This window comes from Marinobacter sp. (assembly GCF_039977835.1).
Lineage (GTDB): Bacteria > Pseudomonadota > Gammaproteobacteria > Pseudomonadales > Oleiphilaceae > Marinobacter.
The window spans coordinates 1-57,671 of record NZ_JBDWCL010000029.1 but is presented as its reverse complement, the minus strand read 5'-3'; the positions used below and the strand labels follow the sequence as shown (position 1 = coordinate 57,671).

Annotated in this window: 52 protein-coding genes and 3 tRNA genes; 35 read left to right on the top strand and 20 right to left on the bottom strand. The window is 57.5% G+C overall.

The window, feature by feature from the left end:
* The first annotated feature begins 15 nt into the window (after positions 1-15).
* The 9 genes from ispD to ABJM11_RS08830 all read left to right on the top strand — a co-directional run bounded on the left by ispD (position 16) and on the right by ABJM11_RS08830 (position 7,883).
* Entirely contained in the window at positions 16-714 is a 699-nt protein-coding gene (ispD, locus tag ABJM11_RS08870; protein ID WP_348297136.1) for a 2-C-methyl-D-erythritol 4-phosphate cytidylyltransferase, read from the top strand.
* A gap of 4 nt (positions 715-718) precedes the next feature.
* Positions 719-1,198 carry a 2-C-methyl-D-erythritol 2,4-cyclodiphosphate synthase gene (gene ispF, locus ABJM11_RS08865; protein ID WP_348297135.1) on the top strand — a complete coding sequence of 160 codons (480 nt, stop codon included), beginning with the start codon at positions 719-721 and terminating at the stop codon, positions 1,196-1,198.
* A complete protein-coding gene (truD, locus tag ABJM11_RS08860; RefSeq protein ID WP_348297134.1) occupies positions 1,195-2,283 on the top strand; it encodes a tRNA pseudouridine(13) synthase TruD in 1,089 nt (362 codons plus the stop codon). The genes ispF and truD overlap by 4 nt, the downstream gene beginning before the upstream one ends.
* A 110-nt stretch (positions 2,284-2,393) precedes the next feature.
* Positions 2,394-3,158 carry a 5'/3'-nucleotidase SurE gene (gene surE, locus ABJM11_RS08855; RefSeq protein WP_348297133.1) on the top strand — a complete coding sequence of 255 codons (765 nt, stop codon included), beginning with the start codon at positions 2,394-2,396 and terminating at the stop codon, positions 3,156-3,158.
* Entirely contained in the window at positions 3,158-3,814 is a 657-nt protein-coding gene (locus ABJM11_RS08850) for a protein-L-isoaspartate(D-aspartate) O-methyltransferase (RefSeq protein ID WP_348297132.1), read from the top strand. The genes surE and ABJM11_RS08850 overlap by 1 nt, the downstream gene beginning before the upstream one ends.
* A 35-nt stretch (positions 3,815-3,849) precedes the next feature.
* Positions 3,850-4,779, top strand: coding sequence for a DUF368 domain-containing protein (locus tag ABJM11_RS08845; protein WP_348297166.1), 930 nt, complete (start codon positions 3,850-3,852; stop codon positions 4,777-4,779).
* Positions 4,780-5,145: 366 nt separating this feature from the next.
* Entirely contained in the window at positions 5,146-5,922 is a 777-nt protein-coding gene (locus ABJM11_RS08840) for a peptidoglycan DD-metalloendopeptidase family protein (RefSeq protein ID WP_407069984.1), read from the top strand.
* Positions 5,923-6,112: 190 nt separating this feature from the next.
* On the top strand, positions 6,113-7,114 hold the full coding sequence (gene rpoS, locus ABJM11_RS08835; protein ID WP_348297131.1) for an RNA polymerase sigma factor RpoS: 1,002 nt from the start codon (positions 6,113-6,115) through the stop codon (positions 7,112-7,114).
* A gap of 193 nt (positions 7,115-7,307) precedes the next feature.
* Positions 7,308-7,883, top strand: a complete 576-nt coding sequence (locus tag ABJM11_RS08830; protein WP_348297130.1) for a chalcone isomerase family protein — start codon at positions 7,308-7,310, stop codon at positions 7,881-7,883.
* A 43-nt stretch (positions 7,884-7,926) separates the two neighbouring features.
* Here the strand turns inward: ABJM11_RS08830 and nth are convergent, their stop codons facing one another.
* The 8 genes from nth to metG are packed head-to-tail and all read right to left on the bottom strand — an operon-like array spanning position 7,927 to position 16,178.
* Positions 7,927-8,568 (bottom strand): endonuclease III, encoded by a 642-nt coding sequence (gene nth / locus ABJM11_RS08825; protein ID WP_348297129.1) that lies wholly within the window; start codon positions 8,566-8,568, stop codon positions 7,927-7,929.
* A 55-nt stretch (positions 8,569-8,623) separates the two neighbouring features.
* Positions 8,624-9,334, bottom strand: a complete 711-nt coding sequence (locus tag ABJM11_RS08820; protein WP_348297128.1) for an electron transport complex subunit E — start codon at positions 9,332-9,334, stop codon at positions 8,624-8,626.
* 1 nt (position 9,335) lies between these two features.
* Entirely contained in the window at positions 9,336-10,037 is a 702-nt protein-coding gene (gene rsxG, locus ABJM11_RS08815; RefSeq protein WP_348297127.1) for an electron transport complex subunit RsxG, read from the bottom strand.
* 3 nt (positions 10,038-10,040) lie between these two features.
* Complete coding sequence (gene rsxD, locus ABJM11_RS08810) at positions 10,041-11,093, bottom strand: electron transport complex subunit RsxD (RefSeq protein ID WP_348297126.1); 1,053 nt, start codon at positions 11,091-11,093, stop codon at positions 10,041-10,043.
* A 19-nt stretch (positions 11,094-11,112) separates the two neighbouring features.
* Positions 11,113-12,957 (bottom strand): electron transport complex subunit RsxC, encoded by a 1,845-nt coding sequence (rsxC, locus tag ABJM11_RS08805; RefSeq protein WP_348297125.1) that lies wholly within the window; start codon positions 12,955-12,957, stop codon positions 11,113-11,115.
* Positions 12,957-13,535, bottom strand: coding sequence for an electron transport complex subunit RsxB (gene rsxB / locus ABJM11_RS08800; protein ID WP_348297124.1), 579 nt, complete (start codon positions 13,533-13,535; stop codon positions 12,957-12,959). Before rsxB ends, rsxC begins: the two co-directional genes overlap by 1 nt.
* Before the next feature lie 15 nt (positions 13,536-13,550).
* Positions 13,551-14,132, bottom strand: coding sequence for an electron transport complex subunit RsxA (rsxA, locus tag ABJM11_RS08795; protein WP_348297123.1), 582 nt, complete (start codon positions 14,130-14,132; stop codon positions 13,551-13,553).
* Between the two features lie 12 nt (positions 14,133-14,144).
* A complete protein-coding gene (gene metG, locus ABJM11_RS08790) occupies positions 14,145-16,178 on the bottom strand; it encodes a methionine--tRNA ligase (protein ID WP_348297122.1) in 2,034 nt (677 codons plus the stop codon).
* Positions 16,179-16,341: 163 nt separating this feature from the next.
* Here metG and apbC point away from each other — a divergent pair, with 163 nt between their 5' ends.
* The 4 genes from apbC to ABJM11_RS08770 all read left to right on the top strand — a co-directional run bounded on the left by apbC (position 16,342) and on the right by ABJM11_RS08770 (position 20,216).
* Entirely contained in the window at positions 16,342-17,442 is a 1,101-nt protein-coding gene (gene apbC, locus ABJM11_RS08785; protein ID WP_348297121.1) for an iron-sulfur cluster carrier protein ApbC, read from the top strand.
* A gap of 232 nt (positions 17,443-17,674) precedes the next feature.
* Positions 17,675-18,241 carry a dCTP deaminase gene (dcd, locus tag ABJM11_RS08780; RefSeq protein ID WP_348297120.1) on the top strand — a complete coding sequence of 189 codons (567 nt, stop codon included), beginning with the start codon at positions 17,675-17,677 and terminating at the stop codon, positions 18,239-18,241.
* Positions 18,242-18,269: 28 nt separating this feature from the next.
* The gene (locus ABJM11_RS08775) at positions 18,270-18,869 is read left to right on the top strand and encodes a YjaG family protein (RefSeq protein WP_150994452.1); all 600 of its coding nucleotides are present in this window, start codon (positions 18,270-18,272) and stop codon (positions 18,867-18,869) included.
* Positions 18,870-18,938: 69 nt separating this feature from the next.
* Positions 18,939-20,216, top strand: coding sequence for a valine--pyruvate transaminase (locus ABJM11_RS08770; protein WP_348297119.1), 1,278 nt, complete (start codon positions 18,939-18,941; stop codon positions 20,214-20,216).
* A gap of 5 nt (positions 20,217-20,221) precedes the next feature.
* Here ABJM11_RS08770 and ABJM11_RS08765 read toward each other — a convergent pair whose 3' ends face one another.
* From ABJM11_RS08765 to purM, 3 genes are all read right to left on the bottom strand, one after another.
* Complete coding sequence (locus tag ABJM11_RS08765) at positions 20,222-20,965, bottom strand: DUF3108 domain-containing protein (RefSeq protein WP_348297118.1); 744 nt, start codon at positions 20,963-20,965, stop codon at positions 20,222-20,224.
* A gap of 85 nt (positions 20,966-21,050) precedes the next feature.
* A complete protein-coding gene (gene purN, locus ABJM11_RS08760; RefSeq protein ID WP_348297117.1) occupies positions 21,051-21,734 on the bottom strand; it encodes a phosphoribosylglycinamide formyltransferase in 684 nt (227 codons plus the stop codon).
* Positions 21,731-22,795 carry a phosphoribosylformylglycinamidine cyclo-ligase gene (gene purM, locus ABJM11_RS08755; protein WP_348297116.1) on the bottom strand — a complete coding sequence of 355 codons (1,065 nt, stop codon included), beginning with the start codon at positions 22,793-22,795 and terminating at the stop codon, positions 21,731-21,733. The genes purN and purM overlap by 4 nt, the downstream gene beginning before the upstream one ends.
* A 222-nt stretch (positions 22,796-23,017) precedes the next feature.
* Here purM and ABJM11_RS08750 point away from each other — a divergent pair, with 222 nt between their 5' ends.
* Genes ABJM11_RS08750 through ABJM11_RS08730 form a run of 5 tightly spaced genes read left to right on the top strand, consistent with a single transcriptional unit; the run spans position 23,018 to position 26,781 of the window.
* Entirely contained in the window at positions 23,018-24,310 is a 1,293-nt protein-coding gene (locus ABJM11_RS08750; RefSeq protein ID WP_348297115.1) for a DUF2066 domain-containing protein, read from the top strand.
* 33 nt (positions 24,311-24,343) lie between these two features.
* Positions 24,344-24,904 carry a CDP-alcohol phosphatidyltransferase family protein gene (locus ABJM11_RS08745; RefSeq protein WP_348297114.1) on the top strand — a complete coding sequence of 187 codons (561 nt, stop codon included), beginning with the start codon at positions 24,344-24,346 and terminating at the stop codon, positions 24,902-24,904.
* Positions 24,901-25,599: a DnaA regulatory inactivator Hda gene (gene hda / locus ABJM11_RS08740; protein ID WP_348297113.1), complete on the top strand. Its 699-nt coding sequence runs from the start codon at positions 24,901-24,903 to the stop codon at positions 25,597-25,599. The genes ABJM11_RS08745 and hda overlap by 4 nt, the downstream gene beginning before the upstream one ends.
* Positions 25,600-25,635: 36 nt before the next feature.
* Entirely contained in the window at positions 25,636-26,433 is a 798-nt protein-coding gene (locus tag ABJM11_RS08735; protein WP_348297112.1) for a ParA family protein, read from the top strand.
* A 9-nt stretch (positions 26,434-26,442) separates the two neighbouring features.
* Positions 26,443-26,781, top strand: a complete 339-nt coding sequence (locus ABJM11_RS08730; protein ID WP_348297111.1) for a YqcC family protein — start codon at positions 26,443-26,445, stop codon at positions 26,779-26,781.
* Between the two features lie 4 nt (positions 26,782-26,785).
* On the opposite strand, the gene nadC is transcribed toward ABJM11_RS08730, so the two are convergent.
* Positions 26,786-27,634 carry a carboxylating nicotinate-nucleotide diphosphorylase gene (gene nadC / locus ABJM11_RS08725; protein ID WP_348297110.1) on the bottom strand — a complete coding sequence of 283 codons (849 nt, stop codon included), beginning with the start codon at positions 27,632-27,634 and terminating at the stop codon, positions 26,786-26,788.
* A 225-nt stretch (positions 27,635-27,859) separates the two neighbouring features.
* Between nadC and ABJM11_RS08720 the strand changes: the two genes are divergently transcribed.
* The 4 genes from ABJM11_RS08720 to ABJM11_RS08705 all read left to right on the top strand — a co-directional run bounded on the left by ABJM11_RS08720 (position 27,860) and on the right by ABJM11_RS08705 (position 33,941).
* A complete protein-coding gene (locus ABJM11_RS08720) occupies positions 27,860-30,172 on the top strand; it encodes a DUF1631 domain-containing protein (RefSeq protein WP_348297109.1) in 2,313 nt (770 codons plus the stop codon).
* 160 nt (positions 30,173-30,332) lie between these two features.
* The gene (gene ampD, locus ABJM11_RS08715) at positions 30,333-30,899 is read left to right on the top strand and encodes a 1,6-anhydro-N-acetylmuramyl-L-alanine amidase AmpD (protein ID WP_348297164.1); all 567 of its coding nucleotides are present in this window, start codon (positions 30,333-30,335) and stop codon (positions 30,897-30,899) included.
* Positions 30,899-31,786 carry a regulatory signaling modulator protein AmpE gene (gene ampE, locus ABJM11_RS08710; RefSeq protein ID WP_348297108.1) on the top strand — a complete coding sequence of 296 codons (888 nt, stop codon included), beginning with the start codon at positions 30,899-30,901 and terminating at the stop codon, positions 31,784-31,786. The genes ampD and ampE overlap by 1 nt, the downstream gene beginning before the upstream one ends.
* 124 nt (positions 31,787-31,910) lie before the next feature.
* Positions 31,911-33,941, top strand: coding sequence for a methyl-accepting chemotaxis protein (locus ABJM11_RS08705; RefSeq protein ID WP_348297107.1), 2,031 nt, complete (start codon positions 31,911-31,913; stop codon positions 33,939-33,941).
* 1 nt (position 33,942) lies between these two features.
* Here the strand turns inward: ABJM11_RS08705 and ABJM11_RS08700 are convergent, their stop codons facing one another.
* The 5 genes from ABJM11_RS08700 to ABJM11_RS08680 all read right to left on the bottom strand — a co-directional run bounded on the left by ABJM11_RS08700 (position 33,943) and on the right by ABJM11_RS08680 (position 40,171).
* Positions 33,943-34,893, bottom strand: a complete 951-nt coding sequence (locus ABJM11_RS08700; protein WP_348297106.1) for a 2-dehydropantoate 2-reductase — start codon at positions 34,891-34,893, stop codon at positions 33,943-33,945.
* A gap of 4 nt (positions 34,894-34,897) precedes the next feature.
* Positions 34,898-37,750 carry a valine--tRNA ligase gene (locus ABJM11_RS08695; protein WP_348297105.1) on the bottom strand — a complete coding sequence of 951 codons (2,853 nt, stop codon included), beginning with the start codon at positions 37,748-37,750 and terminating at the stop codon, positions 34,898-34,900.
* Between the two features lie 188 nt (positions 37,751-37,938).
* On the bottom strand, positions 37,939-38,211 hold the full coding sequence (locus tag ABJM11_RS08690) for a hypothetical protein (protein WP_348297104.1): 273 nt from the start codon (positions 38,209-38,211) through the stop codon (positions 37,939-37,941).
* 6 nt (positions 38,212-38,217) lie between these two features.
* Positions 38,218-38,691 (bottom strand): DNA polymerase III subunit chi, encoded by a 474-nt coding sequence (locus ABJM11_RS08685; protein WP_348297103.1) that lies wholly within the window; start codon positions 38,689-38,691, stop codon positions 38,218-38,220.
* Entirely contained in the window at positions 38,678-40,171 is a 1,494-nt protein-coding gene (locus tag ABJM11_RS08680) for a leucyl aminopeptidase (RefSeq protein ID WP_348297102.1), read from the bottom strand. The genes ABJM11_RS08685 and ABJM11_RS08680 overlap by 14 nt, the downstream gene beginning before the upstream one ends.
* A gap of 220 nt (positions 40,172-40,391) precedes the next feature.
* On the opposite strand from ABJM11_RS08680, the gene lptF reads away from it, so the two are divergent.
* Together lptF and lptG are read left to right on the top strand one after the other, a co-directional pair.
* Positions 40,392-41,495: an LPS export ABC transporter permease LptF gene (lptF, locus tag ABJM11_RS08675; RefSeq protein WP_348297101.1), complete on the top strand. Its 1,104-nt coding sequence runs from the start codon at positions 40,392-40,394 to the stop codon at positions 41,493-41,495.
* Positions 41,488-42,549, top strand: coding sequence for an LPS export ABC transporter permease LptG (gene lptG / locus ABJM11_RS08670; RefSeq protein WP_348297100.1), 1,062 nt, complete (start codon positions 41,488-41,490; stop codon positions 42,547-42,549). The genes lptF and lptG overlap by 8 nt, the downstream gene beginning before the upstream one ends.
* On the opposite strand, the gene ABJM11_RS08665 is transcribed toward lptG, so the two are convergent.
* Positions 42,550-43,086, bottom strand: a complete 537-nt coding sequence (locus ABJM11_RS08665) for an RDD family protein (protein ID WP_348297099.1) — start codon at positions 43,084-43,086, stop codon at positions 42,550-42,552.
* Between the two features lie 131 nt (positions 43,087-43,217).
* On the opposite strand from ABJM11_RS08665, the gene alaS reads away from it, so the two are divergent.
* The 7 genes from alaS (at position 43,218) to ABJM11_RS08630 (ending at position 49,651) form a co-directional block, all read left to right on the top strand.
* Positions 43,218-45,848 carry an alanine--tRNA ligase gene (gene alaS, locus ABJM11_RS08660; protein WP_348297098.1) on the top strand — a complete coding sequence of 877 codons (2,631 nt, stop codon included), beginning with the start codon at positions 43,218-43,220 and terminating at the stop codon, positions 45,846-45,848.
* A 103-nt stretch (positions 45,849-45,951) separates the two neighbouring features.
* Positions 45,952-47,187, top strand: a complete 1,236-nt coding sequence (locus ABJM11_RS08655; RefSeq protein ID WP_348297097.1) for an aspartate kinase — start codon at positions 45,952-45,954, stop codon at positions 47,185-47,187.
* A gap of 186 nt (positions 47,188-47,373) precedes the next feature.
* Positions 47,374-47,571, top strand: coding sequence for a carbon storage regulator CsrA (csrA, locus tag ABJM11_RS08650; protein WP_008172808.1), 198 nt, complete (start codon positions 47,374-47,376; stop codon positions 47,569-47,571).
* Positions 47,572-47,699: 128 nt separating this feature from the next.
* Positions 47,700-47,790, top strand: a tRNA-Ser gene (locus ABJM11_RS08645).
* Between the two features lie 49 nt (positions 47,791-47,839).
* Positions 47,840-47,916 (top strand) — tRNA-Arg (locus ABJM11_RS08640).
* A 26-nt stretch (positions 47,917-47,942) separates the two neighbouring features.
* Positions 47,943-48,019, top strand: a tRNA-Arg gene (locus ABJM11_RS08635).
* A gap of 180 nt (positions 48,020-48,199) precedes the next feature.
* On the top strand, positions 48,200-49,651 hold the full coding sequence (locus ABJM11_RS08630; RefSeq protein ID WP_348297096.1) for an alpha/beta hydrolase: 1,452 nt from the start codon (positions 48,200-48,202) through the stop codon (positions 49,649-49,651).
* Positions 49,652-49,705: 54 nt separating this feature from the next.
* Here ABJM11_RS08630 and ABJM11_RS08625 read toward each other — a convergent pair whose 3' ends face one another.
* Together ABJM11_RS08625 and ABJM11_RS08620 are read right to left on the bottom strand one after the other, a co-directional pair.
* Complete coding sequence (locus ABJM11_RS08625; RefSeq protein ID WP_348297095.1) at positions 49,706-51,562, bottom strand: methyl-accepting chemotaxis protein; 1,857 nt, start codon at positions 51,560-51,562, stop codon at positions 49,706-49,708.
* A gap of 247 nt (positions 51,563-51,809) precedes the next feature.
* A complete protein-coding gene (locus ABJM11_RS08620) occupies positions 51,810-52,346 on the bottom strand; it encodes a DUF2058 domain-containing protein (RefSeq protein WP_348297094.1) in 537 nt (178 codons plus the stop codon).
* A 103-nt stretch (positions 52,347-52,449) separates the two neighbouring features.
* On the opposite strand from ABJM11_RS08620, the gene dbpA reads away from it, so the two are divergent.
* The 4 genes from dbpA (at position 52,450) to ABJM11_RS08600 (ending at position 57,471) form a co-directional block, all read left to right on the top strand.
* Complete coding sequence (dbpA, locus tag ABJM11_RS08615) at positions 52,450-53,823, top strand: ATP-dependent RNA helicase DbpA (protein ID WP_348297093.1); 1,374 nt, start codon at positions 52,450-52,452, stop codon at positions 53,821-53,823.
* Positions 53,824-54,035: 212 nt separating this feature from the next.
* Positions 54,036-54,293 carry an OadG family transporter subunit gene (locus ABJM11_RS08610; protein WP_348297092.1) on the top strand — a complete coding sequence of 86 codons (258 nt, stop codon included), beginning with the start codon at positions 54,036-54,038 and terminating at the stop codon, positions 54,291-54,293.
* Between the two features lie 42 nt (positions 54,294-54,335).
* On the top strand, positions 54,336-56,123 hold the full coding sequence (gene oadA, locus ABJM11_RS08605) for a sodium-extruding oxaloacetate decarboxylase subunit alpha (RefSeq protein WP_348297091.1): 1,788 nt from the start codon (positions 54,336-54,338) through the stop codon (positions 56,121-56,123).
* Positions 56,124-56,136: 13 nt separating this feature from the next.
* Entirely contained in the window at positions 56,137-57,471 is a 1,335-nt protein-coding gene (locus ABJM11_RS08600) for a sodium ion-translocating decarboxylase subunit beta (RefSeq protein ID WP_348297090.1), read from the top strand.
* Positions 57,472-57,671: the final 200 nt, after the last annotated feature.

Below are 57,671 nucleotides of genomic sequence, written 5' to 3'. Positions count from 1 at the left end.
AAGCCGACCACGTTCATGAGTAAACCCCGCTATTGGCTGATCGTTCCCGCTGCAGGCTCTGGCCAGCGAATGAAGGCTGACTGTCCCAAGCAGTATCTTCGGCTGGACGAGCGTTTTATTATCGATATTACACTTTCCCGTTTGCTGGATAACGCCGCCTTTGCCGGCTGCGTGGTTGCCACGGGGCCCAATGACCGGTGGTGGCCGGAAACCGAGGCCAGCAAGGATCGCCGTATCAGAACCTGTATTGGGGGGGCAGAGCGGTCAGAGTCCGTACTGGCCGCTCTGGAGGCACTGTCTGGCCGCGCCAACGATGACGACTGGGTTCTGGTTCACGATGCAGCCCGCCCCTGCCTTCATTCCGACGACCTTGCGCGCTTGTTAGCGGATCTGCACGATCACCCGGTGGGTGGCTTGTTGGCGACGCCGGTGGCCGATACCCTTAAACGTACCGGGCCAGGAAGTTGCGATGTTGAAGCAACGGTAGATCGCAGAGATCTCTGGCGCGCCCTGACTCCCCAGATGTTTCGTTTCCTCGCGCTGAAGCAGGCACTGGAAAGCGCCATTGACTCCGGCTATCCGGTTACCGACGAAGCCTCGGCGATTGAGTTTGCAGGCCAGGTGCCCTGTATCGTCGAGGGGCGACCGGATAACATAAAGGTCACCGTACCCGCCGATCTGGCCCTCGCCAGTTTCATCTTGAAAAGGAAGTGACACTATGCGAATCGGGCAAGGCTTTGATGTTCATGCATTTTGCGAGGGTGACCATGTGACCCTCGGCGGTGTCTGCATTCCATTCAGCCAGGGCCTCAGGGCGCACTCGGACGGCGACGTTCTATTGCATTCGCTGGCAGACGCGTTGCTCGGGGCTGCCGCACTGGGGGACATCGGCCATATGTTTCCTGATACCAATGATGAGTGGGCGGGTGCCGATAGCCGGGATCTGCTGCGCAGGGTACTGGAGCGCATTTCAGACGAAGGCCTCGTGGTTGGTAATGTGGATGCGACCATTATTGCCCAGGCGCCGAAAATGGCCCCTCACATCGAAGCCATGCGTCTCAATATTGCAGAAGATCTTGCCATTCCCGCAAGCCGGGTCAGCATCAAGGCAACCACCACCGAGAAACTGGGTTTTACCGGTCGTGGGGAAGGCATTGCCTGCCAGGCCATTTGTCTGCTTGAAGCGACTTCCTCATGACTGACGCCACGGAAACCGCTCCGGTGAATTCTGACTGGCGCCTCGACTGGCCAACCTCTGGCGAGGGGCGAGTGGCCAACGCCTTGCTCAAGTGCGCCCCAGAAGATTTTTTTGTGGATGAAGAATTGCCGCCTCTGGATGACCTGATGGCCGGTGGCGAGCACCTCTGCATTCGCCTGGAAAAAAGAGGCGATAATACCGATTACGTTGCACGCCAACTCGCTACTCTCTCCGGCTGTCGCCATTTTGATGTCGGGTTTTGCGGGCTTAAGGACCGTCATGCTGTCACCTGCCAATGGTTCAGTATTTACCGGCCCGGTCAGGAGGAAGAAGACCAGGCGTTCATAGACGAAGTGGCGAAGAACTGGCGCGTCGTCGAATATCATCGCCGGGCCCGAAAGCTGCGCCGTGGCGACCACCGGGGTAATTATTTCGAGCTGGTGCTGAAAGAGGTGACAGGAGATCCGGATGCCGTTGACCAGGCACTGACCCGGCTGCGGGAGCAGGGTTGTCCGAACTACTTCGGGCCACAGCGGTTCGGCCACAACGGGGCGAACCTGGACCGGGCTCTGGGCATGGACTCGTCAACGCTGAATCGTCGTGGCTCGCGCAACGCCAAAAAACGGGGGAGAGGGCGGTCAACCTCTGGCAGTGGCGACAGTAAAAACGTATTGTACTTTTCGGCGGCGCGCTCCTGGTTGTTCAACGAAGTGTTGGCTTACAGGGTGCAGAACGGTACCTGGCTGGTGCCACTGGAAGGTGAGCCCGGAGCTGGTGAGAATCAGGATATAATGGTTACCGGTCCCCTGTGGGGCGATGGTGGCACTGATGCAGTATCGGTTCAGGGCGAAATAGAGCGTACCGTGGTTGCGAGACACCCGGGGCTTGAGGCGGTGTTTGCTACAACCCGCATGAAGCCGGAACGCCGGCCACTGAGATTGGTTCCGGAAGAGCTGGAGTGGCAATGGCAGGGTGGTGACCAGTTACTGCTGAAATTCCGGCTCTCGCCCGGGCAATATGCGACGACCATGCTGAGCGACGTGTTCGAGATAACGGATGCCACCAGGGAGACGGGACAGGTCTGAACCTCCCCCATCTGAATAAAAAGGGGCACAAGACCCCGACAACAAAATACCCGCACCACTTTCCGGAGAGGCGAGGCGGAGGCAGGTATTCAAGGCTAGCGGAGAAAATTGTGCGAATTCTGTTGTCCAATGATGATGGCGTTCATTCACCCGGACTGCAGGCCCTTTTCGACGGGCTTGTCGGTTTGGGAGATCTTGAAGTCGTAGCGCCGGACCGTGACCACAGCGGTGCCAGCAACGCGTTGACTCTGAACCGCCCGTTGACGGTTGAAGATCACCCGAATGGTTTCCGTTCGGTCGATGGCACACCCACGGACTGTGTTCATCTTGGGGTGAACGGTCTCTTTGACGAGCCGTTTGACCGGGTGGTGTCGGGCATCAATACCCACGCCAATCTCGGGGATGACATCATCTACTCCGGTACAGTTGCCGCTGCCACGGAAGGACGGAACCTGGGATTGCCGGCCATTGCAGTGTCCCTGGTGAACGAGGGTCGCTTTCATTACGAAACCGCGGCCCGGGTTGTCCGGATTCTGCTGGAAAGCAAGGACCCTCTTGCTCTCGGGCCACGTTGTATCCTCAATGTGAATGTTCCCGATGTACCCTGGGAAGAGATTGCGGGTTTTCGTGTTACTCGCCTGGGTCATCGCGACCGGGCCGAGGGTGCGGTTCCGATGACCTGCCCGCGGGGCAAGGCCCGTTACTGGATCGGTGCTGCCGGCGAAGGCAGTGATGCAGGCCCGGGTACCGATTTCAATGCTGTCCGTGAGAACTATGTGTCCATTACTCCCGTCCATGTCGACATGACCCGGCACGAAGTGCTTTCCCCCCTGCGAGAGTGGATAGGGCTGCTGTCGGAACGGGAGGGGTACTGATGGTCGCAGAAATTGATGGTATCGGTATGACGTCACGCCGAACCCGCATGCGTCTGATACAGAGGCTCAGAGAAGCCGGCATAGCCGATGAGCAGGTGTTGCAGGCTATGTCTGATACCCCACGCCATATCTTCCTTGATGAAGCTCTGGCCCATCGAGCCTATGAAGACACATCGTTGCCCATCGGATATAGCCAGACCCTCTCCCAGCCATACATCGTGGCGCGAATGACCGAAGCATTGCTGCGGCACAAGCCGCGCAAGGTTCTGGAACTGGGTACAGGGTCCGGCTATCAGACGGCGATCCTGGCCCGACTGGTGGACCAGGTATTCAGCGTTGAGCGAATAAGGCCGCTGCAGGACAGAGCGCGGGACAGACTACGCCAGCTTGGCCTCAGGAACGTCATGCTCAAGCATGCTGATGGTGGTATGGGCTGGCCAGATCAGGGGCCCTTTGACGGTATTATCGTGACTGCCGCTCCGCGTGAGATCCCCCCGGAGCTCAAGGAGCAGCTTGCGGACGGTGGTGTGATCGTCGCGCCAATAGGCGAAGGGACCCAGATGCTGGTTGAGATGGTCCGGCATGGTGACCGGTTTGAAACCACCGATATTGAGCCTGTTCGTTTTGTACCGTTGCTGGGTGGGGTTGTCCGGTGACATCGAAGCCCCAGGCAGACGATTCCGTTGAAGCCATGCGCTCCCATCATCCGTTCGCGGTGTTTCTCCGGGGGATGGCCATGGGGGCTGCGGATATTGTCCCGGGTGTATCCGGGGGGACCATCGCCTTCATTACCGGCATCTATTTCCGCCTGCTGGAAGCCATAGGGGCGGCCCCTCAGGCTGTTTTCAGACATCTGCCCCGGGGCCAGCTAGAGGCGTTATGGCGGGCCTGTGATGGCACATTCCTGCTGAGCCTGCTGACGGGCATCATTGTCAGTATCGCGACCCTGGCTTCTGCTATCAGCTTTATCCTTGCGGAATACCCCATTCTTATCTGGAGCTTTTTCTTTGGCCTGATCGTGGCTTCGGTCTGGCATGTTGGCCGTCAGGTTCGCCAATACGTGCCATCACTACTCCTGCCATTTCTTGCCGGAGTGTTATTCGCCTGGTGGGTGACTACGCTACCGGCCAGTCAAATTGCACCGTCTGCCATGGTCTTTTTTGGGGCAGGTGCCCTGGCCATTTGTGCCATGATACTACCCGGTATTTCGGGTAGCTTTATCCTGGTCCTTCTGGGTATGTATGTACCGGTACTGGACGCCATACGCGCACTGGATCTCGGAACCCTGGTCATCTTTGCCGGCGGATGCCTTGTGGGACTGTTGTCGGTTGCCAGGCTTATCACCTGGGCGTTCAGACATTTTCACGACCCGGTTCTGGCCCTGCTTACGGGGTTTATGGTCGGGGCATTGAACAAGGTCTGGCCCTGGAAAGAAACGTTGACCTGGCGAACCAATAGCGCAGGTGAGCAGGTGCCGCTCAACGAGGCGAGTATCAGCCCACTGGGCTATGCTGAGATGACGGGACAGGACCCTCAGCTGCTGCTGGCGGTTCTCTGTGCTGTAGTGGGTCTTTTGTTGGTGTTGCTGGTGGAGTGGGCAGGCGCGAAAAGAGCTGCCTGAGGGTCGCATGCAGCGGCTTGGCTCAGGTCAGATTTGGGATGTGTGTCACAGGGTGATCGAGACGAAGTGTTACTTTTTGCTCACTAAAGGTGTTTCGAGCGGTAACAAATACAACAAGTGGGTAACTTGGTTTCCTGTACAAAATGTGCAATAAATTAGCGGGTTACTTGGAACACTTTATAAAGTATCGTATTTTTTATACGAATTTTTAATAACGGGCCTATTTTTATTCTTTTCAGATCAGTGCGTGGGTTTATTATCGCTGCAAAGGCAGGTCTCCCGCGGCTCCCCTCCGGTGCCCCTGTTTCTCCCTGTTCGAAAAAGCGAAAGCACCATCGTTGGTTTCCTCTGGTGCTGGTCAGCCTGGTGCTAGCCTCCTTTCTGCTCAGTGGCTGTAATACCCAGGCTTTGTACCGGGACGATATTTATAACCCCCCCGTGTACTGGGGGCGACATGTGGTCAAGCCTGGCGAGACGCTCTACAGTATTGCCTGGCGGTATGGCCGGGATTACCGGGAACTCGGTAATGCCAACGGCCTGGCGCCGCCTTTTAACATCAAGGCGGGGCAGGTGCTCAGGCTGGATGTTCGCGGAAATGTCACCTCTTCCGGAGGCAATCGGAGCAGTGGCAAACCCGCGGCATCAAGCTCGACGAGTCGGTCTGCTCCGAGTGTTTCTCGCCAACGCTCACGAGAGCCAGAACCCAAACCGGCGGTTTCGAAGGCCCCGGACAGGTCGTCGCCATTAACGGGCCAGACCCAGACGGTGGCCAGTGTCAACTGGCGTTGGCCTCACGTTGGCACCGTAATTGCAGGTTATTCAACGTCCGGGAAAGTCAATAAAGGTATTGATATTGCTGGAAAAGAAGGGGATTCTGTAAGGGCGGCGGCAAGTGGTAATGTCGTCTATGCCGGCAGCGGATTACTTGGCTACGGCAACCTCATTATAGTGAACCACAACGAGCACTATTTGAGTGCCTATGCACATAACCGGAAGATTCTGGTGCAGGAAGGGGAGGATGTAAAAGCCGGACAGGTCATCGCTGAACTGGGAGCCAGCGGCACGGATAGACCCAGGTTGCACTTTGAAATACGGAAGAATGGCAACCCTGTCGACCCCGCGCACTACCTCCCGTCCCGGTGAGATGGACTTGCGACACAAACCTGTAACCGGCACCAGAGACAATCAACACTAAAAACAAGATTCGGCGTTCTATCATCGCCGTGAGCTAGCAATAAATGTCCTGAACAAGAAATCGAATAACAGCAGGCGCTCGCAATAACAAGAAAACGTGGGCGAACATCCAGGATCATTGAAAGGCGGGGCAAGAGTTATGTCAGCAGAGCATGAAGAACTCATTATCGATCGTGTGTCCGATGTCGAGGATGCAGATGAGCAACTGTTAGCGGAAGACAAGGTAGAAGAAAAAGAGACCGCGGAAGTCGAAGCGGTTGAATCAGAAGACGATATACCGGCCCAGGGTCGTTATTTCACCAGCCAGAAACAGCTGGATGCCACTCAGCTTTACCTCAACGAAATCGGTTTTTCTCCCCTTCTCACGCCGGAAGAAGAAGTCTATTTTTCACGGTTGGCCCGTAAAGGTGAAGAATCCGGCCGTAAGCGGATGATAGAAAGCAACCTGCGGCTGGTGGTCAAGATCGCCCGCCGTTACGTAAACCGCGGCCTGACACTGCTGGACCTAATTGAGGAAGGTAATCTGGGGCTGATCCGGGCTGTTGAGAAGTTTGATCCGGAACGCGGCTTTCGCTTCTCAACCTATGCCACCTGGTGGATTCGCCAGACTATCGAGCGGGCGATCATGAACCAGACCCGCACCATCCGGCTTCCGATCCATGTTGTCAAAGAGCTCAATCTTTACCTGCGTGCGGCCAGGGAACTGACACAGAAGCTGGACCACGAACCGTCTGCCGAAGAAATTGCAAAGATGGTGGATAAGCCGGTATCCGATGTAAAACGGATGCTGGGGCTGAATGAGCGCGTAGCTTCCATGGATACCCCCATTGGTAGCGGCGGTGAGAAATCCCTGCTGGACACCGTTGCGGATGAAGGCGCATCAGACCCGGCTGATCTGCTGCAGGACAACAACATGTGTTCCTGCGTGGAAAAATGGATTGACCAACTCAGCGACAAACAGCAGGAGGTTCTCTCCCGCCGCTTCGGTTTGAGAGGGTATCCCATAAGCACGCTTGAAGAAGTGGGTCAGGAGATCGGCCTGACCCGTGAACGGGTACGTCAGATTCAGGTTGAAGCGCTTCGCCGGCTTCGGGAAATCCTGGAGAAAGAAGGCCTGTCGGGAACCATGCTCTTCAAATAACAGGTTTCTTGTGACCCAACAACCGGCCCGCCATGTGCGGGCCGGTTTTTTTTGCGTTGCCAAATGAGAACCAGCCGGCGTAAGCGTCCGTTTGCTCCCTGTTAAACTTGCGTAACCGGAGGGGGATAAGGGTGTCGAACTCCGGCAAATAGAGACAAGACATTCAATAATAACGATCAATAAGGAAAGGACGATGAAAAAGGCCTTATCAACAGGATTTGCCTCACTGTTACTGACGGTAGCCCTGTCAGCCCCGGCTACTGCCATGACAGTGGAGGGTGTGGACCTGCCGGACACCTACTCGGCCATGGACACCGAGCTCAAGCTTAACGGTGCGGGCACCCGCTCCAAATGGTTTATGGACCTCTATGTCGGAGGTCTTTACGTACCAGAGACAATTGATGACGGTCAGGCCATCATCAATGCGGACGAGCCCCAGGCAATCACCCTGCATATCATTTCCGGGATGATCACCAGCGACAAGATGAAGTCCGCCACCATGGAAGGGTTTGAAAACTCGACCGACGGTGATTTGGCTGCAATCCAGGACGACGTCGACACATTCCTCGATGTGTTCTCCGAAGAAATTAAAGATGGCGATGTATTCGATCTGGTTTACCTGCCGGGTGAGGGTGTACGTGTGCTCAAGAACGGAGAAGAGCGCGCCACCATCGGTGATCTGGAGTTCAAGAAGGCGTTGTTTGGTATCTGGCTGTCGGATGAGCCGGCCCAGGAAGACCTGAAAGAGAAGATGCTGGGCCAGCGGTAAGCGCCCGGAAACGTGCCGGTTTCCCTGCAGGGGGAAACCGGTATTACTCCATGTAGTCTCTTTTCTGTTTGAACTCGCAAAGGTCCTCGATAATGCATGCGCCACATTTGGGCTTGCGCGCGGTACAGGTATAACGACCGTGGAGGATCAGCCAGTGATGGGCATCAAGCAGGAACTCTCTAGGCACTACCCGCATCAGGCGCTTTTCCACTTCCAGGACGTTCTTGCCCGGGGCGATACCGGTGCGGTTCGAAACCCGGAAAATGTGTGTGTCCACTGCCATGGCTGGCTGCCCGAACGCAGTATTCAGCACCACATTGGCGGTTTTGCGCCCCACCCCCGGTAACGACTCCAGGTCCTCCCGGTTATCAGGCACCTCACCCCCGTGTTTTTCGATCAGGGCGCGGCAGGTTTTGATGACGTTCTCGGCCTTGCTGTTAAAAAGCCCGATGGTTTTTATGTATTCCTTCAGCCCGTCTACCCCCAATGCGAGGATCTTCTCCGGCGTATTGGCGACAGGGTACAGCTTCGCCGTTGCCTTGTTCACGCCCACATCCGTGGCCTGGGCTGACAGGATCACCGCGATAAGCAGTTCAAACGGGCTGTCGTAATTCAGCTCGGTGGTAGGCGTGGGGTTGGCGTCCCGGAGGCGGGCGAAAATTTCGGTACGTTTTTCCTTGTTCATGGGCAATCCGCAGTCTGGAAGAGGGTCACGGGCTGATCGGGCTGATCAAGAGTGATCACGAAACATGGCCGGTTACCCGCACCCGTTTACTGCCCGCCACGATAGGCTCAGCGGCTTTACGGCGGGCCTTGACGTGATTGTCGATGCCATTTTTAAGCGCAATAAGCAGCCCCAGACCAACGAAGGCTCCCGGTGGCAGCACCATGAACAATACGTCCGGATACTGTTCCAGCGGATGGAAACCCCAGTCAGCCGCCATAGGCCCGAACAGCAGGTCCATGTCTGTAAACAGGGTGCCTTGGCCAATGAACTCCCGCATGGCACCCAGGGCGAACAATACCACCAGGAACCCGATACCCATCATGGTACCGTCAAGCAAAGCCGGCAGGGGCGGGTTTTTGGAAGCGAAGGCATCGGCCCGGCCCAGAATGGCGCAGTTGGTCACTATAAGCGGGATAAAGATGCCGAGAATCTGGTAGAGCTCGTAGGTATAGGCCTGCATCAGCAGTTCCGCACAGGTCACGAAAGAGGCGATGATCATTACGAAGGCCGGCAGGCGCACCGAATCAGCGACGAAATTACGGATCAGGGAAACCGCCAGGTTCGAGCCCATCAGTACCATGAGGGTGGCCAGCCCCAGGCCGATGGCATTTACCACTGTGCTGGTTACTGCCAGCAGGGGGCAGAGCCCCAGCACCTGGACCAGGGCGGGATTGTTGGTCCACAAGCCGTCACGGATAATCTCTGGGCTGGACTTGGTCGCCATGTTAAGAGTGCTCCCGTTCAGGTGTCTGGCCGGCGATCTTTTCCGGAGTCAATGGTTTGTTCCGCGGTGAGGCCGGCTCGTTCAGGATGTCGCGAATCTCGCTGCGGTGCTGGCGGAAATAGATCAGGGACTTCTGCACGGCTTTCACCACAGCCCGTGGAGTAATGGTGGCACCGGTGAACTGGTCGAACACGCCCCCGTTCTTCTTTACATTCCAGCGCCTGGGCTCGGGGTCGCGGAGTGAGCGACCGGTGAAGGCATGGATCCAGTCCGACTTCTTGGTTTCTATCCGGTCACCGAGACCAGGCGTTTCCCGGTGGCTGGTTACTCGCACACCCAATATTCTGCCCTGAAGGTCGATGCCCACCAACAGTTGGATGGCGCCTGAATAGCCGTCCGGTGCCACCACCGGCATGATCAGGCCAGTGGGTCGTCCGTTATCACGGGCGACCCAGGCGGTCACCGGTTCACCGGCGTTGAATCTGTCATCCGCGGGCAACTCAACCGTGTCCGTCAGCAGGTTATTGTCGTGTTGATCCTCCGGTATGATTTCGAACAGGGCTTTCGCCTCTGCTTTGGCCGCCTGTTCTTCAATGCGCTCGGCCGTCATCACCTGGGTTACGGCAATTGTCCCACCGGTAACAATGGCAAACAGGCCCAGGCCGATGGCATTACGACGAATTGACTGTGCGAGTGCCGCCATGAATTACCCCTGACTCTTGCCGGGAACGCCACGCCGGGGCTTGTGATGCCCGTAAGTGCGTGGTGGCGTGTAATGATCGATAAACGGGACTGCAAAGTTCATAAGCAGAACGCTGAACGCGACCGCATCTGGATAGGCACCCCAGGTGCGGATCAGGTAGGTCAGAGCGCCGATGCAGGCGCCGTAAATCAGTTTGCCGTGATGACTGGAGGCAGAAGATACCGGGTCTGTGGCAATGAAAAAAGCACCCAGCATGGTGCCGCCGGCCAGCAGGTGTAGGGACAGCGGAGTATACTGGTCAGGATTGCTGCCAAAGGCCAGGCTCATGAGGGCAAGGCCTGCCAGCATACTGACCGGAATGTGCCAGGTAATAATTTTCAGGCCGACAAGAACCAGGCCGCCGGCCAGAAACGCAGCGTTTATCCACTCCCAGCCCCGGGCAATTCCCTCGCCGAACGTCGGGTGCGCCAGTACTTCGGTTGCCGTGTGGCTGACAATCTTGTGTTTGTATTCATCCAGCGGCGTGGCCATGGTAAAGGCATCCACTGCCGTTTGCTGGCCGGATGCAATCATTCCCAGCGTTTCCCCGAATCCGGGAGCGGTTTCCCACAGCAGGCCCGGTTGGGCCCAGTTGGTGGTCATGGCCACCGGGAAAGAAATAAGCACCAGCGCATAACCGACCATGGCCGGGTTGAACGGGTTGGAGCCCAGGCCACCGTATAGCTGCTTGGCCAGGACAATGGCTGCGATGACTGCCACGGCGGATACCCACCAGGGGGCGAACTGTGGCAGGGAAAGACCCAGTAACAGGCCGGTGACTGCCGCGGTGTTGTCCTTGAGAAAGAACATAACCGGGCGTTTGCGAAGCTTCAGGATGGCGGCCTCGGCAGCCAGCGCCACGGCGACGCACCACACCACGTTGATCAGATTGCCCCAGCCAAAGAACAGGGTCTGTGCGAGCAGGCCGGGCAGGGCCGCCAGGATGACCCAAAGCATCACCTGAGAGGTTGAGCGGGCATTGCGGGCATGGGGTGAGGACTGTTGAGCAAGTGCCATTAGCGTTGGGGCCTGTTCATCATGAGTCAGTCGTTTGAGCTTCGGTGGCGTTCACGGTTCGTTGAGCTTCAGCGAGAGCTTCTTCTGCCCGTAGTACGCGGTCGTGGTTCTTGGTGACGGCCCGCTCCAGCTTTTCGACGTTGTCCGCATTTTCGGCTTTTGCATCATCCAGCATGCTTTGCATGGTGTTGAGCTTGGCAACGGCCTGGTTGAGCTGCTTCTCCAGGGCGTCTATATCCGGTGGCGATTCGCTTTCCGGTGCGGCCGGAGTTTTACCGGGCGCTGTCTCAGACTGCCCGGATTTAGCCTTCTTGCGTGCCAGCGCTTCCTGAACCTGGGCAGCTTTGGCAGCACGGTCATTGGCAGGCTGGGCTGCGCCGTCAGACTTTTCAGCTTCTTCGGCTTCGGCCTGTTTCCTGGCCTGCGCCTCGGCAGCCGCCTTCGCCCGGTCCTTGCGGCGCTGTTCTTTTTCCTGTTGTTCACGTTCCAGTCTGGCCTGGCGGGCCTCGAAGCGTTCACGGGCCCGGTCTGCCTTCAACTGCTCGGCCTGTTGTACCCGGATCTCGCCCTTGGCGGCGCGATAGTACTGCACCAGGGGGATGGAGCTGGGGCATACATAGGAACAGATGCCACACTCGATACAGTCAAACAGGTTCAGGTGCTCGGCCTTGTCGTACTCACCTGCTTTGGAGTACCAGAACAGTTGCTGAGGCAGCAATTCCATGGGGCACGCTTCGGCACAGGCACCACAGCGGATACAGGGTTGTTCCGGTGCCGGGTCGGGTAATTCTTCTTCGGTGGCCGCGATCACACAGTTGGTGGTTTTGACCACCGGCACAGCGGGTGTTTCCAGGGTGTAACCCATCATGGGGCCGCCCAGAACTAACCGGTGGAGTGTCTCATTGTCCAGGCCGGCCCGGGACAGCACGTAATCGATCGGGGTGCCGACCAGCACTTCAAAATTACCGGGACTGGTGACAGCCCGGCCGGTCACCGTGGTGATGCGGGAGATCAGCGGCTCACCCCGGAAAATCGCGGCAGACACGGCGATGGCGGTGCCTACGTTCTGGCACATGACGCCTATATCCGCCGGGATGCCGCCGCTGGGAACCTCCATGCCCGTGAGGATCTGGATCAGCTGTTTTTCGCCACCGGACGGATATTTGGTGGGTATCACCGCAATTTCCGTCTGGGTGCCTTCTGCCGCCTTCCTCAGAGCCTCGATGGCCTCTGGTTTGTTGTCTTCCACTGCAATAACGCAACGTTCCGGGCGCAGTATCCAGGCCATGATGCGCAATCCGGCCAGAATCTCGTCCGCTTTTTCCCTCATCGCCATATCGTCGGCGGTGATGTAGGGCTCGCATTCAGCTCCGTTCAGGATCAGCGTGTTTACCTTGCGATCTCTGGGGGGGCGAAGCTTTATATTGGTGGGAAAGCCCGCACCACCCATGCCTGAAATTCCCGCCTCGCGGATCAAGTCCAGTACCGTTTCCCGGTCCTGTTCGCGGTAGCTGGCAATCGGGCTGAGGGATATCCATTCATCCTGGCCGTCCGGCCGCAGCGTGATGCAGCAGTCAGTCATTCCTGAAGGGTGAGGAACCGGCTGCAGGCTGATGGATTCGATGGTGCCCGAAGTGGGGGCATGGACCGGCACACCCATACCGCCGGTAACGTCGGCGACTTTCTGGCCTTTCAGTACCCGCTCCCCGATGGCGACGCAGGGTTCGGCCGGTTCACCGATATGTTGCTGCAGCGGCAGCACCAGCATCGGGGGAACGCCTGCCTTCGTGATGGGATGCGTAGTAGAGAGGTTCTTGTTGCCGGCAGGATGGATGCCGCCGGAGAAGTCCCAAAGCTGTGTCATCAGGCGCTGGCTCCCTGACGGTCCGTGGCAATCACGCCGGATTTCGGGGGTGTCCAGGTCCAGGCGCGTGTGTCGGGTTCCACCGTTACCATATCGATGCAGTCCACGGGACAGGGCTCAACGCAAAGGTCGCAACCGGTGCACTCACTTTCAATGACCGTATGCATATGTTTTGCAGCACCGAGAATGGCATCCACGGGGCATGCCTGGATGCATTTGGTGCAGCCGATGCATTCATCCTCGCGGATAACCGCAACGCGTTTGGCCTGCTCCACACCGTGCTCCGCATCCAGCGGTTGCGGCTCGACATCCAGCAGGTCAGCCAGGGCCTTGATCGTGGTTTCTCCACCGGGAGGGCACTTGTTGATGGCATCGCCATTGGCAATGGATTCGGCATAGGGTCTGCAGCCGGGAAAGCCGCACTGCCCGCACTGGGTCTGGGGCAGCAGGGAGTCAATCTGGTCGACTAGCGGATTGCCCTCGACCCGGAAGCGCTCAGCGGCATAACCCAGCAGGCCGCCAAAGATGACGGCGAGCGCGAGCAGGACCACTACCGCAATCAGTATGCTCATCCACATAACTCAAACGCTCCGTCAGACGCTGACCAGGCCAGTAAAGCCCAGAAAAGCCAGTGACATCAACCCGGCGGTAACCATGCCTATGGCTGCGCCCCGGAAGGCGACCGGCACATCCGCTACGGCGATGCGTTCCCGCATGGCGGCGAACAGCACCAGCACCATGGAGAAGCCTGCAGCGGCACCGAAACCGTACAGGACAGATTCAACGAAGTTGTTGTTTTTGTTGATGTTGAGCAGGGCGACGCCCAGGACCGCACAGTTGGTGGTGATCAGTGGCAGGAAGATGCCCAGTACCCGGTAGAGCAGAGGACTGGTCTTGCGAACCACCATTTCCGTAAACTGTACCACCACGGCGATGACCAGGATAAAGGTAATGGTTCGCAAAAATGCCAGGTCCAGCGGCTCCAGAAGATAGGTATAGGCCAGGTAGCTGCAGACCGACGCAAGGGTCAGCACGAACGTGGTGGCCAGCGACATCCCCATGGCCGTTTCCAGCTTTCCGGACACGCCCATGAAAGGGCACAGCCCGAGGAACTGAACCAGCACAAAGTTGTTCACCAGTATGGTACTGACCAGGATCAACAGATACTCAGTCATCAGCCCGCACCGTTACATAATTCGCATGCCGGGAGTGGCGCCCGCATCCGGGGAGAGAATGAAAATATCCTTACCCCCGGGGCCGGCTGCCAGTACCATGCCTTCGGACATGCCGAACTTCATTTTCCGGGGCTTGAGGTTGGCAACCATCACGGTCAGACGCCCCTCCAGATCCTCCGGCTTGTACGCAGACTTGATACCAGCAAACACGTTGCGTTCGCCATGCCCTACGTCAAGAGTGAGGCGAAGAAGCTTGTCTGCACCTTCAACGTGTTCTGCTTTGACAATTTTTACCACCCGAAGGTCCACTTTCGCGAAATCCCCGAATTCTATCTCATCGGCGATGGGCTCAAGATTGGCGTCCGGCGATTTCTGGCCTGTCGCAGCCGGCATTTCCTCCCTGGAGGCGTCCAGCATTTTTTCGATCTGGGCCATATCCACGCGACTCATCAGCGGCTTGAATTTGTTGATGCCGTGGTTTTCCAGCCGCTGGTCACGTTTGTTCCAGTCCAGTGGGGCCTTCAGGAATGCCTCCGAAGCCTTGGCGGTTTCCGGGAGTACCGGAGCCAGGTAGGTCATCAGTAACTGGAACATATTGATGGCGTTGGTGCAGATGGCCTGAAGGTTACCGTCCTGGCCTTCCTGCTTGGCAATCACCCAGGGCTGTTCGTCGTTCACATACTGGTTGGCAACATCGGCCAGCTCCATGATGCGGCGCATGGCGCGGCCAAATTCCCGGGCCTCGTAGTAGTTGGCAATCTCTCCACCGGCGTCGATAAACTCCTTGAGCTTGTCGTGTTCGGTGACGGTGCCAAGCTGGCCATCGAAACGCTTGGTGATAAACCCGGCGCTGCGGCTCGCGATGTTTACAACCTTGCCCACCAGATCCGAGTTCACCCTGGAGGCAAAGTCTTCCAGGTTCAGGTCCATGTCATCGACGCTGCCGGTCAGCTTGGCGGCGAAATAGTAGCGCAGGTATTCCGGGTCCAGATGGTCCAGATAGGTGCGTGCCATGATGAAGGTGCCCCGGGATTTCGACATCTTCTTGCCATTGACCGTCACAAAACCATGGGCCCAGACCGCAGTCGGGGTGCGGAAGCCGGCACTGTGAAGCATTGACGGCCAGAACAGGGCGTGGAAGTTGATGATGTCCTTGCCGATGAAGTGATAGACCTCGGCGGTGGAGTCCGCTTTCCAGAAATGCTCGAAATCGATGTCTTCACGGTTGCACAGGTTCTTGAAGCTGGCGAGGTAGCCAATGGGGGCGTCCAGCCAGACATAGAAGTACTTTCCCGGAGCATCCGGAATCTCGAAACCGAAGTAGGGCGCATCGCGACTGATATCCCACTCCTGCAGGCCGGCATCGAGCCATTCGGCCAATTTGTTGGCGACCTGGGGTTGCAGGGTGCCACTTCGGGTCCAGTTGGCAAGAAAGTCCGCGAATTCCGGCAGGCGGAAGAAATAGTGTTCCGATTCCTTCTCAATGGGGGTAGCGCCGGAAACCGCCGAGCGGGGATTGATCAGCTCCGCCGGGGTGTAGGTGGCACCGCAGGCCTCACAGTTGTCGCCGTACTGGTCCTCGGTCTTGCACTTGGGGCAGGTGCCCTTGATGAACCGGTCCGCCAGGAACATGTTCTTTTCAGGATCGTACGCCTGGGTAATCTTGCGGGTGGCGATATGGCCGTTTTCCTGAAGCTGACGATAGATGTATTCCGAGAACTGGCGATTCTCCTCGGAATGGGTAGTGTAATAGTTGTCAAAGAGGATGTGGAAGCCACTGAAATCCTCCTGATGCTCGTGCCGTATACGGTCGATGAGGTTTTCGGACGTGATGCCCTCGCGCTCGGCCCGCAGCATGATCGCTGTGCCGTGGGCGTCATCCGCGCAGACGTAGTAGCAGTTCTGGCCGCGCATCTTCTGATAGCGCACCCAGATATCGGTCTGAATGTACTCCAGCAGATGGCCCAGATGGATGGGGCCATTGGCATACGGCAGGGCGCTGGTTACCAGAATATCGCGCTGTTGCTTTGAACTCGCTTGCGTCATGTTTTGGTCCGAACCTTCATTCGTCAGGAGTTGGGCGTTCGCGTTTACCGGCCTTGTTCAGGGTCAAAACTCCTTATGGCCAGAAACGGGCACAGATGATACCTTCCAAGCAAAGTTTTTTCACCCGAAACACCTGCTTTCAGCGCTTTATCCGGAGACTCCAATGGCACAGATTTCACAGCATGCACTGGAAACCGCCGTAAAACAGTACCGCGACCCGTACCTCGGCAAGGACCTTTACGAGCTGGGCGCCGTGAAATCGCTGACCACGGACGACAGCGGTAAGGTGACTGCCATGGTGGAGCTGCCATACCCGTCAAAAGGTATCGCTGGAGCTCTGAAGGAACTGCTCACCAACGCCCTGGATGACGTTGAAGGCGTTGAGGGTGTGGACGTTCATGTCGGCCAGCGAATCCACTCCCACAAAGGCCAGAAAGACATCCAGTCCGTACCCGGTGTGAAAAACATCATCGCCGTCGCCTCCGGCAAGGGCGGCGTCGGCAAATCCACCACTGCCGTCAACCTGGCCCTGGCGCTGCAGGCCGAAGGCGCCCGGGTAGGCATTCTGGATGCTGATATCTATGGCCCCAGCATCGGCATGATGCTGGGTGTGCCGGAAGGCAAGCGCCCGGAAACCCGGGAAAACAAATACTTCGTGCCCATGGAGGCCCACGGCCTGCAGGCCAACTCCATGGCCTTCGTGGTCACCGACAAAACCCCCATGGTATGGCGCGGCCCCATGGTCAGCGGCGCCGTCATGCAACTGCTGCAGCAGACCCTCTGGAACGAACTGGATTATCTTATTCTGGACATGCCACCGGGCACCGGCGACATCCAGCTCACCATCGCCCAGAAAGTCCCGGTCACCGGCGCCGTTATCGTCACCACACCCCAGGACATCGCCTTGCTGGACGGTAAAAAAGGCATTGAAATGTTCCGCAAAGTGGAAATCCCGGTACTGGGCGTGGTGGAAAACATGAGCGTCCACATCTGCAGCAACTGCGGCCACGAAGAGCCCCTGTTCGGCCACGGCGGCGGCGAACGCATCGCCGAAGAGTACGACACCACATTACTCGGCCAGTTGCCTCTACACATGACCATCCGCGAACAGACCGACGGCGGCACGCCCTCAGTCGTGGCGGAAGCCGACTCGGAAGTGGCAAGACGCTACAAGGACATCGCTCGACGGGTGGGCGCTGAACTTTCTACCCGCGAAAGAAACCTGACGGGCTCTATTTCCAGTGTTTCCGTAACGGAACACTGATCTACGCAAAAAGTCAGATCGCAAGAACAGGCAGGGCCTCCCGAAACTGTGACAAACATGGATGTTTTTCTCAAGCCTACAGGGACGTATTTACGGCGTGTTTCGGAACGCCCTGCCTGTTCTTGCAGCCCTCAGACTCGAAGGTAGAATCCAGAAGCCCAAAGCTTCGACAGACAAAAACCGAACAGGTAAACTACCGCCTCTCTTTTTTATGGATACGAGACGTCACCCCATGAGCATCAAATCCGACCACTGGATTCGCCGGATGTCCCGGGATCAAGGCATGATCGAACCTTTTGAGTATGATCAGGTCCGCGAAACCGAAAAAGGCCGCGTAATCTCCTACGGCACGTCCAGCTACGGCTACGATGTCCGTTGCAGCAACGAATTCAAGATCTTCACCAACGTTCACTCCGCCACCGTGGACCCGAAGAACTTCGATGAAAACAGCTTTGTGAACTACACGGGCGACGTTTGCATCATCCCGCCCAACTCCTTTGCACTGGCCCGCACCGTGGAGTATTTCCGTATCCCCCGTAGTGTGCTGACCATCTGCCTGGGTAAATCCACCTACGCGCGCTGCGGCATCATCGTTAATGTCACCCCTCTGGAACCGGAATGGGAAGGCCAGGTGACCCTGGAGTTCTCCAACACCACCAACCTACCGGCCAAGATTTACGCCAATGAAGGCGTTGCCCAGATGCTGTTCTTCGAGTCCGACGAAATCTGCGAAACCAGCTATAAAGACCGGGGAGGGAAGTACTTCGGCCAGACAGGTGTGACCCTGCCGCGAACATGAGCGGCGTTAGCCCCAGGAGACATCCACAGTGAATGCCAATCAGTTTCTGAAAGCGGTATCACAACTGCAGGGCTGGCGGGAATTCACCTTCCTGATGGCCCTCGCGGAGCGCTCCTTTCCCAATTACGCCCTGTTTGCGGATGCGGTTGAGCTGAAAACCGGTGCAAAAATGCGGCAGTTGCTCGATCTGGGCTGGGAAATGCTGCAAAAGGACGCGTCCGAAGCGGCCATTCCCCAGCTGTTGGCCAAACTGGAAGCCCTGTCACCGGATGTGGACGCCTACGACGCCTATGGTGTCTATCCGGCGTTTGATTTCTGCCAGCTGCTCGAGCAAGCGCTGCTGAACCGGTTGAACCCCGGCAAGCATCGGGCAACGGACGCCTCCCAGATGGCCACGGCCACGGTAATGAACTTTATCGAGCTGTCGGAAGGGGAGGATCTGGACGAAGACGAACTGGTCCGGCTACTGGAGCAGCACCCGCTGATGAAAGAAGACAAAGTCTTCCAGCGTGAGCTGATTCTTGCTCTGAAGCGCCAGCGCACCCCCACCAGCCAGTTTGTGGAGCGCATCCGCGAGGATGCCGCCAACGAGGGCGTGAGCAACCTCGGCATATCCCTTAACGACTGACCGGCGGTGGCGCCGGCTCTGTCCTACACTGGGATTACAACCCGCTTTGAATCGGTACAGACAAACATCATGAAACTCTCTTCGTTCGGTCGAAAATTTACCGCGGATGCAGGCATCACCTCGCTGATGGATGACCTGGGCAATGCATTGGCATCCGGCGATGACATGATCATGATGGGCGGAGGTAATCCCGGCCATATTCCGGAGATCCAGGAGCGGGTTCAGCAGGTCCTGGCAGACATGGCCCGCAGCGAGAGTGAAACACGGCGGTTGGTGGGGATCTACGATCCGCCCCAGGGCGAGAAGCAGTTTATCGCGTCGTTGGCAGAATTGCTGAACCGGGAGTATGGCTGGGGCCTGAAGCCGGAAAATGTCGCCCTGACCAACGGCAGTCAGGCTGCGTTCTTCATGTTGTTCAATATGTTCGGCGGTGACTATGGCGAGGGTGTGCGCAAACACATCCTGCTGCCCCTGGCACCGGAGTACATCGGTTACGCCGACGCGGGCATCGAGCCGGGGCTGTTTCACGCTGTGCAACCGGATATCTCCTTTACCGATGCCCACGAGTTCAAATATCGGGTGGATTTCGACGCGGTTGAAGTCACCGGGGAAACCGGCGCCATCTGCGTCTCCCGTCCCACCAACCCCACCGGTAACGTGGTCACCGACGACGAACTGGCCCGGCTTGAAGCCATGGCACGCCAGCACAACATACCGCTGATTGTGGATGGAGCCTATGGCACACCCTTCCCGAACCTGCTGTTCGTCGATGCCACGCCGCACTGGAACGACCAGGTTATTCTATGCCTCAGCCTGTCGAAGTTCGGCCTGCCTGCGGTACGGACCGGCATCGTTATCGCGGCGGAACCGGTGATCAAGGCATTGTCCAGCATTAACGCTATCATGAACCTGGCCACGGGCAGCTTCGGTGCCATGCTTGCGGAGCCTCTGGTGCACTCAGGGGAGATCCTGACACTCAGTCGCGACGTGGTCTGTCCCTTCTACAAGGCGAAGATGGAGAGGGCAGTTGCCGTGTTCCGTGACGCCATGGGTGAAGACAGTTGCCGCTGGTATGTGCACAAGCCCGAGGGGGCCATGTTCCTGTGGCTATGGTTCCCGGATTTGCCGATTACCAGTCTTGAGCTTTACCAGCGGTTGAAGGAGCGGGGTGTGCTGGTGGTCTCCGGGCATTACTTCTTCCCGGGGCTACCGGAGGACGACTGGCGGCATCGCCATGAGTGCCTGCGGGTTACCTACTCACAGGAGGATGAGCGAGTCGCAGAAGGGTTGCGCATTATTGCCGACGAGGTGAAAGCGGTCTGGGCCGCCGTCAGTGCCCGGCGCTGAACGGCTTAGTGATTGACCGTAGCCTCGTTGAGAACGAGCTCATACTCACTGCCGTCCGGCTCCACCTGCAGGAACCGGATCAGCAAATGGTCACGCTCCGGAGCGAACCACATCAATGACTGCCGCTTGCTGTCGCTGTCGCGGACTTTCTCGGCCTTGAGGGTTCGGATTTCCTCGCCATTGGCTCTCAGGACTTCTTCGTCAACGACCGCGAATCGGTCTGTGTCGTAGTCGCCCTTGTCGACCACCCGGTATTCCATCTCACGTTTGCCGGCCTTGATGTCCTGGCTCAGTTGCAGCTGATAGCCCATGGGGTCGAGAGTGCCTTCCTCCAGCTCAAGCGAAAACCGGTCGCCTTCATGGTGACCGCTAACAACCATGTTGTTCCAGTCAAAGTCAATCGCTTCCTTCCTGTCCCTGATCAGGAAGCCTGAAAGTTTGTAACGGTAACGCAGGGGGACCACCTGATTGTTTTCCCACCGGAAAATCAGGGTTTCGTCGATATCGGCAATAAAAGAGTCCACATCCGTGCGGAATCGCCAGGTGCCGTCCTCCCGTTGTTCCAGAATGCGACGGGCACTGCCGCTGAGGGCAACGCCCTTGTCCATGGAGGCGTTGTAGCTGAGTTCCATGGGATGGAGGGGCGCCTGGTCCGGGCCTTCCTGTGAAGGCTGTGCGCCGGCGGCGCCGGAAAGCAGCAACCAGGCCAGTAGCGAGGTCAGGAGTGCAAAGCTGTGTTTCAGGGGCATAGGACGTCTCCGGTTGCGCAATGGCAAGGGTACCTGCCTCTGGACAGTCTAACGTGACTGATTGCTCCCGGAGATGACGATAAAGTCACTCAGCTGTCTCTGTTGGGCTGTCGTCCGGAAGCACCAGTGGGGTGTTCAGGGGCTGTCCGTCGAATATCACGTAGTCGGAGCCAAGCTGGATACGTCCTTCGCAGAACCAGCGGACAACGATGGGATACAGCACGTGCTCCTTCTGCTGAACCTTCTCGGCAAGGGTCTCCGGCGTATCGTCGGGCGAGACGCTGACTTCGGCCTGGGCGATTATGGGGCCGCCATCCAGTTCTTCGGTGACAAAGTGAATGGACACCCCATGACTTTTCTCTCCCGCATCCAGCGCACGCTGATGCGTATTCAGTCCGGTATACTTTGGCAACAGCGACGGATGAACGTTCAGCAGGGTGCCGCGCAGAGCCTGTACGAAATCCGTGGTGAGAATGCGCATGAAGCCTGCCAGTACGATCAGATCCGGATTATGGCGGCGAATCTCTGCCATTAAAGCCCCGTCGAACTCCTCACGGGATCCGTAGCGGGTGTGGTCCACGGTGAACGTATTGATGTTTGCCTGTGCTGCACGTTCAAGGGCGAAAGCCTGGGGCCGGTTGCAGCCGACGGCGACTATCCGGCCCGGAAAATCACGGTCGCGGCTGGCGTCAATGAGCGCCTGGAGATTGGTTCCGCTGCCTGAGGCCAGAACCAGAATACGAGGTGCGGTTACGGAGTCTGCCTTCATACCGACAGGAGCCCCGGGGCATAGCGAACAGAAGCAGAGGAAGCGGTGTCGTCTGCCGCCTCAATAACACCAATCTGCCAGACTTTTTCCCCAAGTGCGTTGAGGGTATCCAGCGCCAGTTCACGCTGATTGGCGGGAACGCAGACCACCATCCCCACGCCACAATTGAAGGTGCGGTACATTTCTTCCGTGGCGACGCCACCGGCGTCTTTCAGCCATTGGAAAACGGGGGGCAGCTTCCAGCTGTCAGTGTCGATTGCGGCAATCATTCCATCAGGGAGAACCCGGGGAATGTTTTCTGGCAGGCCGCCGCCGGTGATGTGAGAGAGTGCACGAACATCCACCTCGCGGGCCAATTGCAGCAGGTTCTTGACATAAATGCGGGTCGGTGCCATCAGGGCATCTGCGAGGGGGATGTCCCCCACGGTCTGGTCCAGGTTGGCGTTGCTGATGTCCAGAATCTTGCGGATCAGCGAATAACCATTGGAGTGGGGGCCTGACGAGCCCAGAGCCAGCAACGAGTCGCCGGCCTGCACTCGGCTACCGTCGATGATCTCACTGCGTTCAGCCACACCCACGCAGAAACCGGCCAGATCGTAGTCGTCACCTTCATACATTCCCGGCATTTCTGCAGTCTCTCCACCCACCAGGGAGCAGCCTGCCTGTTCGCACCCTGTGCCGATGCCTTCAACTACCTGAGCTGCCACGTCCACATTCAGTTTGCCGGTCGCATAGTAGTCAAGGAAGAACAGGGGTTCCGCGCCACCTACAACCAGATCGTTGACGCACATGGCGACCAGGTCGATACCGATGGTGTCGTGTTTCTGCAGTTGCATGGCGAGCCTGAGCTTGGTGCCTACTCCGTCAGTGCCGGACACCAGAACCGGTTCATTGTAACCCTGGGGAATGGCCACCATGGCGCCAAAGCCACCGAGGCCACCGAGAACTTCCGGGCGGCGTGTGCGCGCTGCCGTGTTCTTGATGCGGTTGACGAGTTCGTTTCCTGCGTCAATATCAACGCCAGCGTCACGATAGGTGAGGGAGGGCTTCTGTTCGCTCATGGTGTGATTAACCGTTTGGACAGTGGGTCAGGCGGCGGATTTTAACAGGTGCGGAGTGGCGCTCCAAATGCAATTGCCAAGTTTGCCGTGGTGTCTGCTTTAACAGGCTGGATTGACTTTCTGCAATCCCCCTTAGCTACTCACACCCCGGGGCTTGGTGTATCCTATGCGCCATTCGTACGAATTGCAGGGTGTTTCATGCCAGACTCAGGAAAAATCTCGATGCAGGCAGCGCAGATAATCCGTTGGTCAGTAGGGTTATTCGGTCTTCTGGCGCTTTTGGCGGCACCGGCGGCGGCCGTGACGGTCACCGGGCTCTACTCTGTTGAAGTGCCGGTGGCGGGCTCGCAACCGGCAGACCTGGCACAGGGATATGCAGATGGACTAAGCCGGGTTTTCGTGCGGGTGTCCGGCAGCCGCGAGGTGCTTGACAATGAAGGTGTCAGGGCGTTGCTGGACGACGCCGAGTCCCTGCTGCAGTCCTATCAGTTTCTGCGTTCTGACAGGAATCAGCACCGCCTGCGAATGTCCTTTGGTGCTGTCGGCGTCAACCGTGCCCTCGCTTCCGTCGATGCACCGGTCTGGGGCGCAAACCGGCCCCTTACTCTGGCGTGGATTGCCGTGGAAGACGGTGGCCGTCGCGCCCTTGTCCATGCGGATGGGCAGGACAGCAGCGGAAATGATGAATGGCGGCGGATAATCCAGGACGCGGCGGTCGATCGGGGGCTGCCTGTGAGCCTGCCTCCGGCTGACTACAGCCAGGACCGTGAGCTGTTGTCCGATATATGGGGACAGTTTACCTCCAGTGTCAGGCGCGCTTCGGCGGAGCTTGAGCACGATCTTGTGTCTCTTGTACGTGTCCGCCGCTCTGGTTCCCAGTGGCGTGCCGGATGGGTTTTTGATGGCATGGGGCTCGACAGCGCTGAACAGTCAGTGACAGCTGATACCAGAGAAGAGCTGGCGTCCAGGCTTATCGGGCGCTGGGCCGAAATGTTTGCGGACCGATATGCCGTTGCCGGCAGCGATCTGGACGAAGCACCTCGGGTGGACATTGTTGTACATGGTGTTACCAGCCTGACGGACTATGCCCGTGTGAGCGATGCACTCGAGAGTCTGTCTCCGGTAACGGAAGCGGGTGCTACCCAGGCCCGGCAGGACCAGTTGAAGCTACGGGTTGTATTTTCCGGGGAAATGGAACAACTGAAACAGTACATTGCCCTCGATGCTCGCCTGGTGCCCCTGTCAGATGCGGAAGTGTCGCGGATGCCTGCTGGTGACGACAATGATGGCAGTGAACGGAGTGCCGAACAGCCTGTCCTGCCGGCACCGGACGGCGGTATTGCCCTGGCAGAAGATAACGCAGAAACAGCCAGTACGTCTGCCAACCCTTTATTTGTCTATCAACCGTTACTGGTTGACAAAGAGGAGTCAGAGCAGGCTTTCGAGTCGCTTTACCAGGTACTGCACTATCGCTGGCAGCCCGCCTCGATCATTGATCCGGAAAACGGAGGGTAATCACCGGGTGCTGCAAGGAGAGGGAGGCGTGTCATGATGACGCATCGGTGGAGCTGGATTCCCAACGCCCTGACGTTTTTGCGGATATTAATGATCGTCCCTTTTGCCGCGGCTCTTCTGGCGAAGGAATACCGGTTTGCGCTGTTAATCTTCTTTGTGGCGGCTGCCACCGATGCCGTCGACGGTTTTCTCGCCCGCCATTTCGACTGGAGGACCCGTCTGGGTGCCATTGCCGACCCTCTGGCCGACAAGGCATTACTGATCTCTGCTTACCTTATGCTTACCCTGACGGGTGTCTTGCCATACTGGCTGCTGTGGCTGGTAGTAGGCAGAGACATTCTGATCGTCTGCGGTGGGCTGGCTTTCCATTACTGCATTGGCAGGTTTGATCTCCAGCCCAGCATTCCCGGTAAAATCAATACCCTGGTCCAGATTCTGGTTGCCCTCGCGATTATTATTCTGCTGGCGGACTTCCCCATGCAGCCCTGGGTAACTGATGCTGGTATCCTGCTGGTTGCGGTATCGGCGCTGTTCAGTGGGGCCCATTATGTCGCCGTCTGGAGTCTGAAGGCCTGGAGGGTCAAGAGACAGTGAGTGCTTCGCAACTGGTGCTGGGCGTCAAGCTGCGTGATGACGCCCGGTTCGACAACTTTCACGGCGACAGGAATGCCGCCGCCGCGACACGCCTTAGAAAGGCCTGCGAGCAGCCCGTTCCGGTGCCGGTCATTGCGGTCTGTGGCGATGCCGACACCGGCAAGAGCCACCTGCTTCAGGCTGTGTGTCACCTGGCTGAACAGCGGGAGCAGGGGGCCGTGTGTGTCAGCGTTGAGGAGTTGTTGCCGTTCGGACCCGAGGCTTTGGCAGGGCTGGAGAACCAGTCGGTTATCTGCCTGGATGACCTGGACCTCATTGCCGGCCTGGAAAGCTGGGAAGAGGCGGTCTTTCATCTGTACAATCGTGTCAATGATCGGGGCGGCCTGTTGGTTGTCAGTCTTTCTGAAGTGCCGGGAGAGCTCCCGTTCCTGTTGCCCGACCTTCTATCGCGATTGCGCCACGGATTGACGATTCAGCTGGGCATAAACCGTGACGATGACCGCCTGCGGATCCTTATGGCCAGGGCCGAGCAACGAGGGCTGGTTCTTGGCGATGATGTGGCAGCATTCATTCTCAGGCGTGCGCCGCGTAAGCTTGCCGACCTGCTGGCGATGCTGGATCGACTGGATGAAAACTCATTGCGGGCCCAGCGGCGGTTGACGATACCGTTCGTGAAGTCGGTGATGGGGTGGTAGAACGAACAATTACAGGGAAAAGGTCAGAGGAATAACATGAGACGAGTAGTGTTCAATCAGAAAGGTGGTGTGGGCAAATCAAGTATCACCTGCAACCTGGCCGCTATCAGTGCCGCCAGGGGGAAGCGCACGCTGGTCGTCGATCTCGACCCCCAGGGAAACTCAACCCATTATCTGCTTGGCAAACCGGCAGGAGAGATCAGGGACACGGTCGCGGACTACCTGGAGCAGACGGTGGCCTTCACCGTATTTAACCGCCGCGCCGACGAGTTTGTCCACGCCTCACCTTTTGACAACCTCTTTGTGATGCCCTCCAGTCCGGAACTGGATTTCCTGGAGCGCAAGCTCGAGGCCAAGCACAAGATCTACAAATTGAGGGAAGCGCTCAAGAAGCTGGGGGAGTCCTTCGATGAGATCTACATCGATACGGCGCCGGCGCTGAACTTTTACACGCGTTCGGCATTGATCGCTGCCGAACGCTGCCTGATTCCGTTCGATTGTGACGATTTCTCACGCCAGGCTCTGTACAGTATTCTACACGAAATTCAGGAATTGCAGGAAGACCATAATGACAATCTGGTGGTGGAGGGCATTGTTGCCAATCAGTTTCAGCCCCGCGCCAGCCTGCCCAAGAAGCTGGTTCGTGAACTGATGGACGAAGGGCTTCCGGTGCTACCTGTGAGGCTGTCCAGCTCGGTGAAGATGAAAGAATCCCATCAGTGTCGCCAGCCATTGATCCACATGGCACCGAAACATCCGTTGACACGGCAGTATGAAGACCTGTACCGGGTGCTTCATGGCGAAGCTGTCGAACTGGAACCACTGGCCGACTGAGAGTGAAGCATGGCAAGACAGTCTGACCATACCGCCCAAGTGGCGGACAGCCTGCTGCAGATAGAGATCGAGTTACGGCGAATCGGGGCCTGGGAAACCGACCCTCCGCCTGAAGAGGCATTGCAAAGTACGAAGCCATTTGCAGTGGACACCCTGGAGTTCACCCAGTGGCTTCAGTTTGTGTTCATTTACCGCATGAAGGTAATGATTGAAAACGGGCATGCACTACCGGATGTGTCGGGAATGGCTCCGATGGCCGAGGAGCACTTCCGGAGCAGGAGCGAGCCCGGTCAACGTCTGATCCGTGAGCTCGCGGAGATGGACCGTCTGCTTTCCGGGCAGTCCTGAGCACTCAGCTGGCGGCGTCCAGACGCATGGACAGGTCGACAGCCCGCACATCCTTGGTCAGTGCCCCGATAGAAATGTAGTCCACTCCGGTTTCCGCCACTGGCACCAGTGAGTCATTGGTGATACCCCCTGAAGCTTCCAGTTTCGCTGTACCGGCGGTGCGGGCAACCGCCTTGCGCATGTCATCCAGTGAAAACTCGTCCAGCATGATGATGTCTGCGCCAGCCGCAAGTGCCTGCTCCAGTTCGTCGGAGTTTTCGGTTTCTACTTCCACGGGCCGGCCCGGGGCAATGCGGCGTGCTTCCGTAACCGCGTTGGCAATTGAGCCACAGGCCGCTATATGGTTTTCTTTGATAAGGAACGCGTCCCACAGGCCGATGCGGTGGTTATGGCAGCCACCACAGGTTACTGCGTATTTCTGGGCCAGGCGCAGGCCAGGAAGGGTTTTGCGGGTATCGAGCAGTTGTACCCCGGTATGGGCAACACGCCGCGCATATCCGGAGCAGGCGGTGGCAACACCGGACATCATCTGGAGCCAGTTGAGCCCGGCGCGCTCGGCTGTCAGCAGGCTGCGGGCGGGGCCTTCCATGGTAAACAGCAACTGATCGGGGCTCACTTCGTCTCCGTCACTGACCGCCCACGTCAGGGTGACTTGCGGGTCTACCTGCCTGAATACTTCTTCAACCCAGGCTCGCCCTGCGATGATTGCTGTTTCACGGGTGATAACCTGCCCGCGACTGATGCGATGGTCCGGGATCAGCATGGCGGTGATGTCGCCATCTCCGATATCTTCCCGGAGGCTTTGGGCGACGGTTTCGATACGCGACTGGCGAAGCAGTTCGGTTGGGATCATGGTCGGATTTCCGGTGGTTCCTTTCGGGTCTGTAAAATGCCTTTGGCCAGGGGCAATGATTCTAAAGCCCGGCCGGGTATTCGCCAAACAGTAGTGTGCCAGAATGCTAAACTGTGACGGCGATCACTTAAACACAAAAGGTGACAATTTCTGACACAAGGTGACGCGGGTAAGGCCTAAGATGTGCAATAACACACCTCTCCAGTCACCGTCCGGAGTAGCCGAATGGCGCAGGATAACAAGGTTGTCAGTCTTAAATCCCAGAAGCTGCCGGACAGGTTCTCGCTGCCGGGTTCTCTGGTGCGCCTGCGTGACGTATCTGGTCAGTCACTCAAAGCAGTAATGTCCGGTTTTTTCGACAAAGCTGACGACGCGCTTTTCGAACTGGCGGACAAGGCCGCTACCAATCAGGACCAGACTGCCTATTTCGACGCGATGCGGGAACTCCGGTTGCGTCGCAAAAACATGACGGTGTCGATGCTGCAGTACGTCAGTCGCGCTTTTAATGAAATCGGTTCCTTCCGTCCGGGTGGCAGCAGCGGCAGCCTGGATGAGGTTGACCAGGATTCACTGGCTCTCGTTGACCACTCCGATCTGGAGCAGCAGGTAGCCATCGATAACCTCATCAACAAGCTGCGCAACCAGCATGCTGAAGCCATCAAATTGCTGAATGTCCGGGTGGCCCATCTGGTTCCGTCAGCAAAGCTTGATGACAGCCAGATGCCGTTGAGCCCTGAAGTCATCTGCGGTGGTGTCGCAGAAGCCTGCACAGACCTGGAAATCGATATTCGGGCCAAACTGGTGGTGCTGAAGCTGTTTGATCGTCTGCTTGTCGGTATTCTGGGTGATGTCTACAGAGATGCCAACAAGACATTGATTGCTGAGGGTGTTTTACCAGACATGCGCCGTGCGCCTGTGGGCGGCCGATCGTCGTCGGGCAGATCCGCTCCCAATTCCGGCCAGGGCGGTGGTTTCTCGTCGGCGCGTCAGTCAGAAGAAAACAAGGGGCCTCTGACGGCGCCCTCGGATGATGTTCGTGCCACCTTCTCTGAACTCAGTGCGCTTTTGCACCAGGGCCAGGGGGAGACTGACGGCATGCCGTCCGGAGGGGCGGGGTTACTGGATACCAGCACTCTGATGTTGCGGCTGAACGACATTCAGGCGCAATCCGTGCATTGGGGACAGGGTGAAGTGGTACCTTTGTCCCAGCAGCTTCAGCCGGTTTTTCGGGCGAAAACCGGTGGCAGGCTTGATGCTGACCAGGTGGACAGTGATGTCATCAACCTGGTGTCCATGTTATTCGACTTTATCCTTGAAGACCGGCAGCTTCACCCAGTCATGAAAGCCGTGATAGGGCGTTTGCAGATTCCGGTGCTGAAGGTGGCCCTGAGTGACAAGAATTTCTTCAACCGCGGCGGACACCCGGTAAGAAAGCTGCTTAACGAGCTTGCCATGTCAGCCATCGGCTGGACCGAGAAAAAAGCCGGACAACGCGACCCCTTGCGGGAAAAAATTGAATCCGTCGTTGATCGTGTTTTGAACGAATTCACCGATAACGTGGACATATTCAGCGAGTTGCTCAGCGATTTTGGTCATTTCATGGACCTGGATCGCCGCCGCAGGGAACTGGTGGAACAGCGCCTCCGTGACGCGGAAGAGGGCCGGGCCAAACAAGAACGGGCTTCAAAGGCCACGGAAACACTACTGAGTGAGCAAATGACCGGGCGGGACATGCCGCCCCAGGTGGTAACGTTGCTGAACGAGGCGTGGTCCAAGTACCTGCAGTGGATTGTACTGCGCGAAGGTGAAGACAGTGAGCGCTGGCAGGCGGCGGCTGCATTGACTCGCCAGCTGGTCTGGAGTGTCGATCCGAGACCGCTCGAAGACAGTACCCGCAGTGAGTTGTTGAGGGCAATTCCCGGCATCGTAGACGGATTGAGATCGGCATTACAGGAAATAGCCTGGGATCCATTCGCAACCGACGCGGCCATCCGCGATCTTGAACTGGCCCATGTGGATGTGTTCCAGCGCCTGGTGACGACATCACGGCACCCGGCGCCGATAGAGGAGGCGGTACCGGCCAGCACGCCGGAGGTTGCGCCCCCTGCCATCGCACCGGAGGAGGCGAAGCAAGCGGAGCCGGCGATCCAGCCGCGGGAAGATGTGGAGCCCCTGCAGGCCGTTGAGCCTGTTGCGGCGCCTGAAGAGGCAGCGATCGCGAAGCCTGCTGAAGGCCCAGTAGCGGACAGTAACCTTGACCCGCAATGGCTGGACCGTGCTGACAGCCTTCGTGTTGGGTCCTGGATTGAACTGATCCGTGACGGTGGCAAGACTCGCTGCAAGCTCGCTGCATTTATCAAGGCGACTGGCAAGTACATCTTTGTCAATCGCAGTGGGGCGAAAGTGGCAGAGTACCGGCGAGAAGATCTGGCCGCAGCACTGGCAGCGGAAGAAATTACGATGCTCGACGATGGTCTGATCTTCGACCGTGCCCTGGAGTCCATCATCGACAACCTGCGAAGCAGCCGCAAAGACTGACTGGATAGCAAGGCGGGCAGCTTTGTGCTTCAATCACAGGCACAAACGTAACATAGGCGGGTGTTCCTGAAATGTCCGTCGTCAGCTTGCTGGAAACACATTGTCTGAACAAAACGCTTCCCACTATTCTTCCGATCCTTCAGAAAATCCGGTCTCTCGGCTGCGCCGTACCGGGCGTGTAAGCCAGGCCCGATGGTGCCCGTCACCCAATTTCGGGCCACGGCCTGAAGGTGCCTCCATTTCCCTGTTGGTGGTTCACAACATCAGCCTGCCCCCGGGGCAGTTTGGTGGTGACGCCATCGAACGGTTTTTCTGCAATCAACTTGATACCTGTGCGCACCCCTATTTTGAAACCATTGCCGGGATGAAGGTGTCGTCGCACCTGCTGATTCACCGTGACGGGGCACCAGTGCAGTTCGTAAGCCTGCTGGAGCGGGCATGGCATGCTGGCCGTTCCTGCTTTCGTGGCGAGGATGAGTGTAACGACTTCTCGATAGGTATTGAGCTGGAAGGTGCGGACGACATCCCCTATACCGACGCCCAATACCAGACGCTGGCAAACCTGTCGCGACTGATCATGACCGCCTGGCCGGAAATCACCATGGAGAGAATTGCCGGTCACAGTGATATTGCACCAGGGCGAAAAACCGATCCCGGTCCGGCGTTTGACTGGCGCCGTTTCCAGCAGATGCTGGATGCCCGGCAGCGGGCAGAGGGAGCAAGCTGATGACTCTGGTGGTCTTTCTGCTTGCGTACCTGACCCGGCGAAAGCTGGATGCAGCAAATGTCTGGTCAGGGGACGCTTTCTGGCGCAAGGCCTTTCACGCTGGTAGTGAATCGTCCCCCGGAAGCGATGCCGGTAAATGGCAGGGACTGCTGATTGTTGGTATGCCGGCCGTAATGCTGGCAGTGGCTGACTGGTATCTGCATCTACTGGGCTGGAGAATGGTGACCTACCCGCTGGAATTCGTGCTGCTTGTCTTGCTGATGGGGGCTCCTGGATGGCGTTCCACACTGAAAGCCTATAGTACCTCCTGGGCCCGGGGTGACATGCAGGCGGCTTGGCACCACGTCAAGGACAGCCTCCCCGCCAGTGAGCGGGGAGCGGCTGCCTCACCAGACGAGATGCACCTGATACTGTCGCGAACCTTGATGGTTCGCATTTTCGAGCGGTTTTTCCTGATTGCCTTCTGGTATGTGGCGGGTGGCCCGGCGGCGGCTTTTTTCGCACGCGGGGTTATCGCGTTGCGCGACCATTGGCCGCAGGCGGCAGCAAGGCCTGGCTTTGCGGCGCTGGCCGAAGTGCTGAGCTGGTTGCCAGCGCGTCTGCTTTCGATGACCTTCGGTGTGGCCGGCGATCTGGCAGGCTGGGTGAGTGAGGGGAAGCGTGTTCTGATCGATATAACGCTGAAAACAGATCAGGTCCTGATGGCAGCAGCGAATGGTGCGTTGACGGGCTATGCGCTGGACCCCGGACGATTTGCGCAGATTCACTCCGATGAATGGACGGATTATGGCAGGCGCAGTCTGGACGCGATCCGGGACCTGCTGAACCGCAGCATGCTGGTCTGGATCTGTGTCATGGCGCTGTTGGTGATTGCCGGGGTTCTATAGTGCTGATGTTTTAACAAAAATTACATTTGTACTCCGAAAAACACTCAAGTTTGCTGTACTTTAGTCGACAATATAAACAAATAGAATAAAGCTTCTTTTTTCGGCGCCTTGTGTGGGGGTACACGTGAATCAGCTTATCAAGCCTGCAGTGTCGTTGATGAACCGGCTGCCGATGTTTTACAAGTTCAGCCTGATCAGTGTGCTGTTTCTGCTGCCGATCGTTGCCCTTTCCTGGCTGGTGATCAGTGAATTGAACCGGTCTGTGGAAACCATGACCAGGGGGGTCGAGGGCCTCGAACAGCTTGAGAAAGTTGATGCACTTCTCCAGGCGTCGCTTGGATATCGTGATTTCCGGGCGCCCGGAAAAACCAAGGATCAAAGCGAACTGCTTTCCAGGTCAGACGAAGCCGCCAGCAGGATTGACGGCATTCTCGAAGAGTTGGCCGGCGCTGAGGCTCAGTTCGACACCTCTGGAAACTGGGCCGAGCAGGTCGCCCAGCTGCGGGAAGACTGGCAGACGCTTAAGTCAACCGACAGCTATCAGGGCAATATCGACCCCCAGTTCAAATACTATCAGGAGTTCGTACAGAAAGTCCGTGCGACGCTCTCTGCCACCATCGAAATTTCCGGCCTGGGCCAAGATACGTCACGGGAAAACCTTCTGTTGCTCGGGCTGGTGCGTGAAGCTCTGCCGGATGCTGAGAGCATTATTGGGCGGGCCCGCGCTTTTGGCACGTTTGCACTGCTGGAAGGGCAGGTAGGCTACGGTCTCAGTGATGTACTGAACGAAATCTACGATCAACTGACCAATCGCTCATCGCTCCTTGGCCCCGCGCTCGCAGTGGCAATCGACGCCTCACCCACATTGGCAAAGAATACCGGTGATGCGGTCCAGGGGATTGAGGGAAGCCTGACCAACATCCGCAATGAGCTTGATGCGAACGTGATTACTCCGATGCGGCTGGATTTGCCATGGCAGGATTTCAACAACATGATCGAAAGCCAGCTCGCTCACTACGAGACCTTCACTGCTGGTATTTTTGACGTGGTCAGCGATAACCTGAACGCGCGCCTTGATGGCGAGATCCGGCAAAGGCAATTCATCATTGCGGCGCTTGTGATCGTGCTGCTGGTGGTGGTCTATCTCTACGTCGGCTTTTTCATGTCGGTGCGTACGGCTATCAATCGCTTCAGTCAGGCAGCCCGTAACGTGGCGGCCGGCGATATGACGGCTCATATCGAGCTGGATAACCGTGATGAGCTGGGGGAGCTGACCACAGAGTTCAACAGCATGACGGACCGAATTGCCGAGCTGATCCGCTCTGTCAGCAGTACCACTTCGGATGTTGACCAGCAGGCAACCAGGGTCAATGACACGGCCGCTGCAAACAGTGAGGCAGTCGCCCGTCAGATGGAGGAATCCGGGCAGATCAATGAAGCCATGAGCCAGATGGTAGAAGCGGTCAATGAAGTAACCGAGAGTGCACACCGGGTCTCCGACAGCGCCGGTACGGCCGAGCAGGACACCGAAAAAGGACGGGCAGTAGTGGCCGATACTGTTGCCACCATCAACCGCCTGGCCACCGAAATTTCCGGTGCGGTCGAGGTGATCAACCGGGTAAATGCCGATAGCGACAACATCAGCCAGGTATTGGTGGAAATCAAGGCCATTGCCGAGCAGACCAACCTGCTGGCCCTGAATGCTGCCATTGAAGCGGCCCGGGCCGGAGAGCAGGGCCGAGGGTTTGCCGTGGTTGCGGACGAGGTGCGTTCCCTGTCCCAGCGCACTCATAAGTCCACGGAAGAAATCGAAGGCATGATTTCGCGCCTGCAAAGTGGTGTCAAGGAGGCGGTCACAGCCATGACCAACAGCCACGAAGTGACTGAAACCACTGTCAGGAAATCCTCAGAAGTCACCGAGGCCCTGGACCGGATCGCCGAGGGTATTTCGACCATTGTCGATATGAGTCACCAGATCGCACAGGCTGCGGAAGAACAGTCCGCGGTGGCGAAAAACGTGAATACCAACGTGGAGCAAATCAGCGTGCTGGGCCATAAGACCGCCGACAATGCCGAAGAGACTCTGGCTTCCTCCCGCGAGATGTCCCAGCTGACAGCCTCGCTACAACGCCTTGTGGAAGCATTCAAGGTCTGAGTCAGGAGTGGGGCAGCAGCTGGTGCACCCGTTGCGTCAGCATCTGGTTCACCGAGACGTCTATTCCGTGCACCCGGCCCCGGCGTGCAACATAACCGTTGATGAAATCAATTTCGGTGGTTCGGCCCTGTTGCCGGTCACTCAGCATGGAAGAGGTGTTTTCTGAGGTGCTTCTCGCCACTGTCTCGATGCGCCTGCGAATGGCCTCGGGGGCCAACGGCTGGCCGCCCTCCGCGGCGAGAACAGCGGCGATCTCTGTGCATAGTGTGCCGATGTATTCCAGGTAGAAGGGGTGTGTCAGTATGTCACCGTTGCGGCAATTGAGCAGTGCCGTAAAGGCGTTGATACCGGCATTGATCACCAGCTTGTCCCATAGCCGCTGCTGGATATTGGTTTCCGGGTGGACCCTGAGCCCGCTGGCAGTGAGGGCTTGCACAACCGCCGATAACAGTGATGTCGCATTGTCGGTAAGCGGACCAACCCAGGTTTCTCCCTTGCCGGCGTGTACCGTCCGGCCTGGCTCCGGTCGATTGGCGCCTTCGGTGGTGCTGGCGGCAAGGATGGGTTGGTGTGGCCACCGTTCTGCGACAGCCTGCTGGCTCCCCATGCCGTTCTGAAACAGCACAACGGGCATGGCCGGTGGCAGGTCAGGCAGTGTGGACTGAAGGGCGTCCAGAGTGTCACCGGCTTTGGTGGTGACCAACAGCACTGAGGGAGGGGTTGCCGAGCTGTCCAGCCAGGGAACGGTTACAGACAGGGCCGAGCCATCAAACCGCTGCAGTCTGTAGCTGAGCGACTCCACACCGGCATCAACCGTGGCGTTGTGGCGGGGTATAAAAGCCACCTTGCCGGCTGGCAGGTACCCCGCCCATAACCGGCCGAGGGAACCGGCGCCGAGAATGGCAATAAGGCCACTCCCGGGGAGCAGAGGGTTTGCCCCGTGCCGGCTCATCGATTTACATGGCCTCGATGGCAGCCCGCTGCCCGGTCAGGCGGCTCATGCTGCCCTGGGCATCCCGGAGCTTCTCTTTCTCTTTTTCAACCACGTCAGCCGGCGCCTTGGCGGTGAACTTTTCATTACCGAGCTTGCCTTCGAGCCGACCCACTTCTTTCTGCAGACGTTCAAGTTCCTTGTCCAGGCGCTTGAGCTCAGCGTCCTTGTCAATCAGGCCGGCCATGGGAACCAGCACTTCCATCTCGCCCACCAGTTGGGTGGCAGACATGGGCGCTTCGCCCTCGGTGAACCACTCCACGCTTTCCAGTTTCGCCAGCGATGCCAGGAACTGGCGGTTTTCGTCCAGCCGGCGTTTGTCCTGCGGATCCTGCCCGCGCAGCAGAACCGGGATGGCCTTTGCCGGGGAAATATTCATCTCACCACGAATATTCCGTACGGCAACAATAACGCCTTTCAGCCATTCGATATCGGCGGCAACGGTGGTGTCCTGCTTGCTCGTGTCTGGCTTGGGGAAGGGCTGCAACATTATGCTGTCACCCGTTTTCGCTGCCAGCGGTGCAATGCGCTGCCAGATCTCCTCGGTAATGAACGGCATGATGGGGTGTGCCAGGCGCAGAACCGCCTCAAGCACACGCACCAGCGTGCGACGGGTGCCCCGTTTTGCTTCTGCACTGGCAGTGTCGTCATTCAGCGCCGGCTTGGACAGTTCCAGGTACCAGTCGCAGTATTCATTCCAGATAAACTCGTACAGGGCGTAGGCCGCCAGGTCGAAACGATACTGGTCCAGGTGTCGGATCACGTCCTGCTCGCAGCTCTGGAGTTCGCTGATGATCCAGCGGTCTGCCAGGGAGAGTGCTACCGGCTCGTTGTTAACGCCGCAATCTTCGCCCTCGGTGTTCATCAACACGTAACGGGCGGCATTCCACAACTTGTTGCAGAAGTTGCGGTAGCCCTCAAGGCGCTTCATGTCCCAGTTGATGTCGCGGCCGGTGGTGGCCATGGCGGCCAGAGTGAAGCGCAGGGCATCGGTGCCGTGGGCGGTGATTCCTTCCGGGAATTCCTTCTTTGTACGCTTGGCGATTTTCTCGGCCAGCCTGGGCTGCATCAGGTTGCCGGTGCGCTTTTCCAGCAGGTCATTCAGTTCGATGCCGTCAATCATGTCCAGCGGGTCGATGACATTGCCCTTGGACTTCGACATCTTGTCGCCGTGTTCGTCGCGGATAAGGCCAGTGACGTAGACGGTCTTGAACGGTACCTGTGCGGTGCCGTCCTCGTTCTTGATGAAGTGCATGGTCATCATGATCATCCGGGCAACCCAGAAGAAAATGATGTCAAAACCGGTCACCAGCACATCGGTAGGGTGGAAGGTTTTCAGGCGCTCGGTGATTTCCGGCCAGCCCAGGGTGCCAAAGGTCCACAGGGCAGAGCTGAACCAGGTGTCCAGAACGTCGTCATCCTGGTTCAGTTCCAGGTCAGCAGCCAGGCTATGCTTCTGGCGTACTTCGTCCTCGCTGCGGCCAACGTAGATATTGCCTTCGGCGTCGTACCAGGCGGGTATGCGGTGTCCCCACCAGAGCTGACGGGAAATGCACCAGTCCTGGATGTCACGCATCCAGGCAAAGTACATGTTCTCGTACTGCTTGGGCACAAACTGGATGCGGCCGTCTTCAACGGCCTCAATGGCGGGCTTGGCCAGGGTCTTGGTGTCTGCGAACCACTGGTCCGTCAGCATCGGCTCAATGATCAGGCCGGACCGGTCGCCACGGGGTACGCTCAGTACATGGTCTTCCACTTCCTCAACCAGGCCTTCGGCGTCCATGTCCGCCACAATCCGTTTGCGGGCCTCCTCACGGGTGAGCCCGGCATAGGCGGCGGGGAGGCTGCCATCCACCTCTGTGTTCTCACTGCCGTCGGGATTGACCACCTCGGCCATACCACGGATGCAGGCATCCTGGGTCATGACGTTGATCATCACCAGGTCGTTGCGCTTACCCACGGCGTAGTCGTTGAAGTCATGGGCCGGTGTGATCTTTACGCAGCCGCTGCCTTTCTCGGGATCGGCGTGGGAATCGGCAACAATGGGGATGCGGCGCCCGACCAGGGGCAGGTCCACAAATTTGCCAACCAGGTGCTGATAACGCTCGTCGTCCGGGTGCACCGCCACTGCGGTGTCGCCCAGCATGGTTTCAGGGCGGGTGGTGGCCACCACCAGATAGTTTTTGCCGTCGTGTGTCTTCTCGCCGTCGGCGAGCGGATAACGCAGGTGCCAGAAAAAGCCCTTTTCTTCCTTGTTCTCAACTTCCAGATCGGAGATAGCAGTGTGCAGTTTCGGGTCCCAGTTAACCAGGCGCTTGCCACGGTAGACCAGGCCCTCGTCGTACAGACGTATGAACACTTCCTGTACCGCCTTATAGAAACCGTCGTCCATGGTGAAGCGTTCGTGGTCCCAGTCGACGGAGTTACCCAGCCGACGCATCTGGCCGGTGATGGTGCCGCCGGAGTGTTCTTTCCAGTCCCAGATACGCTTGATGAACTCCTCCCGGCCCAGGTCGTAGCGGGTTTTGTCTTCTTCAGCCGCCAGTTTGCGCTCCACCACCATCTGGGTGGCGATGCCGGCATGGTCGCTGCCTACCTGCCAGAGAGTGTTGCGGCCCTGCATGCGTTTGAAGCGGGTGAGCGTGTCCATGATGGTGTGCTGGAACGCGTGGCCCATGTGCAGGCTACCGGTGACGTTGGGTGGCGGGATGGCGATGCTGAACGACTCGCCTTCGCCGGAGGGACGGAAGTACCCTTTGGATTCCCAGTTTTCGTACCACTGGCGCTCGATGTTTTCTGGCTGGTAGGTTTTTTCCATGGGTTTCTACTGGTGACCGTTTGGTTGATTCACAAGGGAAATTCAAGATGGACGATTATACATGCTCACCTGGGTTGCGGCGAACCTTGGGGGGAGGGGTACGGGGGTAGTTTGAATTTCAGGCGGGAAAAGAACTCGCTGCGCTCAGACACCTTTTCTCGCCTGAAATTCAAACTACCCCCATACCCTCATGGTGTCCGAGTTGTCTCGACGGTATTCAATGGTTTTGCCTGGGTTTGATTTTGAGCCTGCTTTACATATCCCACTTTCAGATAAAATACAGACAGACCCTGCACAGCCCTGGAGATATCGGATAGGCCCATAAGAGTGGGGTGGTGATATTTATTTCCCGCCAGGAAAAGGTGTCCGAGCGCAGCGAGTTCTTTTCCAAGGGAAATAAATATCACCACCCCGCTCCTCCTCCAAACGAACAGTCCTACAAAAGGCTTAAAATCAGGCAAAAAATCTCACCGCTTCCTCTGATCATGCACCCGAGGCTCAATCCCCAACGCCCTCAGTTGCTTGAAATGCGACCGCGCCTGCGCAAGAACCGACTCGTCATTATGAGCCACCAACGCCAACCGCTTGAACCGGTCCGCATCCGCCGGCAACGTGGCCGAGAGGATGATGACCGTATCCCAGTCTTCGGCGACCGGCGGGCAAAGTAATATCCCGACGGGATCGGTGCAGGTAGTGGCGGAGTCGGGGACGATGCTATGGGGTATGAATGCGTCGGGGCTGAAATTCCAGAGCAGGTCGTCCAGTTCCTGGGCGTGCTGCATGGTGTCGCAGACAATGCCCACGCGGTCGCCCTGCTGCCGGGCCTTGGCGACCAGTTTGGCAGTGTGGAGATTGCGGGCAGCGGGGGTGTTCTGGGCGAGGATGTGGAACCAGTAGGACTGGTTCCTTTCATCCTGTGAGCCGGGATTATTTACCGGCATGGGACATCAGGTAGTCGACCAGCATGGGTACCGGCCGGCCGGTGGAGCCTTTGGCCTTGCCGGAGTTCCAGGCGGTGCCGGCAATGTCCAGATGGGCCCAGCGGTAGTCCTTGGTGAATCGGGACAGGAAGCAGGCCGCTGTGATGGTGCCAGCCGGGCGGCCGCCGATGTTCTGCATGTCGGCGAAATTGCTGTCGAGCTGGCTCTGGTATTCGTCCCACAGGGGCAGACGCCAGGCGCGGTCGCCCGCGCGTTCACCTGCAGCCAGCAGCTCGTTGGCCAGCTCGTCGTTGTTGCTCAACAGACCGGTGGCATGGCTGCCCAGTGCAATGATGCAGGCCCCGGTGAGGGTGGCCATGTCGACAACCACTTCCGGGTCGAACTTCTTGACGTAGGTGAGGGCGTCGCACAACACCAGGCGGCCTTCAGCGTCGGTGTTGAGGATTTCGATAGTCTGGCCAGACATGGAGGTGACGATGTCGCCCGGGCGTGTTGCTGTGCCGCTGGGCATGTTCTCAGCGGCGGCAATGACCGCGACCACGTTGATCTTCGGCTTCGTTTCGGCAATCGTTTTCATGGCGCCGAAGACAGCGGCGGCGCCACCCATGTCGTACTTCATTTCATCCATGCCTTCGCCGGGCTTGAGGCTGATGCCTCCGGTGTCAAAAGTAATGCCTTTACCCACCAGAACGTAGGGCTTGTCTTTGGCTTTGCCGCCACGGTATTCCATCACAATCAGCTTGGCGGGCTGGGCGCTGCCGGCAGACACGGACAGCAGGCTGTGCATGCCCAGCTTTTTCATCTGCTTTTCGTCCAGCACTTCTGTCTTGATGACGTCGTTGTCTTTCGCCAGTTTCTCGGCCTGTTCGGCCAGCCAGGTAGGGTGGCAGATATTCGGCGGTGTGTTGCCCAGATCGCGGGTAAAGTTCATGCCGCGGCCGGTGGCAAGGCCAAGGTGGAAGGCTTCTTTCAGAGCCTTGCCGGTGCTGGAGGCGGCAACCGTGACCTTGGACAGTTTGCGATCGGACGGTTTTTCGCTCTTGAATTCGCTGAAACGGTAGAGTTGCTCTTCCAGGGTGCGGCCAATCAGGTTCAGGCGTGCCGCTTCCGAACTGACGGCTTCGTCACCGGTTACCAGGGTGTCTCCCAGGCCTACCAGTACATGTTTGGACGGACCATCCTTGATTTGGCCAGCCATGGCAATTAACGCCTTGCGATAGTTGGCGGGTGTGCGGTCCTTGTCCGCCCCCGTGCCAACCACCAGCAGGCGTGCCCAGGGCAACCCGTCCAGCGGAATTTGCAGGGTGGTTGCGTTTTTACCGGTAGCATCCCCGCTTTTATGCAGGGTCTTGATCAGTCCGCCCAGGGCTTCGTTTGCCTGTGTGGTGGAGGCGGGCCAATCGCCTTTTTCCGGCACGGCTACAACAAGGCAATCCGCTTTGGTCTCGGAAATGGGCTTACTGCTCAGGGTAAAATTCATGGCAACTCCCGTTGGTTGTTCTGATGGAGGACAGACCCGGCGCCGGGTTTGTTGTCCGAATGCCTATAGCATTGGGGTTTGGAGTGAAATTATCAAGCGCTGACAGGTTGTTAACGTCTTTGTTAAACCCGTGCTCTGTCATTCGGCCCCAAGGTTACTTAGAATACGGCGAATCCTGATTTCCATCGACTCCGGTCGCGTCCGGCTCTGAGAGACCGAATTGAGCATCGTTTTCCGATACCTAACCCGCCAGGTGATTATCAGCATGCTTGCCGTTTCCGGCATTCTGTTGATGGTGTTCATGAGCGGCCGGTTCATCAAGTATCTGGCCGATGCCGCCGCCGGGGAACTGGCCGGCGATGTCCTGTTCCAGATCATGGCCTACCGCTTTCCCGGTTTTCTGGAGCTGATTCTGCCACTGGGGTTCTTCATCGGCATTTTGCTGGCCTACGGGCGCATGTATCTGGAAAGCGAAATGACGGTGCTGTTTGCCTGCGGTATCAGCGACAAGCAGCTACTGGGCAAGACCCTGGTCGGCAGTATTCCGGTGATGCTGACCGTCGGCGCTATGAGCCTTTATGTTTCCCCGTGGGGTATGAAGCAGGTTGAAGCGATTTTCAATGAACAGCGCCAGGCCACAGAGTTTGAAATGCTTGCCCCGGGGCGCTTTCAGTCGCTGTCCTCGGGAGGGCGTGTTACCTACACGGAAGGGTTGAGTGACGATAAACGGCGACTTGAGGGGGTGTTCATTGCCGAATACCAGCAAAATGGTCAGGGCCTGTCGATTGTTACCGCCCGGGAAGGTTCCCAACTGGTGGATGAAGAAACCGGCAGCCGGTTTCTGATTCTCGAGGATGGGGCGCGCTTCGAGGGGGTTCCTGGTCAGCTTGATTATGATGTGACCGGTTTCGATGCCTACGGGTTGAAAATCCGCAGCGGCAACGCCCGTGAAAAGGAGCTCGACGAGGGGCTGAGCACGCTTGATCTGATGGCATCGGACAACCCGGAGCACCGTGCCATGCTGCACTGGCGGTTCACCCTGCCGCTGATTGTGCCCATTGTAACCTTGCTGGCCGTCCGGCTCAGCCGCGTTAACCCGCGCCAGGGGCGTTTCTTTCACCTGCTTCCTGCGATGCTGGTCTACATCACCTACCTTGGCCTGCTTATTGTTGCTCGTGACGCCCTCGAAAACGGGAAAGTTCCGGAGTGGATCGGACTGCTCTGGGTTCACGCCATCTTCCTGCTGCTCGGGTTGTGGCTGCAGTTTGGACCCGCCTGGCTGTACCGGCGGCGCCTGATACGGGAGGGTCGCACCCGTGCGTAAGATCGACCGTTATGTGATGAGTACGGTAGGCGGCGCCATGTTCCTGGTGATGCTGGTGGTGTTGTCCCTGGATCTGATTTTCGCGTTTATTGCCGAGCTGGACGACGCCGAGAACGATTACCAGATGTTGCAGGCCCTGGCGTTCGTATTAATGACGCTCCCCCGCCGCATCTATGACTATTTACCTCTGGGCGCCTTCATGGGGTGCCTGGTCGGGCTCGGAGCCATGGCGAGCTCTTCCGAGCTGACGGTTATTCGTGCCGCTGGCGTGTCCCTGAAGCGTATTGTGTGGTCGGCCATGAAGCCGGCTTTGGTGATTGTACTGATCGGCGTGCTGATTGGTGAATACGTTGCACCACCGGCGGAACGTATGGCCCAGAGCCGGAAGGCGATGGCTCAGGGAGCAGGCGAGAATGTTGCGTCTGCATCGGGCATTTGGCACCGGGAAGGCGAAGTCTTCATGCACCTTAATGCCGTCCAGCCGAATGGGGTGCTGCATGGCATATCGCTGTTTCGTTTTGATGGGGAGCGCTGGCTGGTGTCTGTCAGCTTCGCCGAACGGGGCATTTATCAGGGCAATCACTGGCTGCTGGAAAATGTCACCACCACCAATCTCAGTGAAGAGAAGACCACCCAGGAAAAACACCGGGCGTTGCGCTGGGAAACCGGTCTGTCTCCGGACGTGCTCAGTGTGCTGATCGTGAAGCCGGAGGACCTGTCGATCTCCGGCCTGTATACCTATGCCCGTTATCTGGGCGAGCAGGGGTTGAATGCTGCGAACTACTGGCTGGCGTTCTGGAAAAAGGTGCTGATGCCATTGGGCACGGCGGTGATGGTATTGGTGGCGATCTCGTTCGTGTTTGGCCCGCTGAGATCCGTCACCATGGGATTCCGCGTGTTTACCGGCCTGATCGTGGGTCTGCTGTTCAAGTATATGCAGGACCTCTTGGGGCCCATGAGCCTGGTCTTCGGTTTCAATCCGGTGCTGGCCATTGTTCTGCCGATTGCCATCAATGCGGTGGTGGGCGCGGTGCTGATGAGGCGGGCAGGGTAGTTATTTCTTTGGTTCTTTAGGCACCGTTGCCACGATGCTGCCGGAGGCCCTGTCGGTCAGAGACAGGCCATTGATGGGATAGAACAGCGCGATAATCGCCGGAATAGTGACGAACAGGGTGGCGGCGTTCAGGTAATAGGCACCCAGCAGGGCCACGAACAGGATCGCGGCTGCCGCGGTGTACCGCTTCAGAGCCTGCGTCCAGGAGACGGATGTTCCATCGAGATTTTCAATGCGAATGCGCCATACCTGCATGCCGAGTGTCTGACCGTTTCTGGTCCAGAAGTAACCGAAAAACAGATACAAAGTCAGGAACAGCACAAACTTAAGTACAGGGCCCGGCTCTAATGTTCCCGCTTCCGCCATTTCCTCATACTTGTCCCACCCGGTTAGCCAGCCTGCCACAAGGGTATACGTCCAGGTGGTCACCAACAGCACTGCAACGCTGATCAGTGCGTCGTAAATTACGGCCATGAGTCGCTTGATGAACGCGGCGGGGGGTAAGAGTTCCTCGGCGGCATGAAAGCGGCGGGGCATGGCGTCTCCTGTGATGTTTCACGTTTTTCCTGTTCTCGGCGTGTGCTAGAGTAGCGGATTTGCACGCGCATGTAAGTATGTGTCTTCAAACGTGGACCCCGCACGGGTTTATACAAGGGTATCAAAGGGCTATGAAAACCGCAGAGTTGCGACAGGCATTTCTCGATTACTTCAAACAGCAGGGCCATACCATCGTACCAAGCAGTTCACTGGTGCCGGCGGACGACCCCACTTTGCTGTTTACCAACGCGGGAATGAACCAGTTCAAGGACGTGTTCCTTGGTCGTGAAGAACGCGACTATACCCGGGCGACCACCTCGCAGAAATGCGTTCGCGCGGGCGGCAAACACAACGACCTGGAAAACGTGGGTTACACCGCGCGCCACCACACCTTTTTCGAGATGCTGGGCAACTTCAGCTTCGGTGACTACTTCAAGCGCGAAGCCATCAACTTTGCGTGGATCTTCCTGACTGGTGACGACTGGCTGAAACTGCCGAAAGAGAAGCTCTGGGTAACAGTTTACGCCTCTGACGACGAGGCGTTTGATATCTGGAACCAGGAAATCGGCGTGCCGGCAGACCGCATTGTGCGTATCGGCGATAACAAGGGTGCCCCCTACGCATCGGACAACTTCTGGCAGATGGGCGACACCGGCCCCTGCGGTCCCTGTACCGAAATATTCTACGACCACGGGCCCGAAGTCGCCGGCGGCCCTCCCGGCAGCCCGGAGGAAGACGGGGACCGCTATATCGAGATCTGGAACGTGGTCTTCATGCAGTACAACCGTCAAGCGGATGGTGAAATGCTGCCGCTGCCCAAGCCCTCTGTGGACACCGGCATGGGGCTTGAGCGCATCACCGCGGTTCTTCAGGGCGTCCACAGCAATTATGAAATCGACCTGATGCAGGACCTTCTTAAGGCTGCCTCCGATATTCTGGGTGGCGTCGACACCACAGAGGCGTCACTGCGGGTGGTGGCAGACCATATCCGCTCCTGTGCTTTCCTGATTGCCGATGGCGTGATGCCATCCAATGAAGGCCGTGGCTTCGTTCTGCGCCGGATCATTCGCCGGGCTGCCCGCCATGGCAACAAACTCGGCGCAACCCGGGCGTTCTTCTATAAGCTGACGGGTGCCCTGGTTGAGCTGATGGGCGACGCCTATCCGCAACTGGTCAGCAGCCGCAAGCAGATTGAAAAAGTGCTGCTGCAGGAAGAGGAGCAGTTTGCCAAAACGCTCGATAAAGGGCTGCGTCTGCTTGAGCAGGATATCGCCGGGCTGAAAAGTGCCGAGATTCCGGGGGAGACCATCTTCACCCTGTATGACACCTATGGTTTTCCCGTTGACCTGACCAACGACATTGCCCGCGAACGGGGCCTGACGCTGGATTACGAGGGCTACGAAAAAGCCATGGAGCGCCAGCGCGAGCGGGCTCGTGCGGCCAGCAAGTTCGGCATTGATTACAACGCCTCCGGCCTGACCATCGAAGGTTCGACGGAATTTACCGGTTATGAGCAGATCGACGGCCACGAAACCATCCGCACTGTTATTGTTGATGGCCATGAGAAGAATGCCCTGGCGGGTGATGAAGCCGTGGTAGTGCTGGAACGTACCCCTTTCTACGCGGAATCCGGTGGTCAGGTGGGTGACACCGGTTTGCTGACCTGGAGTGGTGGCCGTTTCAAGGTAACCGATACCCAGAAGGAAGGCGCCAACCACCTCCACATCGGTACGGTGATTGAAGGAGAGCTGTTTCCCGGCCTGGAAGTAGATGCCCGCATTGATCATGCCCGCCGGGAACGGACCAGGAAGAACCATTCGGCAACGCACCTGATGCATGCCGCGCTTCGCAAGGTGCTGGGTGAGCACGTTACGCAGAAAGGCTCGTTGGTGGACCCGGACAAGCTGCGCTTCGACTTTTCCCATTTTGAGCCGGTGACGCCGGAACAGCTGCGGGAGATCGAGCGCCAGGTAAATGAGCAGATTCTGGACAATACCCCGGTACAGACTGAAATCACCGACATGGAACAGGCCCAGGCCAGGGGGGCCATGGCGTTGTTTGGTGAAAAGTACGGTGATACCGTCCGGGTGCTGAGCATGGGCTCTGACGATTATTCCGTGGAGCTTTGTGGTGGTACCCACGTGGCACGCACGGGTGACATAGGCCTGTTCCGGGTCACCTCGGAAAGCGGTATTTCGTCCGGGGTTCGCCGGATTGAGGCAGTGACGGGTTTTGGCGCCCTGGAGTGGGTCGAGGAAACTGAGAAGACATTGCGCGAAGCCGCCAAGCTGGTAAAGGGCTCCCGCGAGTCGCTGGTTGAAAAGGTTCAGCAAACCCTGGACCGCAATCGGCAACTGGAAAAAGACATCAGTGCTCTGCAGGCGAAACTGGCAAGCTCTGCGGGCACCGACCTGGCCGGCTCTGCGGTAGAAGTTGGTGGCCTGAAGGTGGTTGCCTCGGAAATGGAAGGTGCCGATCGCAAGGCGCTGATGGAAACCGCCGACCAGCTCAAGAACAAGCTGGGCGAGGGCGTAGTAGTGCTCGCCAGTGTCGAGGATGGCAAGGTCACCCTGGTGGCCGGCGTGACCAAATCGGCTACCGGCAGGATCAGGGCCGGCGACCTGATGAAGCACCTGGCGGCACAGGTCGATGGTAAGGGTGGCGGGCGCCCGGATATGGCCCAGGGCGGTGGTAATGATCCCTCAAAACTGGCCGAGGCTCTCGCCGGAGTCCCTGCCTGGGTTGAGAAAAATATTGCTTAGGTAACTGTTTCAAATATGGGCAGGCGTTTATAATCCCGCCCGTTTGATCGTCTGAGGCAGGGCCCCGTCCTGCCATTTGTCCACGTTTGGTATCGGGAAAACAATGGCGCTCTTGGTTCAGAAATTTGGGGGTACATCCGTAGGCACCACCGAACGGATTGAAGCGGTTGCTGAAAAAGTTAGCCGCTTCCGCAAAGAAGGGCATGACGTGGTGGTTGTGGTGTCAGCCATGAGTGGCGAGACCAACCGTTTGATTGGCCTTGCCAACGACATTATGGAAGAGCCCACGCCCCGTGAAATGGATGTGCTCGTCTCCACCGGGGAGCAGGTAACCATCGCCCTGTTGGCCATGGCCTTGCAGAAGCGTGGCTGCGATGCGCGTTCCTATACTGGCGGCCAGGTGCGGATTCTGACCGACAGCAGCCATACCAAGGCGCGTATCAGGCAGATTGATGAACAGCGCATGAGAGAAGACCTCAATGCCGGCCGCGTGGTTGTGGTTGCTGGCTTTCAGGGCATTGATGAGAACGGCAGCATCACCACCCTGGGTCGTGGTGGGTCAGATACCACCGCCGTTGCTCTTGCTGCTGCATTGAAGGCTGACGAATGTCAGATCTACACTGATGTAGACGGCGTTTATACCACCGATCCAAGAGTGGTGGACAGCGCACGCCGGCTTGACCGGATCACTTTTGAAGAAATGATCGAAATGGCGAGCCTTGGCTCGAAAGTTCTTCAGATTCGCGCGGTGGAATTTGCAGGTAAATACAATGTTCCTTTACGGGTTCTTTCCAGCTTCCAGGAAGGTGAAGGTACCCTGATTACTCTTGAGGATGATAACGCCATGGAACAACCGGTCGTCTCCGGCATAGCCTTTAACCGTGACGAAGCCAAGCTGACAATATCCGGTGTGCCGGATACGCCGGGCAGCGCCTTGCGTATTCTGCAGCCGATCAGTGATGCCAATATCGAAGTCGACATGATTGTTCAGAACGTCGGCGCGGACAACCGTACGGATTTCACCTTTACCGTGCACCGGAACGACTTCAGGCGTGCTCAGGGCGTTCTGCAGAAAGTGTCGGACGAACTCGGGGCTCGGGAAGTCAGTGGTGATAGCAAGATCGCCAAGGTAAGCATTGTGGGTGTGGGTATGCGCTCCCACGCTGGTGTTGCAACTAAAATGTTTGCGGCGCTGTCGAACGAAGGTATCAATATCCTGATGATTTCCACGTCTGAGATTAAGATTTCTGTGGTTATTGACGAAAAATACCTTGAGCTGGCGGTTCGGGCACTTCATAGTGCCTTCGAGCTGGACAAGCCCGGAATAGAGGAAGCCTGATAGTTGGCGGGCGTATACGCCGGTTTGCTCGGGTTTTCGGTAAAAAGGGAATCATTTGCAGGCTTCGGGCTTGAGAAGTGCGTATAAGTGATTATGCGTCTTTTGATTGGCAAGTGATCCCACTATAAAAGTAAGCAGTATATACATTTGTCGGAACAGGTAGCTCTGGATAAGGGAGTAAAGGACATGTTGATCTTGACCCGCCGTGTTGGCGAAACCCTGATGGTCGGTGATGACATCACCGTAACCGTGCTTGGGGTAAAGGGGAACCAGGTACGAATTGGTGTAAATGCCCCAAAGGAAGTGGCGGTACATCGCGAAGAAATCTATCAGCGTATTCAGAGCGAGAAAGGCTCTGAAGAGCCGGAGCCCGGCAACAGCTGAGAGTGAAGAAAAGGCCGTTCGAGGGAAACCCGGACGGCTTTTTTGTACCCGGGGGATCGGGCTTTGAAAAAACTCGTGTCAACCCTATGAAATCAGAAAAATTATGGTAGTATACGCCCCGTTCTCAAGGAGAGGTGGGTGAGTGGCTGAAACCAGCTCCCTGCTAAGGAGCCATACGCATTGCGCGTATCGAGGGTTCGAATCCCTCCCTCTCCGCCATTCTTTTCGGAGATAATTGAGAACAGTCTGGATTGAGATAATGCGATGCGCGGCTGTAGCTCAGCTGGATAGAGTACCTGGCTACGAACCAGGCGGTCGGAGGTTCGAATCCTCCCAGCCGCGCCAATCTCGAGCAGAATACAAGGTTTCAAGCGGCTGTAGCTCAGCTGGATAGAGTACCTGGCTACGAACCAGGCGGTCGGAGGTTCGAATCCTCCCAGCCGCGCCATAGTAAGACCAAAGCGCCTCAGTTTGTGAATCCCACAGGCTGAGGCGTTTTGTTTTCTGACCCCCTCCATTAATTGCGCCATTTACTGATTGCTCCTATGGTATAAATGCTGGCTTTAGAAATTATGTTTCGCCAAGCAGAACGAATGTACCATTAACAACAATAATCAGGAGCAAAGATATGATCTTGAGTAAAAACCTCTTGGCAATGGCGTGTGCCACTGCAGTAGCGGTTACGGCCCCAACCATTGGCTTCGCCATGTCATCGGATCAGGGCAAGGCCCGGGGTCAGGGGATAGGCAAGGGCTTGACCGAGCAAGTGCGTGAGCACGACAGTCGGGTTTTCCAGGTTCAGGAAAATGCCGATCTGGCCTTCACGGCTCTCACGGGCGCGACAGCATACTGGGGGGTCTATGAAGGTATTCAGGGACCCGCCTCCTACACCGCCGAGTTCCCGCAAAACTGGAATGGCGGTGTGATCATGTACACCCATGGTTTCCGTGGCCAGGGTCAGACAGTAACGCGTGAGGTGCCCAATCTGGCGTTTCGGAATACGGCCCTGGCCCTTGGCTATGCCTGGGCGGCCTCTTCATACTCCGCCAACTATTACGATGTTCGTGCCGCCATTGAAGATACCAATCGCCTGGCGCTGGAATTGACGGATTATCTAGAGCGGGACTGGAGTGTCGGGTATGAAGATCCCGGTCAGTACCTGATTGCCGGTGTTTCCATGGGTGGTCATACCGCAGCCGCGGCCGTTGAGCGCGAAACGCTGGAAACGGCGCGTTATCCCGTTGCTTACGAGGGGGCCCTGCCGTTGTGCCAGGCGGAACAGAACCAGTTCCAATGGCTCGGCGATTACCCCCGCGTCGTCAGGGAGCTTGGCGGGTTTGGTCACCGGCCTTATGAGGACTTCCAGCAGTACGTTGGTGAGGCGCTGTTCAACCTGTTCGAGTTCGATGAAGGTGCACCTACCTTCGTGCCAAAGAATGAGGCTGGCCAACGCCTAATGGACATTGCGAAGAATCTGACTGGCGGAGACCGGCCGATATTCGACGAAGGCTTCCAGAACCCGACATGGCACGGCGCGGTTCTGGGTACTGGCGGGCGAGACGGGACGGTAACCGGCATTCTGGCCAACGATATTTATGACAATACCGACCGTATTTATCGCTGGACAGACGGTCAGCGCTTTGCGGGCCAGGAGCGGGCATTTACTGCGAAGGTTGGGCGCTTCCAGGCGGGCAAGGGGGTCAATCCTGTTCGTGACGACAGCGTCCGCTGGCTACCGCTGGTTCAGGGTGACTTCGATGTGCCGGTACTGACCATGCACACCCTTGGTGACTTTTTCGTACCGTTCGTGCATCAGCAGCTATATCGCGAAGCGGCCGAAACCCATGGCAATGAGGATATGCTGGTGCAGCGGGCAATCCGTGATCCGAATCACTGCGGCTTCTCAGGCACCGAGTTCTCTACAGCGCTCGTGGACCTGGTGACCTGGGTGAATTCCGGTATTAAGCCGGGGGGCGATGAAGTGCTGGACCCGGAAGTAGTAGCCGATGAGCAGTACGGCTGTGCCTACACCAATGATGAGCTGTCCAGCGGGCGTGATAATCTCCCGCAGTGCGAATAAACGGACAGCCACCACGGTGTTGCTGAAGCGCCCTCTACGATCGTAGCGGGCGCTTCACAACCTGAAGCGGGAAACGAGGCTCTGAAGCTCGCTGCCAAGCCTCGCCAGTTCGTTGCTCGAGCTGGCCGTCTGGTTTGCTGAGGCTGCGGACTGGTCGGTCACGTCCCGAATGCGTGTGATATTCTGACTGATCTCTTCGGCCACCGAGGTCTGTTGCTCTGCCGCAGTCGCAATCTGATTGTTGTACTGCTTGCTGTCCTCAACGGCCCGGGCGATACGCTCTATGGTTTGCCCCGTTGCCGTTGCCCGCTCCAGCGTATTCGAGGCCATGGTAGTGCTGGATTTCATTGCTGACACCGAATTGCCCGCACTGTTCTGGAGTGTGGTTACCAGCGCTTCGATTTCCTGGGCGGAGGTCTGAGTACGCTGAGCCAGGGAGCGGACTTCATCGGCAACCACAGCGAACCCCCGGCCTTGCTCGCCGGCTCTGGCCGCCTCAATGGCTGCGTTCAATGCCAGCAGGTTGGTTTGCTCGGCAACAGACTTGATCACGTCCAGGACCGTTCCTATATTTGCCGTTTCTTTCTGCAGGCCCTCGATCGTTTCCATACTCTGGATAACCTCTCTAGCGAGAGTGTTGACCTGATCGACGGTTTCTCTCACCTCGCGTTCACCATCAGTGGCCTGGCTGGCGGCATCCGTTGCCACTCCAAGGGCTTGCTCGGCGCTTTTTGCAATTTCGGCAACCGTCGCGGTCATTTCGTTCATGGCAGTCGCGACCTGATCCGTTTCCTGTTTCTGGCGATTGATACCATCGCTGGACTGGCTGGTGACGGTTGAAAGCTCTTCTGCCGAAGCTGCGATGTTGGAGGCGCCGGATTCTATGCTCCTGACCAGTTCCCGCAGACTCGTGACCATAGTGGCGAGGGCGGCCATCAGACGACCGATTTCATTGCTTCCCTTAGCACGGATATCGACCGTCAAGTTTCCGGACGCCACCTCTGAGGCTGCGGCAACCGCCTGATTGATCGGGGCGACGATAGCTCGGGTAATCGTAAATGCCATCAATATGCCAAGGGCCAGAGCGATCCCGGTGGCACCGATGATCAGTCCGGATGCTTGCTGGCGCTCGGATTCCATCTTTTCAGACTGGCGTGTCCGCAACCGGTCTGCAGAGGCGATTGCATTTCTGGCTGTACTGACCATCTCGTCTGATAGCTGGCTCCCGGATTCGGTCAGTGTCACAACGGTCTGGAAATTACTGACGTAGGCTGTAAGCGCCTGGTTGATCCCGGCCTTTTCATCAGCGCTGATGCTGGCGGATTTAAGCGGGGCCTGAATCCTTTTGGCGTCGTCAAGGTATGCCTTTACGCTGGCGTCATTATTCTCGATTAGAAACGTTCGCTCGGAACGGCGCATATCCTCGAACATTGCTGAAGCAAAAAACAGGGAGCTATGGGCCTTCAGGGATGAACCGAAAATGCGTGCGCTGGTTTCGAGACGTTCCAGGGCTTCCTCCCGTTCACTGATGTTTGCCTCGACCTCTCCCATCAGTTGCTGATACTGCTTTACGTCGGACTGAATGCGGCTCAGGATGTCGATATCATCGGCAATGACCAGCAGCGGTTTGATATCGGTGGTCAATTCGAGAACGTGGTCACCCTGAGCGCGGGTTTTGGCGACAGCCTCGGCATCGCCTCTCAGAAGAAAGTTCTTTTCCTCTACCCGAGCTTCCGTAAGGCCGGTATTCACCTGTCCGAGCATGGCAACGATAGTCGACCGCTGACTAAAGCTCTCCAGAGTCTGATTGCCAACAACACCCACCAGAATGGTCAGTAGCAGTACGATGGTAAACCCACCCGCCAGTCTGGTGCGGATGGTCATGTTGGTGAAAAGTTCTGGAAAGCGCATTATTAGTGTTCTCTGGAGGATAGGGTTTGCCGACCCCACCTTCTGATCCACGCGCCAGAGTCAAAGGCCGTGAGGCTTTTCTGATACGCATCGGAAATCAAAGGTGGATGTTATTTGATATATATTAAGTCGGGTTACGGCTATATATTCCAGAACTTTACAGTTACAGATGATTGCTGCGTGTTTTTAACCTGATACGGAATTGCGACTCCCAGGGGGAGCGCGCTATCAGAATGGGGCAGTCCGTTCACCACATCAGATCATCGGGGATCTCATAGCCCGCATAGGGGTCATCATCGCCGGCGTCGTCTTTCTTGCGATCATGAAGGACCACAACGGCACGCTCGTCCCGCTCCATGATTTTCCGCGCCACACCCTCAGCGACAATCTCATAGGCGCCGTTTACAAACACAATGGCCAGCCGGCCACGTGACAGCTGGTCGACCATGGTGTCGTCCACAAAGATCTTCTTGATCTTCTTGTCGTGTACGAACTGGTAGGAAGTCTCACCGCGGGACCGATCAAGGCGGTTGGTTTGCACCAGTTGCCGGATCTGGGCCTGGACGGCCTTTTTTTCGGCTTCTTTCTGGCGCTGAAGGTTCAGTTGCCGGTCCCGTTCCGCTTTCTCTTCCCGTGCCTGTCGGGCGCGGGCTTCGGCCTCATTGACCTCGACAGTGCCTTTGGGTTGTTGTTTGCGCTTTTTATGTTTCTCGTTGCGGATGGCCTTGGCCTTTTTCTCGTCGGCCAGGCCGGCCTTTAAAAGCTGATCCTGTAGTGATGGCATTCAATGCTCCGTGACGGTTTGCTATTTCTGGTAAACTGCCGCCAGTATACGCCCGGAACGCTCCCGGTCGAACCCACCCCCTATTGCTATTCCAGGAATTTTTATGCCGTCATTCAGTGAGCTGGGCCTTTCCCGGCCAATGCTCGAAAACCTGTCGAGACTTGGTTTTGAAAGCCCGACCCCCATCCAGACCGGTGCCTTGCCTGCTGCGCTCAAGGGCAGCGACCTGATTGCCATGGCTCAGACCGGTAGCGGGAAGACGGCTGCTTTCGGGATTCCGCTGGTGGAGAAGCTGCAGCCGCGCAGGTTTGTGGTCCAGGGGCTGGTGCTTTGCCCGACGCGGGAACTGGCGGACCAGGTGGCAAAATCCCTCCGGGAACTGGCGGTGGCGCGGGATAACGTGAAGATCCTGTCCTTGTGCGGCGGTGTTTCCATTGGGCCGCAGATTGGCTCACTCAGCCATGGCGCCCACATTGTGGTGGGAACCCCGGGGCGGATCCAGGATCACCTGCGTAAAGGCACGTTAAAGCTGGACCGACTTGAGACTCTGGTTCTGGATGAGGCTGACCGAATGCTGGACATGGGGTTTCAGGAGGCAGTCGAAGACATCATCGGTCAGGCTCCGGCGAAAAGGCAGACGCTGATGTTCTCCGCCACCTGGCCGGAAAACATCCGCAAGCTCAGCGAGCAGTATCAGAACAACCCCGTGGATGTGCGAATCGAGAGCCAGGCACTTGAATCCGATATTACCGAGCGCTTCTTTGAAATTGCGCCGGGGCAGCAGGTTCAGGCGCTTGCGGCTTTGCTGTCGCAGTACCAGCCAGCGTCCTGCATTGCCTTCTGCACCCGCAAGCAGCAGTGCGATGAGGTGGCCAGTGAACTGAATGACCTGGGGTTTGCGGCCTTGCCCCTGCACGGAGACCTCGAGCAGCGGGAACGTGACAGCGTTCTGGTGCGTTTTGGCAATCAGAGTTGCTCTGTCCTGGTGGCAACCGATGTTGCCGCCCGTGGGCTTGATATCAAGTCTCTGCCGCTGGTGGTCAATGTAGAGCCCGCCCGGGACCCGGAAGTGCATACCCATAGGGTTGGAAGGACAGGGCGCGCGGGCGAGCAGGGGCTGGCCGTGACGTTCTGCGCCCCGTCGCAGGCCCACAAGATCAACCGGCTGGAGGCCGGGCGCCAGCAGCCGGTGGAGTGGGGAAGCACGGCAGACCTGCTGGCTACGCCCTTGAAGCCTTGCGTGCCCGCAATGAAAACTCTTTGCATCGCAGGGGGTCGAAAAGACAAGGTCAGGCCAGGCGATGTGCTGGGTGCGCTTACCGGGGAAGCCGGGCTTCCGGGTAAGGTGGTGGGGAAGATAGATCTCTTTGATTTTCAGTGTTTTGTGGCGGTTGAGAAAGCGTCAGCGGCGACAGCTCTGAAAAGGCTGGAACAAGGTCGCATAAAGGGGCGTAAAATGCGTGTGCGTTATGCATGAATGAGAATCAGTTTTACCTGCCCGAAGCCCGTCGTTATGGGCCGGGGTGCTCGGAAACCACCTATTGAAACCCGCAATTAGGTTGCTCAGCGGATCGGAAAACGGTAAATTACGCGGGATTTTGCCCCCCGAACTGGTCTGTCGGTGGAGATAATTCGCCGGATAAAAGGCCCTCGGGAAAATCAACAACTCAATACAGGTAGCTATTCGTTATGAATGAGCTGATGTCACAAGCCATTGATCTGATGGTCGCAGGCATGGGGTTTGTCTTCGTATTCCTGATCATATTGGTCTTTGCAACCCTGCTCATGTCAAAACTGGTGCTCCGGTTTGGTCCAGCTGAACCTGAACCTGCCGCTCCAGCCCGTAAATCACGTGCAAAGCCGTCAGCGCCGTCGCCAGTTGATCCTGACACCGCTGAAGCTATTAAAAAAGCGATTGCACAATACCGGTCACGCCACAAGAAGTGACCTGGCAGACAGATTAGAACCTTTAAACAGAAGGCTGACACGATGACTGACACAAAGAAACCGCTGGGGATTACGGACGTTATTCTGCGTGACGCCCACCAGTCCCTGCTGGCCACCCGCATGCGGCTTGACGATATGCTGCCCATCGCCGAGAAGCTGGACAAGGTAGGCTTCTGGTCTCTGGAATCCTGGGGTGGAGCTACCTTTGACTCCTGTATTCGCTATCTGGGCGAGGATCCGTGGGAGCGCATCCGTGAGCTCAAGAAAGCCATGCCAAATACCCAGCAGCAAATGCTTCTGCGTGGCCAGAACCTGCTGGGCTACCGGCATTACGCGGATGATGTGGTGGACCGTTTCTGTGAGCGTGCCGCCGAAAACGGCGTTGACGTGTTCCGGATTTTTGATGCGATGAATGATCCTCGCAACCTGGATCGCGCTATCAAGGCTGTTCGTAAAACCGGCAAGCATGCCCAGGGTACGATCGCCTATACCACCAGCCCGGTGCACACCATCGAAATGTGGGTAGAGCTCGCGAAAGAAGTCGCTGACATGGGCGCGGACTCCATCGCCATCAAGGACATGGCGGGTATTCTCAAGCCCTATGTTGCGTTCGATCTGGTCAGCCGCCTGAAGAAAGAACTGGACATTCCGATTCACATGCAGTGCCACGCCACCACCGGCATGTCGACCGCTACCGCCATCAAGGCTGCGGAAGCCGGCATTGATAACGTGGATACGGCTATTTCCTCAATGAGTATGACCTACGGTCATTCGCCCACCGAAGCGGTGGTTGCGATTCTCGAAGGAACCGATCGTGACACAGGTCTCGACCTGAACCTGCTTGAAGAGATCGCCAGTTACTTCCGCGAAGTCCGTAAGAAGTACGCCAGGTTTGAAGGCAGCCTCAGGGGCACTGATTCCCGTATCCTGATTGCTCAGGTTCCGGGTGGCATGCTCACCAACATGGAAAACCAGCTGAAAGAGCAGAATGCGGCCGACAAGTTCGATCAGGTTCTGGAAGAAATCCCCAAAGTGCGTGAAGACCTGGGCTTTATCCCGCTGGTAACGCCGACCTCGCAGATCGTCGGCACCCAGGCAGTACTGAACGTACTGACCGGTGAGCGTTACAAATCCATCTCCAAGGAAACCTCTGCCATTCTCAAGGGCGAGTACGGTGCTGCACCGGCGTCAATGAACAAGGAACTGCAGGAGCGTGTCCTGGACGGAAAAGAGCCCGTTACCTGCCGTCCAGCGGATCTGATCGAGCCGGAAATGGACAAGCTGACTGAAGAGCTCAAGAAGCTGGCTGATGAGAAAGGAATCAAGCTGGCTGAGAACACCGTAGACGACGTTCTGACCTACGCTCTGTTCCCGCAGATTGGCCTCAAATTCCTGGAAAACCGCGGTAACCCGGATGCGTTCGAGCCGGTCCCGACGGCAGAGAGCGCTGCACCGGCCAAGAAGGCTGACGGTCCCGAGACCTACACCGTAGACGTCAACGGCAAGAAGTTTGTGGTTGCCGTCTCCGAAGGTGGCGAGATTACCCAGATCCAGGGCGAGGGCGGTGCCGCTTCCGCACCGGCAGCTTCTTCGCCTGCACCGGCTCCGGCCGGCGATGGTGAGCCTGTTCTGGCACCGCTGGGTGGCAATATCTTCAAGGTACTGGTGTCCCCGGGTGATGCCGTTGAAGAAGGCGATGTGCTGATCATTCTCGAAGCCATGAAAATGGAAACCGAGGTGCGTGCACCCAAGGCCGGTACCATCGGCGAAGTCTTCATCAAGGTCGGTGATGCCGTCTCCCCTGATGATGAAATGCTGACAATCGCATAAGGGCCAGCATTCCATGGATAAATTACTGACACTCTGGACAGGTAGTGGCCTGTTCAATATAGAGATCGGCCAGGTGATCATGATCGCCATTGGCCTTCTTCTTCTGTTCCTTGCGATTCGTAAGGGGTTTGAGCCGCTGCTGCTGGTGCCCATCGGGTTCGGCGGTATTCTGGCGAATATTCCGGAGGCAGGGTTGGCCCTGACTGCGGCGGAAAATGCGATCCATTTCGCCCTGAAAAGTGACGCGACGCAGGTGCTGGCCGCGCTGGCCGCACCGCTGGATGTGGCCTATCAGGCTGGTCAGGCTGTAACTCCCGAGTTGAAAGAAGCCTTCAAGGTGGCCGTCAAGGAAGCCAGTTACTCTGACATGGCGATGGCAAACTCCATTGCCCAGGACCTGGGTTATGGCAATGGCATGCTGTACAACTTTTACTCGGTGGTTATCGGCAGCACCATAGGCCCGCTGGTGATTTTCATGGGTGTAGGAGCGATGACGGACTTTGGTCCGCTGTTGGCCAACCCCAAGACGATGCTGCTCGGGGCGGCAGCTCAGTTCGGTATCTTCGGTACCGTGCTTGGCGCTGCACTGCTGGACTGGCTGGGCGTCCTGGATTTCACCATCCTCGAAGCCGCTGCGGTGGGTATTATCGGTGGTGCGGATGGCCCCACGTCCATTTACGTGTCCAGTGTGCTGGCACCGCACCTTCTTGGGGCGATTGCCGTTTCAGCCTACGCTTATATGGCGATGGTGCCGATGATCCAGCCGCCGATCATGAAAGCACTTACCAGTCAGAAAGAGCGGGCCATCAAGATGTCCCAGCTTCGCCCTGTGAGCAAGAAAGAGAAAATCGTGTTCCCGTTGGTGGTGTTGATTGCCGTGGTTCTGTTCCTGCCGGATGCCGCTCCGCTTCTGGGTATGTTCTGTTTCGGCAACCTGATGCGCGAGTGTGGCGTGGTAGAGCGTCTGAGCGATACAGCTCAGAATGCCCTGATCAATATCACCACCATTTTCCTGGGCCTGTCCGTGGGCTCCAAGCTGATGGCTGACAAGTTCCTGGATGCTCAGACACTGGGTATTCTGGGGCTGGGAATTGTGGCCTTCGCTGTGGGTACAGCTTGTGGTGTTTTGATGGCGAAGCTGATGAACCGCTTTACCAAGGAGCCTATCAACCCGTTGATCGGTTCTGCCGGTGTATCCGCGGTGCCGATGGCAGCACGGGTCTCCAACAAGGTAGGCCTGGAAGCCAACCCGCATAACTTCCTGCTGATGCACGCCATGGGCCCGAACGTGGCCGGCGTTATCGGCTCTGCAGTGGCTGCGGGTGTCATGATCAAGCTCCTGGGCTGATCGTTTCACTCTGGTGAACAGTAAAACCCCGCTTCGTGCGGGGTTTTACTGTTTCTGGGTCTAGTGTGCCTTAACAAAAGTTCATCGATATAATTACAGCTCAAGAGTATAATTGCAGAAAGCATCGATGGAGCTACTGCAATGGGTCGACCCGTTATTCCTTTGATCATTACAGGCGAAGAACGCGAAGAGCTTAGTTC

Coding starts and splice junctions, on each gene's coding strand:
- ampE (WP_348297108.1), top strand. CDS start 30,899: ATGACTCTGGTGGTCTTTCTGCTTGCGTACCTGACCCGGCGAAAGCTG.
- oadA (WP_348297091.1), top strand. CDS start 54,336: ATGACTGACACAAAGAAACCGCTGGGGATTACGGACGTTATTCTGCGT.
- ABJM11_RS08750 (WP_348297115.1), top strand. CDS start 23,018: ATGCAGGCAGCGCAGATAATCCGTTGGTCAGTAGGGTTATTCGGTCTT.
- dbpA (WP_348297093.1), top strand. CDS start 52,450: ATGCCGTCATTCAGTGAGCTGGGCCTTTCCCGGCCAATGCTCGAAAAC.
- ABJM11_RS08700 (WP_348297106.1), bottom strand. CDS start 34,893: ATGAGCCGGCACGGGGCAAACCCTCTGCTCCCCGGGAGTGGCCTTATT.
- ABJM11_RS08685 (WP_348297103.1), bottom strand. CDS start 38,691: ATGCCGGTAAATAATCCCGGCTCACAGGATGAAAGGAACCAGTCCTAC.
- ABJM11_RS08610 (WP_348297092.1), top strand. CDS start 54,036: ATGAATGAGCTGATGTCACAAGCCATTGATCTGATGGTCGCAGGCATG.
- ispD (WP_348297136.1), top strand. CDS start 16: ATGAGTAAACCCCGCTATTGGCTGATCGTTCCCGCTGCAGGCTCTGGC.
- dcd (WP_348297120.1), top strand. CDS start 17,675: ATGAGCATCAAATCCGACCACTGGATTCGCCGGATGTCCCGGGATCAA.
- ABJM11_RS08850 (WP_348297132.1), top strand. CDS start 3,158: ATGGTCGCAGAAATTGATGGTATCGGTATGACGTCACGCCGAACCCGC.
- ABJM11_RS08600 (WP_348297090.1), top strand. CDS start 56,137: ATGGATAAATTACTGACACTCTGGACAGGTAGTGGCCTGTTCAATATA.
- ABJM11_RS08630 (WP_348297096.1), top strand. CDS start 48,200: ATGATCTTGAGTAAAAACCTCTTGGCAATGGCGTGTGCCACTGCAGTA.
- ABJM11_RS08655 (WP_348297097.1), top strand. CDS start 45,952: ATGGCGCTCTTGGTTCAGAAATTTGGGGGTACATCCGTAGGCACCACC.
- ABJM11_RS08695 (WP_348297105.1), bottom strand. CDS start 37,750: ATGGAAAAAACCTACCAGCCAGAAAACATCGAGCGCCAGTGGTACGAA.
- ABJM11_RS08720 (WP_348297109.1), top strand. CDS start 27,860: ATGGCGCAGGATAACAAGGTTGTCAGTCTTAAATCCCAGAAGCTGCCG.
- rsxC (WP_348297125.1), bottom strand. CDS start 12,957: ATGACACAGCTTTGGGACTTCTCCGGCGGCATCCATCCTGCCGGCAAC.
- ispF (WP_348297135.1), top strand. CDS start 719: ATGCGAATCGGGCAAGGCTTTGATGTTCATGCATTTTGCGAGGGTGAC.
- ABJM11_RS08730 (WP_348297111.1), top strand. CDS start 26,443: ATGGCAAGACAGTCTGACCATACCGCCCAAGTGGCGGACAGCCTGCTG.
- ABJM11_RS08765 (WP_348297118.1), bottom strand. CDS start 20,965: ATGCCCCTGAAACACAGCTTTGCACTCCTGACCTCGCTACTGGCCTGG.
- ABJM11_RS08680 (WP_348297102.1), bottom strand. CDS start 40,171: ATGAATTTTACCCTGAGCAGTAAGCCCATTTCCGAGACCAAAGCGGAT.
- ABJM11_RS08830 (WP_348297130.1), top strand. CDS start 7,308: ATGAAAAAGGCCTTATCAACAGGATTTGCCTCACTGTTACTGACGGTA.
- nth (WP_348297129.1), bottom strand. CDS start 8,568: ATGAACAAGGAAAAACGTACCGAAATTTTCGCCCGCCTCCGGGACGCC.
- ABJM11_RS08845 (WP_348297166.1), top strand. CDS start 3,850: ATGCGCTCCCATCATCCGTTCGCGGTGTTTCTCCGGGGGATGGCCATG.
- ABJM11_RS08620 (WP_348297094.1), bottom strand. CDS start 52,346: ATGCCATCACTACAGGATCAGCTTTTAAAGGCCGGCCTGGCCGACGAG.
- ABJM11_RS08665 (WP_348297099.1), bottom strand. CDS start 43,086: ATGCCCCGCCGCTTTCATGCCGCCGAGGAACTCTTACCCCCCGCCGCG.
- purM (WP_348297116.1), bottom strand. CDS start 22,795: ATGAGCGAACAGAAGCCCTCCCTCACCTATCGTGACGCTGGCGTTGAT.
- ABJM11_RS08735 (WP_348297112.1), top strand. CDS start 25,636: ATGAGACGAGTAGTGTTCAATCAGAAAGGTGGTGTGGGCAAATCAAGT.
- ABJM11_RS08625 (WP_348297095.1), bottom strand. CDS start 51,562: ATGCGCTTTCCAGAACTTTTCACCAACATGACCATCCGCACCAGACTG.
- rpoS (WP_348297131.1), top strand. CDS start 6,113: ATGTCAGCAGAGCATGAAGAACTCATTATCGATCGTGTGTCCGATGTC.
- rsxD (WP_348297126.1), bottom strand. CDS start 11,093: ATGGCACTTGCTCAACAGTCCTCACCCCATGCCCGCAATGCCCGCTCA.
- truD (WP_348297134.1), top strand. CDS start 1,195: ATGACTGACGCCACGGAAACCGCTCCGGTGAATTCTGACTGGCGCCTC.
- rsxB (WP_348297124.1), bottom strand. CDS start 13,535: ATGTGGATGAGCATACTGATTGCGGTAGTGGTCCTGCTCGCGCTCGCC.
- rsxG (WP_348297127.1), bottom strand. CDS start 10,037: ATGGCGGCACTCGCACAGTCAATTCGTCGTAATGCCATCGGCCTGGGC.
- ABJM11_RS08820 (WP_348297128.1), bottom strand. CDS start 9,334: ATGGCGACCAAGTCCAGCCCAGAGATTATCCGTGACGGCTTGTGGACC.
- ABJM11_RS08745 (WP_348297114.1), top strand. CDS start 24,344: ATGATGACGCATCGGTGGAGCTGGATTCCCAACGCCCTGACGTTTTTG.
- csrA (WP_008172808.1), top strand. CDS start 47,374: ATGTTGATCTTGACCCGCCGTGTTGGCGAAACCCTGATGGTCGGTGAT.
- metG (WP_348297122.1), bottom strand. CDS start 16,178: ATGACGCAAGCGAGTTCAAAGCAACAGCGCGATATTCTGGTAACCAGC.
- rsxA (WP_348297123.1), bottom strand. CDS start 14,132: ATGACTGAGTATCTGTTGATCCTGGTCAGTACCATACTGGTGAACAAC.
- apbC (WP_348297121.1), top strand. CDS start 16,342: ATGGCACAGATTTCACAGCATGCACTGGAAACCGCCGTAAAACAGTAC.
- purN (WP_348297117.1), bottom strand. CDS start 21,734: ATGAAGGCAGACTCCGTAACCGCACCTCGTATTCTGGTTCTGGCCTCA.
- alaS (WP_348297098.1), top strand. CDS start 43,218: ATGAAAACCGCAGAGTTGCGACAGGCATTTCTCGATTACTTCAAACAG.
- ABJM11_RS08770 (WP_348297119.1), top strand. CDS start 18,939: ATGAAACTCTCTTCGTTCGGTCGAAAATTTACCGCGGATGCAGGCATC.
- nadC (WP_348297110.1), bottom strand. CDS start 27,634: ATGATCCCAACCGAACTGCTTCGCCAGTCGCGTATCGAAACCGTCGCC.